We start from the raw sequence: 48,636 nt of genomic DNA, 5'->3' as shown, positions 1-48,636 counted from the left end.
GGCTCCACATACATGACGTCCTCTGCGCTTATCTCCGCCCAGCCCATGGGGTCCCCCTTCCGCCACCGTTCCATGGCGTTTTTTTCAAGCGAAAGGATGGCATCATTCATCGGTTTATCTCCTTACCAGAGTTCACACGCGACAAAGAAATGCGCGTGCTTTGTATCTCATGACGACCGGGATCATCCTATCAGATGTTCGGGAATATGACAATCACGATCGAAAGCCGGATTCAACACAAGAAAGCCGCCTCTTGAGGAGGCGGCTTTCTGTTTACCGTTTTTTTACCAGCCCCGGAAACTCGGTTTCGAGTCGTTTCACTTTGGGCAGGTCCCAGAACACGATGTACGGATAATCCGGATTCTTCTCCATGAAATCCTGATGGTAGTCCTCTGCCGGATAAAAGGCTTCGAACGGAACGACCCGGGTCACGATTCCTCTTTCGAACACCCCCGCTTTATCGATTATACCGATATATTCCCCGGCTATCCGTTTCTGTTCGGCGCTCGTGTAAAAGATCGCCGAACGGTACTGTGTCCCCCTGTCCGGCCCCTGCCGGTTGAGCTGGGTCGGATCGTGGGCGACGAAGAAAAAGACCTTGAGGAGGGTCCCGTAATCGACAATGGCCGGATCGAATGTCACGCGAACCGATTCGGCGTGTCCCGTCGTCCCGGTACTGACCGTTTTGTAATGGGCGGTCCGTGCCTCGCCCCCCGCGTAACCCGATTCGACATCGATCACCCCCGAAAGGCGTTCGAAGACACCCTCGACCCCCCAGAAACAACCGCCCGCGAAGACCGCGGTTTCAGTGGATCCCGGTGTCGCAGGTTCCGTGCCGGGCGGTTCAGGAACTGCCGCAAAGAGGCTGTCTTCTTTCGGTATCAGAAATAGCAGTGCCGCAAAAACAAGCACCGTTATCGTTATCGCTATTGCCGCTTTCATATATTCCTCCTTATTTTTTAAAAGAACCTGTATATTCGCCGAAGCCGAATTCTTCCAGTCTGCCGGCCGGAATGAACATGAGCGCGGCCGAATTGATACAGTACCGCAGTCCCGTTGGTGCGGGACCGTCTTCGAACACGTGTCCGAGGTGGGAGTCCGCCGCCCTGCTTCTGACCTCGGTACGGACCATACCGTGGGTAACGTCCCTGTGTTCGACAACATTTTCAGCGATGAACGGCCGCGTAAAACTCGGCCATCCCGTCCCGGAATCGAACTTGTCCCGCGAACTGAAAAGGGGTTCGCCGGAGACGATATCGACGTAGAGTCCTGATTCATGATTGTTCCAGTATTCGTTCCGAAAGGGCGGTTCGGTTCCGTTGTTCTGCGTCACATCGAACTGAAGTGGCGTCAGCCGTTCCATCAATTCCTCCTTCGACGGTTTTACGCCCGTCCATTCGATCTTCCTCGGCGCGGTATGCCCGTTATCGCCGGCGCCGATGCACGACACCGTGGTAATCAAAAGAAATAATCCCATAAACACGTTTATTATATTATCCATAATCCAATTCTCCTTTCCGATTTCCGCCTCAAGCGAAAATAAAATTCTCTTCATACAATGTACAACAGAACGTCATTTTAACCAAAGGTAACGGTGAACAACCTCAACCTTCCCCTGACCGCGCATTTCATGACACGCTGTTTCCGTTCCTGAAACTCAACCAGTTGGTAAAGCCTGCTTTCTAACGGCCCGAGCACGCCCCCTTTCACATCGGGGGTGTCCGGGGGCACGGCCCCGTCGACACTCACCACGATTTCACCGCCGGAGGCTTCCGGTTCGACGACCAAAAACACCTTTTTCGCGTTGAAACCGATGTAAAGCCCCCCCGTGGATTCGGGAATGACGTAATCTTTCCTGATCGTCCACTTTCCCGAAAGCGACCATTCCCCGTTCGACGGAGAAGCGGACCCGCCGTAATCAAAAACGGTATCCCCGGCAAACGAATCCCGGTCGAGAAATCCGCGCGTCCTGCCGTAGCCGAGATAGATTTCCGGAGTCCCTGCCGTCAAGACGTGCTCTTCCCCGGACCGTTCCCGCCCCGGTTTTCTTCCCGTTTCTTCGATCAGCGCGCGGATTACCCCTTCCTGGTCCGCGTAGTCCCCTTCACCGAAGTGAACGTACCGCACATGTCCCTTTGCATCGATATAATAGTGTGCGGGCCAGAACCGGTTGTCATAGGCGTTCCATTGCCGGTAATCGTTGTCGAGAACGACCGGCCAGGTGACGCCGATATCCCCTATCGCTTTGGCCACGTTCGACCGGTTTTTTTCAAACTCGAACTCGGGTGTATGAACACCGATGACGAGAAACCCGTCATCCCGGTAGGCGTCATACCACTTCTTCAGATACGGGATTGACCGGATACAATTGATGCAGCTGTAGGTCCAGAAGTCGACGAGAACGGGCCTGCCCCCGAAGTCCGCCATGACGGGCGATCGGGGGTCGCTTTCCTCCATCCCGCTTCCTTCCGCGGGGGACGGAGGCGTGATTACATCGGTTTTATCCAGATTAAACCACACACCCCCGGCGACGATTTCGGGGGCTTTTCCGAAGTCCTTCATGATCCCCTGTTCATAGGACCGGGCCGGTGAAAAATCCCCGCTTCCCGTCATCATCATCGCCCCCCCTCCCGTTTTTCTTTCCATGAGGGCTTCGGTTACGGGATGAGTGTTTTCAATCGCGGTCAATCCCTCGCCGTAACCCGGAAAAAGATCCAGTAGCCCCGCCTGAAGCTGCCTGTCCAGCCCGAATCCTAAAGCGATACCCGTTGAGATCATCAGCACGCCGAAAATCTTTTCCAGCTTCGCGGTATTCCTCGAAAGAAAGGGAACCCGTTCGATCAGGGTTCTGCCGCCGAACATGATCGCGAGCATCGGAATCGAGGTGCCGGCTGAGTATGAGAGGGTGACGAACACCGATCCGATATCGATCCTGCTTGTCAGCGCGAGACTGATGACCGAGGCCATGATCGGGCCGACACAGGGGGTCCAGACCAGTCCGAGGCTGATCCCCAGGGGAAGCCCGGCGGCGAATCCCCGTATGCCCGTCTGCGGCCCGTCCCCCACTTCTTCCGGCTGCGGTTTCCGGCGTCCGAATTTCGCGATCCTCGATGCCGCCCTCCCGAACCACTCGTGAAACCGCGGGACGATCATTGTAAGGCCGAAGAGGATAATCAGGATAACCGCGGCAATCCGGAGGACATCCGCCGGAATGCCGAACAGCCTGACGATCTGCGTCAACGCGAGGGTGAAAAAGGTGAAGCTCGCCGTAAATCCCGCGACAATCCCGAACGAACGCAGCCTGCTTTTCCCCACACTCCCGGAAAGGATCACGGGGAGGAGGGGAAAAATGCAGGGAGAGAGGATCGTGACGATACCGGCCAGAAACGCGAAACCGATAAGGACTATCATAATCACACCCTTCCTTTCTTTATTCGCTTGCACGAATAAATTTAGAAAGGAAGTATCACAAAAGTGTCACAAAAGGGAAAAAAAAGAATCACGATCGGGAGGGGGCGAGGGTAAAAAAGAAACGTGTTCCTTTACCGGGCTCGCTTTCCACGGACAGAAGGCTTCCGTGGAGTCCGGCGATCTGCCTGGCGATGGCAAGACCCAGTCCGGTTCCGCCCGGCGGTGCGGCCGGGCCTTTTTGTGCCTTGAAGTAGCGTTCGAACACATGGGGGATATCCTCCGGTTCGATACCGCTTCCCGTATCGATCACCGAAACCTCCGTCCCATTTTGGCCGCCCGAAAGCGCAAGCCGGACGGAACCGCCTTTAGGCGTAAAGCGGAGGGCGTTCTCGATAAGGTTGGTGATGAGCCGTTCTATCATGCCGATATCGCCGTCGACCGTATCCGCTTTGCCGTCGGTCTCGAGAAGAAGGGATATTCCGGCCCGTTCCGCTTCGGGTCTGAGTTTCAGCACGATATCCTGGGCGAGTTCCCCGAGCCGGAAAGTTTCCTTGCGGGGCTGCATCTGTTTCGTTTCGAACATGACCAGGTCGAAGAGTTCCTCGACAAGCTGCTTTAAACCGGAAACGTTTCGAAGCACGATCTCGAGGTACGCTTTCCGTTTTTCCGGGGAAAGTGAAGTGTCCTTGATGATTACGGTTTCAAGGTATCCGCGGATCGAGGTGAGCGGGCTGCGGAGGTCGTGGGAGATATTGGCGATCAGTTCCTTTCTGAGCCGTTCGGCCATTCTGAGTTTCTCCACGCCAGCCTCGATTTCAGCCGCCATTTCATTGAACGCCCGGCCGAGCCCGCTGATTTCATCGCTGCCCCTGACGGTAAGGCGGTACGAAAAGTCCCCGTTTTTAAACGCGCCCGCGGCCTGAGAAAGCGACGTGATCCGCCGCGTGAGGAGGAAGAAGAGGGAAAGCCCCGCGGCCAGTGTCGTCAGAAGCGCAAGGAGGAACGTGATGAATCCTGCGCGCATATAGTATGAGTCGCGTAGGGTGTCGAACACCCGCTCGTAGCTTTCTCCCCCCAGGATGATATAGACATACCCGTCGGCGGTTCCCATCCGGAGGGGCGCCGCGGAAAAGGGCTTCGAGCCCCTCATGCTTCGCGGATCGTCTCCAAGAATAAGCCGTTTTCCACCGCTTCGGATAAACTCCCTGACGGGCTCAGGATCGATCTTCCGCCGCACCACCATTTCGCCTGGGTGGGTGAAATACGTAAGGATCACACCGTTTACGTCGAGGAGATAAATCTCCACCATCGGATTGAGGACCATCATGTAATGGATGGCGGCCTTGATACGGTTTTCATCGAACCCTTCGGAAACGAGGGGTTGAATTTCCATCGCGATGCTTTTGGCGTATCCCGAATTGAAAAACTGCTCCGCTTCGTCGAAGAGATGGCCCGCCAGGTTGAAGGCGATCGCGATACTTCCCGCCCCGAGGAGAACGATAAGGAGAAGAAAGATCACCGAAAGACGCGCGTAAAAGGAACGGAATACCGGTTTCATCATTCGATTTCCCCTGCTTCGGAAAAACGGTACCCGATACCCCATACGGTTTTCAGGTAGTCCGGATGCGCTGGATCTTTTTCTATCTTCGCCCGGAGTCTGTTGATATGGGAATTGACCGTATGATCGTAGCCTTTATACTGGTATCCCCAGACAAGCCGGAGCAGGTCCGAACGGCTGAAGGCCCTGCCCGGATTCCGGATAAAAAGGGCGAGAAGATCGAACTCCTTGACGGTCAATTCGATTTTTTTACCGTTGAGGGTCACTTTCCGTTTGTCGAAATCGCACACGAAACCGCCGAACCTGACGATCCCGTTCCCATCCGGTTCGCAGGCGGTCTCCCTGTCCGTTCTGACGCGGCGGAGCAGGGCCCTGACCCGCGCGACCAGTTCGCGGACGCTGAAGGGTTTTGTCAGGTAATCGTCAGCCCCGATTTCGAGTCCCAGCACCCGGTCGATCTCGTTCGATTTTGCCGTGAGCATGAGAATCGGTGTGCGCGGATCCTTCTCGCGAATGCGCCTGCACACGGCGAGGCCGTCCATTCCGGGAAGCATGAGATCGAGGATAATACAGTCATAGGGTCCTGCGAGGGCCTTTTCGAGGCCGCTTGAGCCGTCGGAGCACCGTTCCGTCGTGTACCCCGCGTCCTCGAGGTGGATCCTGATGACATCGGCGATCTCGTGGTCGTCTTCTATAATAAGGATTTTTTCGGTTTCAGCCATATCATCTCTAAGGTAAAGGTATCCGAAAGGAAGCATATTGACAACAGACAGCATGGATATTAATAATATCACCCGGCTTCATGAAATTTTTTAGTGGCAGTTCCTTTCATCACTGTCAATAATTGTCAATTTCGACCGAATTATCGGAACAAAAAAGCAGCCATAATAACAGTTTAAAATCATCCTTTGTGTATTGCGGCCTCCTGAAAAAGTTGGAACCACCGGAGCGACGAACCAGGAGAGGTCCCTCTGATTTAAAGGAAGTGATTTTTATTTTCCTTGTATCATTGACATCCCAATTGATGAGTCCTGCAACCTCTTCAATGGAGATATGTTTTTGCCCTTTAGGAAACTTTTTATATATTTCACGCGCTTTTTTGTCATCAAGCCGTATAAATTTTGCCTGAACGCGCGGATTTTTCGCTAATGTCACCAATAAAAACAGAATAAGCGCGAAAATACCGAAATATAGCAATGCTTCCATATTCTATTTATCCTCCTTCAGGTAAACCCGTTATTTCCAATTAATATTATTCACCTGTACGACATATGTCAATTTTGACATATCACTATTATAATAAAAGAATTTTACACGAAGTACCCGAAGATAACGAAGATTTTTTTAAAGGCACATAAAGGGGAAACTATCTTTTTATTTTATAGAGAATTATGATAATAACCACTTTGTTTCTATTCTATTAGCTAAAGGTGACATGACATATAGATAGTATAAAAAGACAGTTTAGGGGTACTCATATTTACGATTTTCGCTTCGCGGCCCGGGCTACCCGAAGCCCTTCGTATTAAAATATTATTGGAATGTAATAGCGCAGCTTCATTTTTAGTCCACGGTCCCCTCTCCCTTCCGTGTCCTTCCGTGCCTTTCATGGTTGTTCTTCTTTTCCGCCGCGTCGCATCGGCTTTATCAAAAAGAAATGGCAACCCCCAGATCGACTGAAATCGAATCGAGTTCGAGGCTGAGCGAGTCCCCGTACGGGGTTTTTCCCGGTATCCATTTGCTCGCGGCAAAAGCCGCATCATCTTCATCGGAAGCGATATTGACCCCGCCCAACTCGAAGCCGTACGGGTCGCTGCCGAAGGTTTTTTTATACAGCACGCCCGCGGAGAGAAGCACCCTTGGTGAAATATAGTATTCCACTTTAAAAGCCCCGATCACACCGGTAAGCAGCCCGTTTCCCGAGGTCATGACGATATTTTCCCGTCTGTAGCTTTCTTCCAAGTCCGGTTCCGCGGGTTGTTCGTCGAAACCATACTCCCCGACGTAAACGGGAAAGTTGGTCAACTCGAGTCTGGCGTTCCAGAAACCCAGAAGACCGCCGCCCCCGGCCGAAACGGTCAGCCGTTTAATCGGATTGAACACGAAAAACACCTGAAGATCGAGATAATACTGATTGTATTCCACATTACAGTGAGGCAGATCGGTATTCGAGAGACCTGTGATTTCATAATAAGATTTCAGCACCTCACTGTTGTCGTAGTCGGGTGAAGCCGGATCGAAGGGGCCGAACTGAAACTCGGTCCAGGCGGTGTGGGACGCGACTGAAAGCTGGAGAAAGTTCCACGGCCTGTAGAAAACACCGGCGTGTACGTCGACGAGCAGGGGGGCGGATTCGATATGCGGCGGGGCTCCCGCGATCAGGATATCCGTGGTTGTCCCTCCGCTGAACCCGAGCCCGTACCTGAACACGTAGCTGTACCGCGACGACCGCGATTCGCCGATCAGTTCCGATTTTTCCATGGCCACTGTCTCGGCCCCGATCACCACGGCCGTCTCGACATCGATGAGCCGGGCGTTCAGCAAAAATGCGTCCCCCGCCTCAGTGATACTCCCCGCGATGAAATAGGCGGCGCCGGTGAGGCTGCCGATCCTGAGGGCGTTCTCCGAGGAGGCGAGATCGGAAAGGGAAAACTCGATTTCCTCGATGATCCGGTCCATGTTTTTACGCTCCGTGAGGATGAAGGCGGTCGAATTGACGACCTCGTTTCTGATCAGTTCCTCCATGACCGCCCCCAGATTATGCTTCCGGGCGAGTTCCCCCGATTCGATAAAGGGGAGGACGGCAAGCGGCCTTTTCAGATAGATGTCTTCCCTGCTTTGCGCGTACTGTTTTATAAGCGAAGAAAGCAGGGTGACGACGTCTCTCCTGATATCTGCGGAAACGAATCCCAGACAAAACACAAGAAGGAAAAAAGAAAGTATTATTTTTTTCATATCTAAAGTTATACCATTCCACGGCTATATTTTCAAATCTTTTTATTTCATATATACCGTGCATATCATTTCCGGCATTCGCCTTCAAATCGCGCGGGCCAAGCTTGACACGAAAGAAAATAAAGGGTATGTTTTCACCGAGGAAGCAAAATGGAACACCGTGGGGGTGATATAAACCCTCACCCCGCCTTTTCCCCCCGTCATGTCCGGCCGGTATTGAAAAAGGCCGTATGATATCGGAGGGGGCCGCATTGAGGATGCAGCAAGACAATTGTTATGATTCTGAATCGTTATTGAGGAATACCGATGCCACGAAGAACGGACATCAAGAAAATCATGATCATTGGCTCAGGCCCGATCGTTATCGGCCAGGCATGCGAGTTCGATTATTCGGGCGTCCAGGCATGCAAGGCGTTGAAGGAAGAGGGTTTCGAAATCGTCCTCGTCAACAGCAACCCGGCAACGATCATGACGGACCCGGATTTTGCCGACCGTACCTATATCGAACCGCTGGATACTGAAATTCTCAAAGAGATAATCCGCCGCGAACGCCCGGACGCGCTTCTCCCGACCCTCGGCGGACAAACAGCGCTGAACCTCAGTCTGGATCTCCACGGCAAGGGAATCCTCGGCAGGTTCAATGTCGAGATGATCGGGGCAAAGGCAAAGGTCATTGAAAAAGCGGAAGACAGAAACCTCTTCAAGCAGTCGATGCAGAAAATCGGACTTGAGCTTCCCGAAAGCATGTCCGTGCGCACGTTCGAAGAAGCGGTCGAATTCCGCGACAGTATCGCGAGGTATCCACTCGTTATCCGGCCCGGTTTCACCCTCGGCGGAACCGGCGGCGGTATCGCGTATAACGATGCCGATTTTAACGAGATCGTCCGCCGCGGACTTTTCTACAGCCCGACCTCCGAGGTGCTTATCGAGGAGTCGGTTATCGGGTGGAAGGAGTTCGAACTCGAGGTGATGCGGGACAACAAGGACAACTGCGTCATCGTCTGTTCCATCGAAAACCTCGATCCCATGGGCATCCACACGGGCGACAGCATTACCGTGGCGCCGGCCCAGACCCTCACGGACAGGGAATACCAGCTGATGCGCGACGCGGCGATCGCCGTCATGAGGGAAATCGGCGTGGACACGGGGGGCTCGAACGTCCAGTTCGCCGTCAATCCCCAAGACGGCAGGCTTCTCATCATCGAGATGAACCCGCGCGTTTCCCGTTCGAGCGCCCTCGCGTCCAAGGCGACCGGCTTCCCGATCGCGAAAATCGCGGCAAAACTCGCCGTGGGCTACACCCTCGACGAAATCAGAAACGACATCACAAAAGAGACGCCCGCCTGTTTCGAGCCGGCAATCGATTACGTGGTGACCAAAATCCCGCGATTCGCCTTCGAGAAGTTCGTCGAAGCCGACGACACACTCGGGACACAGATGAAATCCGTAGGCGAGGCCATGAGTATCGGCAAGACCTTCAAGCAGTCGTTTCAGAAAGCGCTCCGGTCACTCGAAACCGGGCGCTTCGGTTACGGGGCGGACGGAAAAGACGGGCGTTACGAGCGGATGACGAATGAGGAACTCGATCGTGATCTGCACCGGCCTAACGCCGGCCGGGTCTTCGTGATCCGGGCCGCGTTCAAGCGGGGCTATGGTATCGAGAAAGTACAAAAACTCACCGGTATCGATCCCTGGTTTCTCGGACACATGGAAGAACTTGCAGCCTACGAGGAAGAAATAAAAACGGGGGGCGGGCTTTCCGGACTAAAAAATGATCCGGCGCTTTTCAGGCAGGCCAAGGAGTTCGGGTATTCGGACAGACAGATCGCCTTTCTCCTCGGGACGAACGAGGATGAGGTCCGCAAAGCCCGGTTCGAGATCGGGCTGCTTGCATCCTACGGCAGGGTCGACACCTGCGCGGCAGAGTTCGTCGCCTTTACCCCCTACCTCTACTCGACCTACGGGGAGGCAAGCGAATGCCCGCCTTCGGACAGGCGCAAAATCATGATTCTGGGCGGCGGTCCGAACAGAATCGGGCAGGGCATCGAGTTCGATTACTGCTGCGTCCACGCGGCGTTCGCCCTGAAGGAAGCGGGGTTCGAAACGATCATGGTGAACAGCAATCCGGAAACCGTAAGTACGGATTACGACACGAGCGACCGGCTTTATTTCGAACCGCTCACCCTCGAAGACGTCCTCCATATTTACCGGCGGGAACAATGTGAAGGAGTGATTGTCCAGTTCGGCGGCCAGACCCCCCTGAACCTCGCCCGCGCGCTCAAGGAAAACGGCGTGCAAATCATCGGGACCTCCCCCGAAAGTATAGAGGCCGCGGAGGACAGGGACCTTTTTCAGAAAATCGCGCGGAAACTCGGCGTTCGGCAGCCGGAAAACGGTATCGCCGTCTGCGTCCGCGAGGCCCTGAACGTGGCCCATACCGTCGGGTACCCGGTTCTCATGCGACCGTCGTTCGTCCTCGGAGGAAGGGCGATGGTCATCGTGCACAACGACGAGATGCTCGAAAAATATATGGCGGAAGCGGTCGAGGTCTCGGAAGAACGACCCGTGCTGATCGACCGCTACCTCGAACAGGCGGTGGAGGTCGATGTGGACTGCATATCCGACGGAAACCGGACCGTGATCGGTTCCATAATGGAGCACATCGAGCTGGCCGGCATTCATTCAGGCGACAGTTCGTGTACGATACCCGCGACAATTCTCTCCGAGGCCGCGCTGAAAACGATCCGCGAGTACAGTTACGCCCTTGCCGAGGAACTCGGGGTTTGCGGACTCATGAACATACAGTACGCGATCAAGGACGATGTCGTCTATGTGCTCGAGGTCAATCCACGCGCCTCGAGAACCATCCCGTATGTCAGCAAGACCATCGGTGTGCCCCTGGCGAAACTCGCGGCGCTCGTCATGGCAGGCTTCAGCCTTGACGAACTGGGATTCACCGGCGAGGTGATTCCCCGTTATTATTCGGTAAAAGAGGCGGTTTTTCCCTTTGTCAGGTTTCCGGGTATCGACATCGTGCTGAGTCCGGAGATGAAATCGACCGGGGAGGTCATGGGAATCGACACGAATATCGGGATGGCGTTCATAAAAAGTCAGGTCGCGGCGGGGAACGTCATTCCCTCTTCCGGGAAGGTCTTTGTCAGTGTCAGGGATGAAGACAAGGATGAGATCGTCCCCCTGGCGCGCCGGCTTGTCGAACTCGGGTTCAGCATCTACGCGACGCGGGGAACGAGTACGGTGCTTCGCGACAATGGGATACGAAGCCAGGCCGTATTCAGGATTTCAAGCGGCAGGCCCAATATTATCGATCTCATCGAGGAAAAAAACATAAGCTGGCTTATCAACACACCCTCGAGCGGAATCAATTCGATGATCGATGAAATAAAGATGCGCTCTCACGCCGTTATCCGAAAAATACCGATCACGACCACATTGAACGGCCTGCGGGCCGCCATCAACGGGATCAAATCCCTCAGGGAAACGGAACATATGGAGGTATGCAGTCTCCAGGAATACCACAGACACGCGCCCCGGATCAACCTTAAACCCCTGAAAAATACGGTACAGGCATAACGGGGACTTGAAAATAGCGTGCAGGGGTGATATTCTTTATCGAGGAATCATTCCGAATAATATTCCAGATCGCCTTTTACCATTTCCTCGATGAGGGCCTGAAAGCTGATCGTCGGTTCCCATTTCAATATCCTTTTTGCTTTGCTGTAATCTCCCAAAAGGATATCGACTTCGGCGGGTCTGTAAAAAAGCTGATTTATTTTAACATATTTTTTATAGTCCAGCCCGGCACAGTCAAAAGCGCGTTGACAAAACTCTTCGACCGAATGCGTTTCCCCGGTACAGATGACGTAGTCATCCGGTTTTTCATGCTGAAGCATCATCCACATGGCCCTTACATAATCCTTTGAATGTCCCCAGTCCCGCAATGCCTTTAAATTCCCCAATTCCAGTTTATCGGCGAGTCCGAGTTTGATACGGGCGGCATGCGATGTAATTTTACGCGTCACAAACTCGAATCCCCGTCTGGGAGATTCGTGGTTGTAGAGAATACCATTGCAGGTAAAGATATTGTAGGCTTCCCGGTAATTTTTGGTGAGAAAGAAACCGGCCACTTTCGATATGCCGTATGCGGAACGCGGATTGAACGGCGTGTCCTCGTTCTGGGGGACTTCACGCACATTCCCGAACATTTCACTGGAGGCGGCGAAATAGAATCTGGCATTGGGAACGATATCCTTCACCGCGGAAAGCATATAATGCGTCCCGCTGATATTCGATTGAAGTGTCGAGAATTCGTCTTCAAAGCTGTATGACACAAAACTCTGGGCGGCAAGATGATATATTTCATCAGGTTTTACATCGGCCATGGCTTTATAGATCGATGGGTAACTTTCCAGGGATCCCGGTATAAGTTCAATCTCGTCGATCATGTCCTTCAGGCGAACGAGACGGTGCGAACTGTCTTCGAGTGCGACCCTTCGAATAAAGCCGTATACTTTATACCCTTTTTCGAGAAGCAGACGCGAAAGATATGATCCGTCCTGACCGGTAATCCCCGTAATAAATGCTTTTTTCATAACGATACCGTTCAAGCCTATATTAAACACGGGTCCATGTCAAGTTTTTGAACCGCACAAAAGACAATTGTCGTACGGGACATCAGGGTTAACCCGCTTGACAACGGGACGCCCGGTTGTTAAATTTTCGATATCGATAAGGACAGGGTATCATGAGTGAAAAATGGAACTGGAAAAAACAACGGGAAAAACGGGCATTTTTGGCGCTTGAAAACGGAATGGTGATGCACGGCTATTCGATCGGCGCAGAGGTCGACACCCCCGGTGAAGTGGTCTTCAATACGGGAATGACGGGGTATCAGGAAATACTCAGTGATCCTTCCTATCACGGACAGATTGTCACGATGACGTACCCGGAAATCGGCAATACGGGGGTCAACCGCGACGACATGGAGTCCGGCAGATTCTATGCGCATGGTTTCATCGTCCATAATCTTAACGAAACAAGCAACTGGAGAGCGTCGGATTCACTCGAGCGGGGTCTTGAAAAAGAGGGAATCCCCGGTATTGCCGGGATCGATACCCGTACGTTGACCGCCCTGCTTCGCGATAACGGGACGCAGAAAGGCTATATTTCCGTAACGGGTACGGTCGATGAAAAAGAAGGGGTTTCACGGGCCCGCGCGTGGGAAGGACTCGACAATCAGGATTACGCGATAAAGGTCTCCTGCACCCGGCCGTATACATGGGATGAAAACTGTATCTATACGCGCAGCTGGGGAATAGCCGAAAACCTTCCGCCCACGGATATGCATATCGTCGCCTTTGATTTCGGTATCAAATGGAATATCCTTCGGAACATGCGGAAACAGGGGATGAAAATCACCGTCGTCCCGGCGAAAACGACGGCGGCCGAGGTGCTCGCAAAAAAACCGGACGGCGTTTTTCTCTCGAACGGTCCGGCCGACCCCCTCGCCGTTTCCTACGCGATCGAAACCACCCGTGAGTTGATCGGCAAGGTTCCCGTTATGGGAATATGTCTCGGGCACCAGATTATCGGCCTTGCTTTGGGGGGAGACCGATTCAGACTCAAATTCGGACATCACGGCTGCAATCATCCCGTCATGGATATCAAAACGAAACGTGTCGAGATTACCAGCCAGAACCACAACTTTGCCATCGACACGGACTCACTCGATCCGAAACTTATCGAGGTGACCCATATCAACCTCAATGACAGGACACTCGAAGGATTCGAACACACAAAAGAACCGGTTATCGCGATCCAGTACCACCCGGAGGCCGGGCCCGGGCCCCACGATCCTTCGTACCTGTTTACGCTCTTCAGGGAACTGGTGCATCGGGCGTAACAACCTCAGCCGGTCCGTATGTCAAAAGACGGGGATTCGTGTGGCCATGAAAGTTTTCATTGACAATCACCTGTCTTCGTGTTATCTTTTCACCATCGCTATAATTTAAAAATAAATAAAACAGGGGTAATATGACGGACAAAAAGGGATGTTTCATAATACCGGTGGTGCTTTCCATATGCCTTTTAACGGCGGCTTCGTGTCTCCCCCCCCTCGAACTGCCTGCATCGTTCAATACGGGTGAGGTCGAGGTTCTCCTGACGGGAAATGCTTCTTACGATACCATGAAATCACTCATACCGGGGATCGAGGGTATCTGGATTTCGATAGCCCGCGTCGAAGCCCACAATGACGACGGGACATGGCGGACGATCGTCGATAACGGCGGGGAGGGGATGCGGTTCAATTTGATCGACATCGCCTGTGATATAGCGGTCGTCGGTATCGGAGTCCTCGAAACCGGATTGTACACGCAGCTTCGTCTCGTTCTCGATAATGACAATTCCATCGATATCGTCGAGAATGAATTGCTGCGTGAATTGCCGCTTGCCGTGCCGGGAGGATCGGAAACCGGGATAAAACTCGTCACTTCGTTCGAGGTCACGCGGGCGGCACGTCTGAATATCGTTTTATCCTTCAATCCTGAGAAATCTCTCGTCGCCATGGGAAACGACAGGTTCAGGCTTCAGCCTGTTTTTGAAATAGAAACCATATCTCCGGTTGCAGATTAATCGGTTTCGGGCAACACCCTCACCGCGCCTTTGTCCGCTGAAGCGGCAAAAAGCGCATACGCATGCAACGCCTTCGAGACCTTCCGATCCCTTCCCCGCGGGGTAAAGGCTTCCCTTCCGTATGCTTCTTCCTCTTTTTTTCGTTTTTCAAGCTCTCCATCCGAAACGAGAAGATTGATACGCCGATTTGGAATATCGATTTCTATCGTATCGCCGTTTTTAATAAGGGCGATCGCGCCGCCGGATGCGGCTTCCGGAGATACATGGCCGATCGAAAGCCCCGAGGTTCCCCCGGAAAAACGGCCGTCCGTAATTAGCGCGCATTCCTTGCCCAGATTGACGGATCGTATATACGAAGTGGGGTAAAGCATTTCCTGCATACCGGGTCCGCCTTTCGGGCCTTCATAGCGGATAACGACTACGTCCCCCGCTTTTATCTCCCCCCCTAAAATACCGTCGCACGCGGCTTCCTGGGAAAAATAAACCTTCGCTTTGCCTGTAAAGGCGAAAATGGACGGATCGACACCGGCAGTTTTTACGATACATCCCTGTTCGGCGATGTTGCCGAAAAGGACGGCAAGCCCTCCGTCTGCATAGTAACAATGCTCACGGTCGCGGATACAGCCGTCGATCCGGTCCGTATCGATATCGGTATAGGTCGAACTCTGGGAACCGAGTTCGAGATTCCTTCTGCCGTCACCCGGCGCGCTTTTCGCGTATTCGATCGACTCGCTGACCGCCGTGCTTCTAACGATGTCATAGCCGTCGAGTATTTCCTTCAAACTGGATGCGTCGACCCTTTTGACGGATGTATCGAGAAGCCCGCTTCTGTCGAGTTCGCCCAGGATCGCCATAATACCGCCCGCCCGGCTGACGTCTTCCATGTGGTAGCGGGAACTCGGTGCGACCTTGCAGAGGCAGGGTATTTTTTTAGAAAGGGCGTCGATATCCTTCATCCCGAAATCGACGCCGGCCTCGTTCGCGATCGCGAGCAGGTGAAGTACCGTATTCGTCGATCCGCCCATCGCGATATCGAGAGACATGGCATTCGTGAACGCGGCCCTTGTCGCTATCGACCGGGGAAGCCACGCCTCCTCGCCGTTATAGTAATAGGCTTTCGTAATTTCGACGATCCGCCTCGCCGCCTTGTCAAAAAGGTGTTTACGGTTGATATGGGTGGAAAGAATCGTACCGTTTCCGGGAAGGGCAATACCGAGTGCCTCGGCAAGGCAGTTCATTGAGTTTGCCGTGAACATGCCGGAACATGAACCGCAGGTGGGGCATGCTACCTTTTCGAGTTTCTCCATCATCTCGTCGGACACCGATGAATCCGCCGCCATGACCATGGCATCGACCAGATCGTACGATTTATCACCCAGCCGTCCGGCCTCCATTGGCCCGCCTGAAACAAAAATCATCGGAATATTGAGCCGCATGCCCGCCATGATCATTCCCGGCGTGATCTTGTCGCAGTTGCTGATACAGATCATGGCGTCGACTTTGTGCGCGTTGCACATATACTCCACACTGTCGGCGATAAGCTCGCGGGAAGGGAGGGAATACAGCATGCCGTCGTGTCCCATCGCAATGCCGTCGTCGATGGCGATCGTATTGAACTCAGGCGCAAAAAATCCGGACTCTTCGATCTTCTTTTTGATATACTGCCCGGTTTCGTGAAAACAGACATGTCCCGGAACGAACTGCGAAAAGGAATTGACCACGGCGATAATCGGTTTTCCGAACATCTCCTCTTTCATACCGTTCGCCCGCCAGAGGGCCCGCGAGCCCGCCATTCTTCTTCCTTTGGTATTAATCGAACTTCGTAACGGGATTGCCATAATCGTATACTCCTTTCATCGTGTTGCACTATACCATACCCTCCTTTTCTCATTTATACAAGGGACAGGCGTTTAAAAAAATAGACTTTCCGCCGCCTGCACCATTGAGACGGCCGTCGTCGCGGCGATGATTTTTATCGTGCACGACCCCGGGAACGCCATGACCGCCGAAGGCGTCGAAACGGTGTCGAAGCCGGATAAACTTTTCCTTGCGGGAAACGGGTAATCATGATACAATCGGATATCGGAGGAAAAAAATGAAAGACAAAAAAAGCCGCATAACAACCTTAATTTGTATCTTTATGTTTACCGCGATCGCTTCCCTGCCCCTCTATTCGCAGTCGTGCGGGGATGTCAATAATTCCGGTTCCGTGGATATCGTGGACGCGCTTCTGGTCGCCCAATATTACGTGGGCATGAACCCGTCCGTTTTTTACGAATCCACAGCTGATGTGAATGCGAGCGGATCCATCGATATCGTCGACGCGCTTCGCATCGCACAATATTATGTCGGTATCGTCTCTTCGCTTGAATGTTCGACGCAGACCTCGCCCCCGCAGACGAATCCCCCGCAGACCAACCCGCCGGCCCAGACCAGTGCGCCGGGTACCGGTACGGTCTATTCGGTTTCCGGGGGACGGCTTATGAAGGACGGTTCGCAGCTCAGACTCTACGGACTCAACTGGTTCGGGATGGAAACATCGGATCACGTCCTGCACGGTCTCTGGACCGGACGCCAGCTCGACGATTTTCTTTCGGATTTCACGGGCAAGGGCTTCAATGCCCTTCGCCTCCCGCTTTCTCCCGAGGTGATCAACGCCGGGTACGCGATTGACTCCGGCCCGTACTCGGGCGCCGACTGCGAAGCCATCTGCGACAGGGACGGCAGGGCCGCGCTGGAATACACCCTCGAGCGTACGCAGGCCGCGGGCATGTACGTGCTCCTCGATTTTCATACATGCAGCCCATCGTCACTCGGAAGCGGTCTGCCGGGAACCCCCATCGGCTGTTCCGGATACTCGCTTTCGAGCTGGCAGAACGACCTGAAATCGCTCGCGACCCTGTCGAAGACCTATACCAACGTGGTGGGAATCGACCTTTGCAACGAACCCTACGGCCTCACCTATTCCGAATGGGCAAGCCTTGCGTCGCAGGGCGCTCAGGCAGTCCTGAGTGTCAATCCGAATGTGACGATATGGGTCGAGGGCGTGGGCAACAACTCGGCCACGGGCGGATACGGCGCGAATTGGGGACAGAACCTCTACGAAGCGGGCAACATTTCCGGGATTCCATCCGACCGGCTCGTTTTCAGCCCGCATTCCTACGGCCCGAGCGTCGCGAGAATGGATTACTTCAGCGCCTCCAATTATCCGAACAACATGCCGGGAATCTGGGACACCCTCTTCGGCCACCTGGTAGGGGAAGGGTATGCCGTGGTCGTCGGCGAATACGGGGGCCACTACACGACGAGTTCCGATTCTTCCCAGAACGACAAACTCTGGCAGGACACCTTTGTCTCCTATCTCATCAACAAAGGGATCACGAGCAGCTTCTACTGGTGCGTCAACCCCAATTCCGGTGACACGGGCGGCATATACGGAGACGACTGGAAGACATGGAACAACGAGAAGCTCACGCTTTTACAACGGCTGATGCGATAGGGGGGAATTAATAAATATATGATTATAATACACTGAATACTCAATAATAATTAAAAGGGTTAAAGTCGGACAATAAATAGCATAGATCTATACAATCATTGCAAATATCCATGAATGTTATAGCTTTTTGCAGGATAAAACGATACCCTTTTTAATTGACAAAAAATTGATTTATTCTTAATCTTGTATAATCTATATAGTAATAGGTAAATTCTAGGAAATCAATATGGAAAACAGAATAAAATTGCTAAATTTTAATATAATTGAAGAAGACACGAAAAATATAGAATTTCAATTAAATAATATCGAACTTGATGATTTTAATCTCCTCATTGGAGACAATGCACAGGGTAAATCAAGATCATTGCGGGCAATTGCATTTTTTTCAAAGTTGGTCTCGGAAAATCCTAAAATTATTTCTACACACTTAAAAGCAACTTTTAATTTTACTTTACTTAATTCTATCCCAGAGGATAAAATATGCTATAATATAGAAATATTTCCAAATGGCCAGAAAAAAAACAAATATATCGAAGAGATAATACGGAACGATACTACGATATTTTCTTCCAAAGAAAAAGAAAATATTTTATTTAATGAAAAAGAGAAAAAAGAAATAAAGGATTTTTATATTTCTGAATATATTTCGGCCATATCTTCCATAACGGAATCCGGTTTTTTTACCATCAGTCTCGTAAGGAATTTCTTTCAGCGAATAGTGCTTATTTCAGCGATAAAAAGCAGAACGATAACGAATCAGCCGGATTCAGTTATACCAAATGAGGAATGGTCAAATATTGCTTCCGTCATGCAGACATGGAAGAAGTCATATCCGGATGAATATAGAGAAATACTAATGGAACTTAAGGATTTATTCAGCTTTATAAAAGATTTTTCATTCAGGGAAGCAAAATTTGAAAATGTAATATTTCCGATGATGGTAATAAGTGAAAATAATATGGTAAAAGATATTATACAAACTCAATGGTCGGATGGTATATATCGAGCTCTCAATATTTTATTATCGCCCAAAATACCATTTGAAATTAGCGGAGTAAAAATGACACCTTCATTGATTCTTATAGACGAAATTGAAAATGGACTCGATTATAAAACATTAAAAAAAATAATCAAGTATTTGATCGATTATTCTGAAGACATGCAGATTATAATTACAAGCCATTCTCCCCTTGTTTGCGAATTGGTTCATCCCGATCATTGGAGAATTATAAAAAGAAATAAATCCCAAATAAACGCATTATCACCCAGGGAAATTGAATCCGACCTTAAGAGTGAAATGGATTTGTTTCAGCAAAAACATTGGGATTTTTATACGAAACATATCGGTAATAGTGAAAAATATAACTACTGAACGGTAAGATGAAAAAAATCTGGGCATTTATCGAAGGAGATTCCGAAGAAGCCTTTATTGAAAATTTATTAAGAAATAACTATTATAATACAATTCAATTAGTAAAAGATATCTCCGTATTTATAACAACTGTACCCCAAAGTCCTTTTTCGTATTACTTGTATTGCGAAAATTGTGGTGGAGTGGACAAGATACCATATAGAATTAATGAGATGTATTACCAAATTGAAAAAAGCGAATCCGACAAGATTTTAATATTGTGTGATATCGAGAAATTAAAATGCCATAGTATACGCAAAAAAGAGATTGAAAGCAGACTTGATACTGTAATTGAAGATACATTCATAAAGTATATTTTCTTCAATCCCAAGATTGAATCTTTATATTGGGATTGTCCACACACGCTAAAACGAGTTATAGAAGTATTTTATAAAAAAAAATATAATAATACGATAAATGTGGATATTCCTTCACCTATATCAAATTGCCTTTATGATCTGAAAATGTTGTTAAGAAAATACGGTCTTACATATCGTGAAAACAGATTTGCTGCTGAATTTTTTCCCAGAATAAGAAATTATCGTGAATGCGGTAATGAAGTCGTTAAAAGGATTATCGGTTTCCTTGACTACTTAAGTTAATAATGAATAGATGTTTTTTCGTAAAATATTAATGTTTGATGTATTGAATTATTGTATGCTTTGCTAATTTCCTTGACATCCGCCGTCCGTTTTCATAAAATCTTTATCACAGGGGGCACCGCATGCAAAAGGAACCGCGGCCGGGCCGTGAAACGGATTACCGCGTACGCAATAAACCCTTCTACCTCCCCATCGGGGACGAAGTGGAGGTCTTCGAGCGGGCGTGGGCGGAACAGATCCCCCTCCTCCTCAAGGGGCCGACCGGGTGCGGGAAGACGCGCTTCGTCGAGTTCATGGCTTATTCGCTCGGGCAGAAACTCGTCCGCGTGGGAAAGGAAAACGGGGCGGCCGGCGGCGGACGCGGCAATCCGCCCGGCGGGGTCGGGAGCCTTTACACGGTCGCCTGCCACGAGGACCTCACGGCGCGGGACCTCACGGGCCGGTATATCATGAAGGGCGGAGAGGCGGTCTGGATCGACGGGCCCGCGGCCATGGCGGTGAAACAAGGCGCGATTTTATACCTCGACGAGATCGTCGAAGCGCGGAAGGATGTCACGATCATCATCCATCCCTTAACCGATCACCGGCGTACCCTTCCCCTGGAGGCCCTCGGAATCCAGCTTTCGGCGCCGCCGTCGTTCATGGTGGTGATTTCCTACAATCCCGGCTACCAGAGCATCCGTAAAAACCTCAAGCAGTCCACCAAACAGCGGTTTATCGCGATCGATTTCTCATACCCGCCACCGGAAAAGGAGGTGGTGATCGTCCGTACGGAAGGAAATGTGCCGGAGGACATCGCGGAAAAACTCGTTCTTCTGGGCAACGACATCAGAAATATTGCAACACTCGATCTCGAGGAAGGGGTGAGTACACGGGGGCTCATCCACGCGGCAAAACTCATCAAACGGGGAATCGCACCGGGGCGGGCCTGTTCGCTCGCGATCGCGCAGACCATCACGGACGAAAAGGACGAGATCGCCGCGATCGAGATCATCATCGACAAGATATTCAGATAGTGGAAAACCTCAATCGTGAAATAGAACAGGTTGCCGGCACCCTGAAAAAGACGAAGCCCGACCTGCTTCCCTTTTTCAGAAACACGATTCAGTATGTATCCGACCGCGGGCCGCTTTCAGCGGGACTCGTCCGTACGGCCGGTCTTTACAGTGTCGCATCGGAATATCTCTATATCGACATCCATACGGTCTACCGGACGGCATTCGAACGCGGTGAGTTCGAACTCCTTGGAAAACTTCTCTACTCGCTTACCTCAAAAAGCTACCGGGCCGCGGCGGCCTTTCTCTCCTATTACGCGGGGCTTTCATTTCCCCTGACCGCTATCGCGGATGAGGTCGTCGCGCTTTCCGAATGCGCGCACAACCGCCTTAAACCCCCTTCACGGATAACGGAGGTGATGAGCTTCTGCCTTTCGTTTTCCCGGAAAGACCTCTGCGGATTTTTCCTTCTCCATATCGGGCACATGACGAGGTATTCCCCGGGAACGGTACCCGACATCATCGTACTCATCAAAAAGCTGCTCGGCGCCTACCCGTGGGATGCAGTCAGACGGTGGATCATCCGCGGTACGGACCTGTTGACGAGCAACAGGGTCGACGAGGGGGTGCGGTTCCTTCTTCTCCGTTCGCAGCAGAGCAGGTGGCTTTTAGGGATCACGAACGTGGTGCTGGACGATGTCAGGAACGTGCTCAAACTCTACTGCGCGAGTATCGCGGGCAGGGAAATGAACGTCGACGGGCTCGACACATCGGGGTTTTCCTTTACGAGTCCTTATACGGACGGAAAGACGGTGTTTCTTCCCCAGGAGATACGCTTTTTCATAAAACCGGAAGAAAACGAACGGGTCTATACCGTCTATGCGGCCCTTCAGGCCGCTTCGATACGGCTTGCGACCTTCGAATTCGATCTTTCGGCAATCGATTTTGCGGACGAACTCCACGAACGCTACGGCACCCTTCTGCCCTCGATCATGGAGAATGTCAGAAGACAGTACGCCGATACCGCCAAAAGCATCAAACAAAGACCCGACGGCGAGATCGAGGTGATGTTTAAAAGCGGCCGCAGCATCCTGCTCCTCAACACCGACCATGAAAAGTTTTTCTACAGTTTTCCGACTCCCGCCTTTGCGCGCGACCTCTTCACCCTGGTCGAAAACGCCAGAATCTGCCACCGCCTTTCACTGATTTATCCCGGTTTGAGGGAGGATATCGCCATGGTAAAGGAATACCTCTGGCGGGCCCGCCCCCCGGTCGTTCCTTCCGGCGGAGACCGTCAGGCCGGATTCATGGCCGCCGTCGAATGCCTTATCCAGTTCAGCCTGATGAACGAATGGAAGGGTGACCCCGGTGACATTCGCCTGCAAAATCAGATTGAGGAGATCGTCCGGGTGTTCGACGGCGTCCGCAAGGAAGAACACACGGTACAGGACTCGGCGAGAATCTCTTTTATCCTGTACAACCTTTTTTTCGACAATTTTCCCCTGGTCGGTTATTTCAGCAGAAACGATCTTTCGGAAACATTTTCGTCACTCAAACAACCCGAAATTATTTCCGAGGTCGTTTTCAATGTATCGCCGGAGTTATTGAAAGAGGGACAGGGAAACGGGAACCTGTTTGATGAAGAAAGCGAAGACGATCACGAACGAAGCATCGACCTCGCGTCACTCAGGGACGCAGACGGCGGGGAAAAGGATATCAAGACTCTCGTATCCCGCGGGGAGGTGAAACTTTTCCGCTACCCGGAATACAATACGGCAAAGGGCAGTTATGAAAAGGATCACTGTTTCCTTTTCGAGCGGATCACAGACGGAACGGAAAACGATTTTTACCGGCAGGTCGTCAACAAATACAAACAGGAATACAAAAAAATAAGGAAACGCTTTCTCATGATGAAACCGGAAGCGGTGGAAATAAGCCGCCGCTGGGAAAGCGGTGATGAAATTCATATGACCGACGCCTTCGATTACCTGATCAGCCTTTTCCGCAAAACCACGCCGGAGGAGAAAATATATTTCCGCAAGATCAGAAATGCACGCGACATCATTGTCGCAATCCTCCTCGATTCGAGTTCATCGACCCTGGGCACCCTCGGTGCCGGGCGTATCATCGATATCGAAAAGGCCGCCCTCTGCCTTCTCGCTTCGGCACTCTCGGTGATCGACGATGCTTTCGGCCTGTTTTCATTTTACAGTATGGGGAGAAAACGCGTCATTTTCAATATCGTCAAGGACTTTCATGAAGCGTGGGACGAACGGACCCAGGCACGGATCACCCGCATCGAAGGTGCCGCAAGCAACCGCGACGGGTGCGCGATCCGTCATACAGTCCGCCGTCTTGTCCGTGAACCGAACAGAACAAAACTCCTCATCCTGCTGAGCGACGGGATTCCGGCGGACCCCGGCTACGGTTCCGAATCCGGCAGCGAGACGAACACCTACGCCATCGAGGACACCCGCCGGGCGATCATCGAGGCCAGAAAACAGGGTGTTATCCCCTACTGCATTACCATCGACCGCTTTGCGAAAAGCTATATACCGCATCTGTACGGAGAGTATGGGTACGCAATTATCGACGATGTGGGTATGCTTCCCGCAAGGCTATCACGGCTTTACCTGAAACTGACTCGTTGACCGGTTCCTTCTTTATGATGCATACGTGGAGTTTGCCGCAATACCTGTAACGGTTTCCTGTTGCCATACCTTCATCCCGGTTACTTCCCTTCTTCCATCTTTTTCAGCCCGTATGTTTTCAGGAGGTCATTGACATCCGTCGTTTTCAAGTCGATACCCCCGCCTTCTCCGAAAGGAAGTAGATAGATCGTCTTTCCGGCCAAAGCCTCCGCGAGTTTCATCTTTACCATGGTTTTCCCGCCAGCCGAGTTCAGTGCTGAAACCATTTTCTCGATCCCTTTAGCCTCCGCGATCCCCTCAGCCTCGATGGCGCGGGCGATTTTTTTCTGCTGCTCGTAGTAGGCGTCCGCCGCGATCTTCGACTTCTCGTACTCGCCGTCGACATCGGCCACCATCTTGTTCACCTCACCCTGGGCGGCCTCCAGCCGCTGTTTATACTCCTCGACCGTCGCATTTGTTTCGGACTTGAGGCGTTCGGCAATCTGGTCGGCGACCTTTTTTTCCTCTATCGCCTGCTGATATTCGGGATTGAAACGGTAATCCTTGGGGAGGACGCTTTCGACGATGACACCATACGGATTCAAAAAATCATTCAAAATCCTTTTGGCCGCTTCCGCCTTTTCCGTCCTTTTTTCGGCGACATAAAAGTCTTCCGTCTTGAGTTCGCCGAACACATCGCGGGTGATATTCCTGGTCAGCGTGCGCACGATATTTTCTTCGAGGTTTCTGTTGCCCCTGGCGATATTCATGAGAATGAACGGCGCCATTTCGGGATCGATCCGGTAGGCGATGATCACGTCCAGACTGATGTCGTTTCCGTCGATGGTCTTGAAAAGCAGGTCGTCACCCCCGGTCCTCGCGCCCTGGTAGAGGGTCGCGGTCATTTCCATGTTCATGAGTTTGGTGTCGAAGGTATACCATTCATTGATGAACACCGGAAAAAAATAGGTGGCGCCGGGTCCGTAAATCGTATGAATGACTCCGGATTCTTCAAAGGGCGACCATTTGACGACCCTGACCCCCACTTCCGTCGTCCCGGTCTGGTGGGGCGCGAAAAGACACAGCATCAAAACGGCCGCGGCGATAATTCCAAGCGTGATCATCACTGGTTTATTAATTTTCATCGGTTTACTCCTTTCCCTCATTCCCTGATCCCGAACATTCTGAGGGTCGCCTCGAGATCGAGGGGATTAATACCGTACCTCCCGCTCGATGTAAGCATGATGACCTCGAGGCCGGCATATACCTTTGCCATCTCGATACCCACGAGTTTGTCCGAACCCCGGCGCTGATATGCCTGATTGATCAACTCGGTTTTTCTCGCCTCGGCAAGTTTGACGAGAAGATCGGCATCGGCATGTTTTGTCCGGACATAGAGATCCATTTCCGCCTTTTGTTTGACCACATAGGCGTTCCCCTCTTCGAGTTTCACCTTGATGTCGGCCTCCCCTTCCTGGGTGACCTTGGAGAGAATCGCATCTTCCGCGGCCGCCTTGGCCTTTGACTGGTTGGTGAAAACAAGCTGGTCCTTCAGTTTTTTCTCCTCGATATTCCTTTGGATCTCGTCCGAATACTTGAAATACCGGATGAGAACATTCTCGACCGTGATTCCCTTGGGATTCAGTTCCCCGTTGAGAAGCTCCTTTGCCTTTTCCGCCTTTTCGACCCTGAGCGGGCTGTTGAAAAACTCTTCCGTCGTAAGCTCGCCGAGTGCCTCCTTGAGTTTGGGCTCGACCTTTGGAATGATTCCGTTGATCTCATAAAGTCTGCCCGGACCGATGGTCTTGATGGTTTTATATGGTTCGGTAATACGGTAGAGAATACTCACGTCCACGTCCACGAAAAACCCGTCCGAGGTCTGGATATGCGCCGCTTTTTCCATAAGCGCGTGCTCGGATGCCGATGTCGCATAGTTGGTCAGTTCGAAGACCTGGATATTGCGGGGGAAGGTATGCATGATATGAAGCCCGAACGGCATGATGAAATGAAAGCCGGTCGTGTATACGGTATCGAGAATACCCGTCTTGACGCCGACATTCACCTGTTTGATACCGTATTCGTTCGGCTTTATATACACGAAACAGGAATGGAAGGTGATAATGAAGACGACGATTGCGATCCCCGCGATCAGCAAAGGTTTTTTCGCGGCCGCCAAAAATTGTTTTGCCTTTGTTTTTATATCGATATTTTTTACATCCATACGATAATCCTCCTCTGCCATTAAATCATATGGAACGGGGAGTGATTGTCAATCGGATTCGAGCGGATGTCATTATTATAATAAATCCACGGCATGATACAAAAATATTTTTTGTAATGAATTTTGTCCATTATAATTCCATTTTTAGACTCAAAATGGAATTATAATGGACAAAATTTGTAGTTGAATCTCTATACATCCCTTGGCATCGTATTGTTATTTGAGAAATTAAATGTTTCATTGTCATTCGTTTTTAAGTTACTGTTTGGTATTGACAAATTCAGATTGTATATACAAAATTATCCCGGTAAGTCTGTGTCATTCTTTCCTTTTCTATGACAATTACGGGGAGGTCGATATGAAAAAGTGTATAGTAACCGTTTTGTTTCTACTAACTTTTACAGTTTCAATACAAGCACAAAATGCCGATTTTCTCGAAACCTTACAAATTGATGCTTTGACGATGAATGAGAAGCTGTTATTGTATTCGACGCTGAAAATGGACTGTGTTTTTCCGACATTGATGAACGGCATTATCGGTTTCGGGTCCGGGTCTTTTGCGCAAGCAGACTATTTATCGGGCACCATCGGTTTTTTAGGCGACACTATCGGTTTCGGCTTTTTGTTATTCATATATGCAGCCGATTCTTTCCGCATGATATATCTCGATACAGATACAATCAATTTACTGGCGGGTACCGGTATCGTTTGCGTTATACTCTCAAAGGCTTATCAACTGTTAATTCCTTCATTATATGCCGAAATACAAAACAAAAAAATTGCGCGGAAAATATTCGGACATTAGATTATTGTTAACGCTTCTACTATGTAATCCTTGCATGAGTGAAGGCAAATAAAATGGAGTGCGTAAATAAGTCTTATTTTTTTAATAACTAAATAAATAATCATTGTTTATTTTTTTCCAGAAAATACAGTCAAACAGGTAAATGAAGTGTGCATAAGCCTTTCATTATCGATATATTTTCACTATGATAATGGATCGGTATCGACCGGGGAGGAGGCCCTATGATAACCACACTGACCGTTATCCGTCACGGGGAGACGGAATGGAACAGAAAAGGCAAACAGCAGGGGCATGACGACAGCCCGCTTTCGGAAACCGGGATCGAACAAGCCCTCGCGATCGCGGCCTGGCTGAAACCGGTCTATGATGTGCTTATAGCGAGTGATCTCGGACGGGCCGTACAAACCGCTAAAATTATCGGAGAAGCCGCAGGGCTTGCCGTTACCGCCGAAAAGGGCCTTCGGGAGCGCCACCTCGGCATCATGCAGGGGCTGACCATGGAGGAGTTCAGGGAAAAACACGCGGAAGCGTATGCGTCGTTCAGATCCCACGATACCTCGTATGTCATTCCTGGGGGCGAAAGCGTCAGGCAGCGGCACGAGCGGATCACCGCGTGCTTTCGATCGATCGCCTCATCGCACGAAGGGAAAAATATCCTGGTCGTCACCCACGGCGGGTCGCTCGACAGTCTCATACGGTTCGTTCTCTCGATCCCGCTTACCTCGAACCGGCAGTTTTCCCTTGTCAATGGGAGCATCAACCGTTTTTCGGTAACGGACGGGACATGGCGGCTCGAAAGCTGGGGAGAAACCGGGCACCTTGCAGGTATTGCCGCACTGGATGATTTTTAGGTTGCATCCCTTGCGTCTGGCCGTAAAACCGGATAGGATGGATCATGAATATAAAAAAAGCGATCATGGGGGACGCGGATGATATCCGCGCACTTTTCTGCAACGTGTACAAGGCGGGTCATCCTTATCTGTTCAAGGACACGATCCAGCGGGATATCGAGAATGTGGATATCACCTCACTCCTCCTCTACCACAACGGAAAAGCCGTCGGTTTCGGCCAGGTAAGAAAACCGGAATATCCTTTCCTGTCGTATGAGGACAGCGCCTGCGAGATCTCCCGGCTTTGTGTGCACAAAGCGTTCCAGCATCAGGGAATATCCAAGATCATCCTTGCTGAGATCAGCAGTATCATCAGGGCGAAAAATCCGTCGTTTGTCACCGCCGATTGCACCACCGAAATCGATTATTCACAGCGCGCCTTGCGGAATTTCAATTTGAAACCGGTCGGTCTCTTCCGGGGACTCGCCCCCGATTTCACCGGAGAGGGCCAGAGCACAACGGTCCTCATGCTTATGAATATCAGCAAGGACTTCGCCGCGTCTCTGACCGGGGCGGAAACGGTCTTTCTCCCACCCTCACATGAACCGCTTGCAAAGATGATTTATGAATCGTTCGGACTCAAACGAGTCATTGACACGGACGGCGGGCACGGCGGGGATCGTTCCGGTATAAAGGCCGATGTCGATAAACACCTCTACTATGCTGAAAAAATGCGGGCCTCCGCCGGTTTCAACTACGGTTTTGTCGTCATCGATCTTTCCGGCTCCGATGCCCCTGATTCGATCGGTATCGCCTCTGAAGCCGGGTGTATGGTCGAAGGACTCATCCCCCTTGTCAAAAACGGCAATGGAAGCAGAAGCGACAAACTGATCATGAGAAAAATCCCGGACGCGATCGATACCGTGAAGATAAGGATTGCACCGGTTTACGCCGCTTTCAGGGAGATGATATTCGGTCGCGGCAGGTAATCATTTTCGAGGATTTTTTTCCTGCGGGAATCCGTATACGACAATTGTCGTATTAATGCTTATAATGGAAATATTTCAGAAGGTTTCCGCTCCAATTCATTGTCTTTTCACCCATATCTATACTACACTTATCAATACATGATATGTTTGTCTTTCTGATCGCGGGCGTAATAACATTCATTATCGTATCGTTTTTTATGATCAAATATTCCGATCATAAAACTTCGTTTTATGACCTTCTCACGGGTACCGGCGGACACACCCGGGAACGGCCTTCACAAAAACCGCGACATGTCTTCCTGGAAATCAAAAAGCATTACGGATTGCGGTATCCAAACGCGGATTACAATCTGCTGTCGGGAACTATCGATAACTTCGGCATCGAGATTAATTTTAATGAACGACAGCAACACTTCTTCGTCACCATCGAATCTCCGAAACAAACAAAACCCCGCTATCATTGCACCATCAAATACGGCGGAGGGTACCGGAAGATGGCGTCTCCGCAAAGCACAGCCTGTACGGGAGATACCGATTTCGACGGGATGCTGGGTGTCACGGGATTGAACGATACGGAAATACTCGCTTTCCTTGACAGTAATACCCGGCATTTATTCATGAGGATTATCAGGAACACAAACAGATTTGTTTTCACACCGGAAAAAACCGAATTTTCCATTTACATGTTCCCCGTCGATTATTCGCCCTCGAGTGTCATCGAAATGATCGAGGGCGTTATCGGATTATCGAAACGGGTAATGAGAGAAGATAACCTAAGGGCGCGGCTCATCAACAATATCAGCTGCGACGATGTCCCCGGAGTACGGCTGCGCAGTCTTCGGGTGATGATCGAACGATTTCCCGACGATCCGATATTGTCACCTGTATTAAAACGGGTATTGTTCGATCCCTCAAGAGAGGTCGCCCTCTTTGCCCTGAAAAGACTCGGCAGGGAGGGCGTCGAATATATTTATGACACGCTAAAGCGTCTTCGTCCCCAATCTTCGATACATGCAGATCATATCTCGACGGCAGTCGAACTTCTTTTTGAAAAAGAAGGGAAAACGTGCCTGAATGCCGTGATCGCATGTTACCCTCAATGTACGTCATTGCAGGAGAAACAAAAACTCGTTGCCCTGATCGCAATGTACGGCGGGGACACCGGCCTCGAGTTCTTGATCCTCCTGCTTCAAAACAGCGAAAGCGGCATGCTTGAAAGCGTTATTGAAATCCTGGGAGAAAAGGGAACCGCGGCGGCGGTCGGCCCGCTAAAATCAATTTCGAAAAACATGATGCATCCGGTGTATGTCAGGGAAAAAGCGAAGGACGCGATGCGAAACATCAAACGACGGATCGGTCCAAAGGAGACGGGGATGCTTTCGCTGCCGGAAGCGGAGGGTGACGGCGGAGGACTCTCGCTTGCCGAAACAGACGGGGACGAAGGCGGCCTTTCACTGACGGACACGCCGGTGGACGGGGGACCCGGGTCACAAAAAAAGGCGGAGGATACGGAACACTGACGGCACCGGAGGGGAAAAACGGTACCGGATCTTCCGCACAAAACACGTGAAGAACCTCACCTCCCTGTATGGCTCCACAGGAAACGAGTCATGCCGGACGAAAGGAGACTGCATGAATCGCTTTCACTGCATTATGACATTGTCTGCCATCGGTCTTGTCCTCCTGACACTGACCGGCGCCAGAACATGTGACACAGAGAACACACGGGCATTGACCGTTCCCGACTTTGCTCCGGCCTATGAGATCAAGACCGATTTTACCGGAGATCTTGACTTTCTCCGGATGTGGGAATATACGGGACTGCTTTTCTTCCCGGGGAAGGACGGGTTCATTCTCAGGGAAAAAAGCAAAGCCTTCGCATATCCCTCCTCATCACCGTATTGCGGCAGCTTGATCATCCGAGCCCGTATAAAGGTAACCGAAACAGTGAAAAAAGACTGGAAGATCGCGGGAATCGGTCTGTATATCGACGACGACCATTACTGGCAGCTCGCTGTGGTGGAAGAACCAGATGTCTCCGGGAAAAAGCATTTCGCCGAGCTGGCGGAAATGTACGGGGGAACATGGCTGTCCCAATACGAGAAAAAAACCAGGCTTACCGCCCTGAAAGAAGACCGGTGGTTCGAGTGGAAATACGGCCGTGTGTATGAGTTCATCCTGATGTGCTCGAGTGAAGGGATTACAGGATACATCCTCGATGCGAAGGGAACGGTTAAGGCACATATCGCCTATCGCTTCGACAATGAAGCCGTCATCTATGGAAGACCGGCAATCGTGTCCGAAGGCTTCGTGACATCCTGCCTCTATTTCGAAGCCGCCGGGGGGGAACCGGTGTCACACCGGAATGACGCGCCGGTTCCCCCCCCCTTTCAAAGCCGGACCGAAAGCGGCATTGACGGTACGGCGACCGGATTTTACCATACCGAACGGATAGACGGGATCTGGTGGGTCGTCGACCCCGCGGGATCGGCCGTTTTTATCATCGGGACCGACCATGTCTCCTACAACGGTATGTGGTGCGAAGCGCTCGGGTACTCGCCGTACAGAAAGAACGTGGAGAAGCGGTATGAAAACGAGGACGCATGGGCGGACTCCTCGGCACGGCGGCTTCAAAGCTGGGGGTTCAATGCCCTCGGGGCGGGAAGTTCGCTTTCCGTCCGCCGCCGGCATCTTCCCTACCCGGTCAACCTCAACATCGGCACGCGATTCGCAGAGGCGTTTTACATAACCCCCAAAACGACCTGGACCGGATTCCCGGACGTTTTTCACCCCGGATTCGGGCCTTACTGCGAACAGGCGGCAAAAAAACTCTGTGCTCCGTTATGCGATGATCCGTGGCTGATCGGATATTTTCTCGACAACGAACTCGAGTGGCACCAGTGGACCGGAAAGGGTCTTTTTGCCGATACCTTTTCCCTGCCGCCTGACGCGCCGGCAAAGACAGCCCTTGTCTCCCTTTTCAGGGACTATTACACCGATATTACATTGTGCAACAGGGAGTGGGGGCTTTCTCTCAAAGGTTTCGACTCCCTTCTCTCATTGCGGACCGCGCCGGAACCGGTGACCGAACACGCGCGGGGCTTGATAAACGATTATATCCGGCTGGCCGCTGAAACCTACTTTTCCGTTACGACCGCCGCGATTAAAAAATACGACCCGCATCATATGATCCTCGGGTGCCGTTTCGCGGGCCGGGCGCCGGGGATCTGGAACGTCGCGGGTGAATACTGCGATATTGTCAGCGTCAACTGCTACCGTACCCTCGACCTCGAAACCGGAAAACCGGTCGACGGGTTCGAAGACGACCTTTCGGCATGGCATGAAGAGGCGAAAAAACCCTTCATGATCACCGAATGGAGTTTTCCCGCACTCGATGCAGGGCTGCCCTGCCGCCACGGGGCCGGTCAGCGCGTTCCCACACAGACCGACAGGGCCTTTGCATTTACCTCGTTTCAGAAATACCTTTTTACCGTGCCCTTTGTCGTCGGTTCGAACTATTTCATGTGGGTCGATCAGCCCGCATCCGGTATTTCCTCCGTTTTTCCGGAAGATTCGAATTACGGACTTCTCAAGGAGACCGACGAACCGCACGAACTTCTCACCGAAGCCGCCTCACGCCTGAATCCGCTTGTTTACGAGATTCACCGCGGCCACACCACGGATTTTGCCGTCGAACCGGTTGCGGCGGGATCGTTTAGCGTCACAAACAGGGGAGGAATAGAAGGAAAATGTACGGTCTTTATATATGAAGAGGGTGAAAAAAGGTATGAGCCCCTTATCCTGAGTCCCGGTGAAACGAAAGGGGTGCCGGCGGAATCGCCCGCACGCCGTCATCCGGGATTCCGGTATATCACCTGCGTTGCCGTTCCCGAACAACCCCTTCTTGAAACAACCGCGGAAAACAACAGGGCCGTCATGCACGCCTATCTTCCGGGAACCCCCTGGCACAGCCGGGAAAGCGGCGTGAGGATACCTGTTTGCACGGTAAACGGAAACGCGGAAGGTATGAAAAACATTCCGGTCGTCGCGGATATCGGGAGTACACGGACAGGTGCATCGGGAACCTGGAAGCTCCTCGAGGGTACCGTCGGAACGGCAATCCCCGCCGACGTATTGCCCGTGGGGGACGGATACCGGCTTATGTTTCTCATCGAAGACCTTCCGGGTTACGGAAAAAAGGATTGTTACCTCTATAAACGTGAAGGCGGGGAACCGGGCAATCTGCTGTTTCCCGAGAAACGGGACGGCGTTCTTATCGATAACGGCGTATTGCGGGTTGAAAAGATCAGCAGACAAAACGGGACGATATTCGATTCGATCGGTATGGATAAAACAATGCTCGGAAGCCTCGTTCCCCTTGTCTGGCAGCGGACAGAAGAGGACAGGTGGGTCGGGACCGATATAACGGAATCTGTCGCCGTCACAGAAGGGAAGACGGCGACCGTCATGACAATTATCCTGGCGAATACACATCAGTGGGGAAAAAAATACAGGATATGTTACCGGCTTTCCTTATTTCGGGGGCTGCCCTGGTTCGAAAGCCGGGTCCTCTGGATCGAAAATACGGATACATCGGCCTGGTTCCTGAAGGGGTATTACCATTACGCGCTTTCGTTTATCGGGGGGGATGCTTCCGGCGACGATGATGTCCTCGATCACTGGGAAGACAGGGAAACGGGGTATTGTTACGGTGTCGTACCGGCCGGCGATGCGGTCACGGTGAGGTTCTGGACAGATGAAGAAGGGAACCGTCACCCGGATGCGTACGGGGAAGTACTTATGAATATTCCTCCCGGGAAGCGGCTTGCCCCCGACGACGCGCCGGTCCTGGTGGCCGGATGCCGGTCAGGTGACTGGTGGAAAATAAAAGAGGAGATAAAACGATTGTCGGGAATCAAGACCATAGCGGAGGATGAGGAAAGCCGGTAGTGGAGACGGGAAACCGGCAAATGGATGTGTTTGCCTGCCGTCCTTGTTCGCAAAGCGCTTGAAACGTTATGGCGTACGCGCCGTATAACGGCCGCCACGTTCGCGTTCGCGTCGAACCTGAATGACGGGAATATATCGGTCTGAATACAGGAGTGTATGAGCGCCATTACTATCATCAATACCATGAACCCTTTTTACGCGTGCCTGCCGGAATAATATTCCCGCAGCACATCGTAGTTGGGAAGACCATGTTCGTCGAGGGTGATCCGGACAACATTTCCGTCCATAATGATTTTTCTCATGATGACATCATTCAGCCCGATATAGTATTCGCCCGAAGAAAGAAAACAGAAGATCGTCCCGCCGGCCGATTCAAGGGGAAATACCAGCGTTTCACCGGATGTTCCACTTCCCCCCGTGGTTATCATAATCTCGGAATCGGTTCTCGATGACTGCGCAGAGAGAATCAGATTGCATTCGGATGGTTCCACGCGAAGATGGTTCGCCCCGTTCTCCGAAGAAAGGACAACGAGGTGCTTCCCGTCATATAACACGAGCCTTCCTTCTTCCGCCAGAATGATCGTTGTCACCCCTTTTTCTTTGTTGTAAAAATAATAGAAATCACCCTTTCGCCTGTTTTTACCGGAAAGGGGAAGAAGGACCGGTTCCGCCGTCTCCCCGGGCCGGCCTGAGACGAACGCGTACAGCATCCCGCCGGGGGGAGTTCCGGGAAAGGAGACACTTCCCAGGACGGCGCATCCGTCGCGTTCAAAGGCGTCACGATAATAGTCGGCATCCGATGAGAACGTCCGCGACACATACGGGGATTCCCCGGTGTTGCCGAATGTAAAATAAAGTCTTCCCGACGGATTTATCGATGAAAGATACCAGCTTTTTTCCATAAATATCGACGAAGAAAAAACGGCATTTTTTTCATTCTCGTCCTTGAAGTATCTCGAGAGGGTTCCGTTCCTGTCCGTGCGTCCGAAAAAACCGCTTCCTCCGCCGTCAGACCGGAAAATATTCCCGTACGAAACGGGGACGGAGGTCAATGGGTGGCGAAATTCGAACGTGAGGATATGCGGATTCGGGAGGCCGTCGTCTGTCGTTTTTTTCAGATTGATTTCGGCGGTAATCATGTTTCCTTCTGCGGTATCGGTGCCTATGGACATATGGCAGCCGTTTACGGATACGCCAATGTCATCGGGGAAAAGGGTTTTCGAAAAACCGAACAGAAAGGTATTGCCGTCGATAATGATATCATAGGAGTAATCACGGTAGTAGGTATTTCCCATCTTGAAGCAGGAAGGATAATCATTAACCTCGATCGATGAAAGGCGTTCACCCTCATCGAGGAGAACGGTTCCCCGGAAGATATACAGACCGTCTTCTCCCTCGACGAGCCGTTTCTTGAGATCATACGTCCTCGTTTTCCTGAACCCTTCGGGCGTCACGTACTCGAGTGTCGTGTACCGTTTCTCCTCACCTACCTGTCGCCTGTACGATGCGTTCCTCTCCATGACGATGTGATAGGGGTCCACAAAAAACACGGAATCCTGGGGATCGCAGCTCAGCCACCCCGCGCCGGGGTAAAAAACTTCGATATATTCATGCCACCCCCCGTGACTTGAACCCCAGTTTTTTCCGGGCGGCATATAACAGGTCCTGCTTCTGGCCGGAATTCCCGCGGAACGGAGCAGGATCACGGCAAGATTCGCGTACCCGACGCAATAGGTTCTTCCTCGCGCAAGAACCTTGAGGGGTTCTGTGGGGGCATTGCTGCTGTATGATACATTTGCGCGTATATAGCGGATTATTTTATAAACGGCTTCATGAAGCAGCGCCGCATCCCCGACAATCTCCTCGGCAGTTTTTTTCAACCGCCCGTATTCAGCCGCCCCGTAGCCGTAAAAAAAAGGCACACAATAATCTCGTAATTCATCGGTATAATCCCCTTCGGAAAGGGGATAGCCGCATGAAGAGGGAAGCATGTCGAGACATACGGTGTTTTCCATGAGATAAACCGTACCTTTTACCGAAATGATTTTCTGAGTGTTCGATCCGTTTTCATATTCCGGAGGGACAGTCTTCGAGTCGATTTCATACCGGAATATCCATTCACCGTACATCGTCCGTTCGATATAATTGACCGCAGAAAAACAAAAAAAAGGAATTATTAAAATTAAAAGTATAAAAATACGGATTTTATCGGCCATATGCTTCCTCCTTGATCCATTCCCTATTAATAACGCGGCGGAAGGGAAAACCACGCATCCATTGCATCCATTTCTTTTCATTCCCTGAGAAAAATGTACTGAAATTTCGAGGGTTTTTGTATCAGGAAACGATATATATACATAAAAAAGATAAGCCGCCTGCGTTGCGTGCGGTTTATTGCTTTCGATATATCTGTTCATGGAGGTATTAATGAAAAAAGTAACATCATTTGTTTCCCTCATCGCTTTAGTATTGGCAGTACTCGCCTGCGACATTGCGGAAGAAAACAAGGGAAGTATCGAACTCGAGATGAGTCTCGAAGATCAGTCGGAAGTACAGGCTGAAGAGACAGCGATTGTCGACTCATATTTCGTCAAGGGAACCGGCGAAAACGGAGAAACCTTTTCTATACGGACAGCAGCCGGAATAGTCGTCATCCCCGACCTCGCTTCAGGCACATGGCACATTGTTGTCACAGCCGTGGACGTCGACGGAAACATTGTGGGAGATGGACAGGGGAGTGCCGCCGTCACGCCGGGGGTCAAAACATCGCTTGTCATTATCATCATTTTCGTACGCCCGACAGCCGTTCCGACATCCCCCCCGACGGCCGAACCCACGGCGCAGCCGACCGCCGCGCCCGTCCCCACGCCACAAATCGTAAAAGACACCGGGACGGTCAGGCTGATCTATTCCACCGACTCAGGGTATGAGGAAATCATCGGCGAAAGCGGAGTGACCTACCGGCCGATCAACCTTCCGGATGATTTCAAGATCGACGGTCTTCGTGTCGCATTCACCGGTTATATCAGGTACATATTTGCAGAAGACGGGATATTGATGATAAAAACGCCATTGCTCGAAATTATCAGCATACGTAAAATCGAACCGGTGCCGTGTTACCGGCTTTCCGTCGCGGACGTCTGTTTACGCGATATACTGCCCACCTACACGGGTACGGATATCTGCATTCATATTGTCCCGGAGCCTGATCTGGATTGTTATCCGTACGGAACCCCGGTCAGGATAAAGGCGCCCGACCTTAGAAATCTTATTCCGTCCACACCTATCGGTCCGGTTATCTATTTCTCGCATTGGGAGGATCAGAACGGTGCGATTATTTCAACGAGTAACCCGCTTGAACTGGTTATGAGAAAAGACATGAAAATTGCCGCGAAATACAAGCTCGCGTGGTGATTTTCCGACGAGTTGTTATCTTCTCCTGTTTCTGTATATTCCTGTTACAAGGAGAATATTGATAAGTAAAAGAAGGATAAGGATACTGTTGAGAATGATAATAATAACCTGAACATTATTATCTTCAGATGCGGTATCCTTTTTTTTCTCTTCGAGTAACCCTGAAATTAAGCTTTCCAGTTTGTTTATATGCTCAGAATCCCGTTTTTCTTTAATCATTGCCAACAGTTCCTGTCTTCGGATAAACTCATCGATTTCCGGGTTTGCAAATTTTTCCCCCGCTTTATCCGTTGTCATACCGCTTTCGTTATCATTTGCCGCTGATTTCATTGATTCCTTTGCGGATTCCAATAAATCAATAACCTTCCCTGATGCTACTGCCGGATAACTTTCAACCCACATCGATATTTCATCAAGCATTTCACTGTCTTTTTTTTCAAAGGTAATTTTAATAAGCTGATAATAGATATCGCGGGACAATTGTCGTATGTCTTCCGGAAGCCCTTCCTCATCATAATATCTTAAAACAAAATTGATATATGAATAGGCTTTCGCGTAATCATTCACAATGAAAAAATCCCTGGCTTTTTCAACATACTTTTCAACAAGGACTTCCTCAGGATACAATAAACATAATGGCATTATCAAAAAGAAAAAAAAGGTAACAACTGCAATACTACTTTTCATTGATACTCATCCCCGCATTAATAACAATTTTTGTATTATTTTCGATATAATCATTGTTGATAATGATAAAATCCGAAATCTCAAAGTTTATCTCGAAGCTGAAAAGCGTTCCTCTGTAAAGACGATAAAAGAGGGCAACGGCACAATCGATTGCCACCTCGGCATATGATGTCAACAGCGAAGCACAATAATAATCGATTGAAGCATTGATACCGAGATCCCGAAGAAAATGCACCCGCCTTAATCCAATTCCGATTACCGGAGAAGGGAACGATGCAAGCAGCACATCCGGGTTAATTGTGTCGCTAAACGTATAGATCCTGTGAGCGAAACCAAGCCGGAGGAAAACCGGAAAATCGATCGAAGACAATGTCGTCGACGAAACAATCCTGTAAAAAAACTCAGTACCTTCTTCCCCATATATAGTGAGGAAAAAGGTATCGAAATCCACTTCAATACCCGTTTCGACGGCAGGAAGAACACAATATATCGAACAGGCGAGAGAGATACCATACGTAAAAAGTATGATGGAATGGTAGAGAAACGGGGTATCATCTTCAGCGTAATATCGCGAGAAAAACTGTGAATAGGTGAACAACGTGCCGACAGGACCAGCCTGCAATGTAAAAAAGAGGGGGAAGGGTTCTATAACCTCTTTTATTGTTTCTTTTTGTTCATCCGGACGATGTATTTCTGCATCTTCTTCTTCCTTTATATATTTATTGATAGACAAATACATATCCTGCGCCTTTTTATTATCAAGGTTGTTAAGCAATACCGTTTCCAGCATCTTTTTACCACGATCATAATTTTTTCCGAGAATAATCTCTTTAACTTTTTTCAGGATGTAATCCTCAATCTCAGTAAAATCGGGGTTGTCCCTGTTCACGGTAAGATAACGGTAAAGGGCGTCATCCTCGTACCGAGCGATTATATCGTCGATATCTTTTTCAAAATCCGCCGCGAAAAGAAAAGAGGGTAATAAAAGTATTATTAAAATAAAGAGTTGCCGTTTCAATTGAAATTAATTAAAAGTATTTTGCTGTAATGGTTGCACTGGCATTCACCTTTATAATCTTTGTCTGGCGGCCTTGACTTTCCAGAACGACGCTCCCTGGCGGCTTTATTTCCCAGTGATCGAAATATTCTGTCGTCTCGTTGCAATTGTTGGGATAACAGTACCATTGTGATGTCGAAATCGAAACGGGCGGATCCGGATTTCTGATAACCCGGTGCCCTCCTTGTGTACAATCTGAATTACTCCAGTAGATGATCGTCAATTTGATATCGGGAACGGGAGTCGGTGTGGCCGTGACCGACGTTGTCGTCGTCGTTGTGACGGCCGCGACCGATGTTGTCGTCGTCGTTGTCGTCGTGGTTGTCGGCGGAAGATCATCCACCGATGCGCAGGCCAGTTCCTTCTTAAAGTCGACTACCTTAAAACTGACGAGTTCATCTTCGTCATAAATTAACCAGTTGAAATAATCGATTCCAATCGATACATCGAATCCGAGATAAAGGCACCACCATGGTTTCCTGGAAATATCGGCATCCAGTTCCAGGTAAACATGTGGCTCGAACCAGGGCGCGAATGTATCATATATCCATATACTGATCGAAGGACCGGCCCAGGCTTTTGCATCCAGTGACGCTTCCAAAGTCGGCGGAGAAAATCCGAACTCATTGGAATAAGAATTATTCGGCTTCCACTTCCCGTTTCGATAAACAGCCCCCAGCTGAAGAACTGACTGCTGATACACACTTGTGCTGACACCTGCACTTATTTCTCCGTCAATTCCAGCTTTTATGGTAATCTCAGGACTCATAACGACCGGAACACATCCTATCATTACGGTATAAGGGCCGTATTTTATCGACGCTATTTTAAATTCCTTATCGATATTACCGTAACAACCTAACTCGACTCCTACTTGCACTCTTTCCTTGAATGCCACATGTACATCTGCGTCAGTGAGTAAAAAATTTTTAATCTTTACAGAAGCATGCAATTTCGGATTAAAACAGACATTTCCCGTCAATGTTACTCCACGCATTATCGCCGTATCGAAATTTATAACAAGGTTGCTTTCAATATCAAATCTGCTTTTCGATTCCGTACTGAAAGAAACACCTTCTCTCAGCGCCTTTTTTTCGATTATTTCATCCTGTTCGAGTATCGTCTCATATTCAAACGATCCATTTTCGATAGCGTCTTCGAGTCTTGCCGGCTCCGTATACACAATGATATGTCCACTCTCTTCATTTTTTCCGGTGACACGCCTTATCATCCCTCTCGGGGTAAGCGGTGTTGCTCCGGAAATGATCACATCTCCCGGTGCAAGTGATTTTATCGTGGCGTCCTCAGAGGAGAATGTGACTGAACTTTTATCATCCGCTATGGAAGTAATCAAACCGGCAGTAGCACCCTCGATCACCTTTGTCGTATCCGGAATACTAGGCGCTTTTCTTTGCCAGTCCCATTCCACGGAACAGCCCGCAACGAACATGAGAATGGCAGTGGCAACAACGACAGATGCAATAATGATTGTTTTCTTTTTGTTTTTTATTTTCATTAATTCCTCCTGATTTGTCCTTTTTTTTTCAACTATAGCAGGTCATCATAGAAATGTCAAATATTTATTCGATTGAAATAGTTTGCAATTTACTTTATTTCTATAAGATACATAAATGATGATAAGCTTGGGTAAAATATAATGCGTCTGTTATTTTTTTTCACACACATACCCGGCAAAAAAATCGGACTTTTTTTCAATTCGAAAGGTGAATCCGGCCTTCCGGATCATCGCCTCGATTATCCAGTCAAAGGTCGAATATTCTTCCCGGATGTGCATCGCCGCCTCTTCTCCCACGTTCTCGTCCCCGAACAGCCCGATTGTCTGCGCGATCCACTCCCCGCATTTAACCCCGTAATCTTCAATGGAAAAGGAAAAGACCACATCCGCCAGATAAAACCTTCCTTCCGGTTTAAGCATTTTATGTATTCTATTGAGTGCTACCGCTTTCCAGAAATCGGGAAGGTGGTGAAGGGCCATTTTGGACATGATGATGTCATACCGCCGCGGCGTCTCGTGACTCAGGAATCCGGTATGCGACCAGGTTATATTCTTCCGGTCCGCTTTCCGGGCTTTTCGCCGCGCGTATGAAAGCATCTTTTCCGAGATATCCGCCGCGGTCACGTGTTTGACATGCCGGGACGCCTCGATCGCGAAGTGGCCGGTTCCCGTACCGATTTCGAGAAGCCGGTCGTCCGGACCGGCTTCGAGTAATCCGAGGATGTATTCCGCTTCCCTGACGTAATCCCTGTGGCGCTGCATGCATTCGTCGTAGGTATCAGCATTCAGGGTATCGGAATAATCGAGACCGATCTGTTTAAACTCGTCGTACATCCATGTCGCTGACATATGTCGTACTCCTTATCCCGTTACTTCCGGTATCGACACATCCGGGAGACGGGATTCAGTGCCCAAAACGAGTTGTTTTCCCGGACCAATAGGTTCCCCGCCGTTCCCTCCACACAAGATAATCGCCGATCACTTTCCGGTGATCGAAGGCGATCCTTTCGGATTCGTCCGGCGGAAGGGCTATCCACCTGAAATCCTTTGCGTCGTCTCCGGCTTCCGGCGTTCCCTTGAAATCCATGACAAACACGACGGAACAGGTGTGCCCCCTCGGATCCCTTCCGGGTTCGGAATATACTCCCAGTATCTCCAACGGCACCGCGTCCACACCGCACTCCTCCTTTATCTCCCGTATAACGGCCTCTTCAACGGTCTCGCCTTCTTCGACCATGCCGCCGGGAAGCGCCAGAAAATCGTGAAACGTGCTTCCGCCGCGGACGATCATAAGCAGCTTTTCGTCTTTCACCATAATGGCATCGACTGCGAGGGTGATCATGGAACAATATGATAACGAAACGATGTTCGAAAGTCAATGACATAAAGGCATATATTGACACTTCGATCATATTCAATTAGCATGCAAGGCGGTTCCGGATGATGTTTTGAAACAGGTTGTATTTTTTATTTGTTTGATACTTCTTTTCGCCTCCTGCACGTGTGTCGGGAACAAACCGGTCGAAGGCTGGTGCGGCTATGACGCGTACGAAAAAAAACGGGACTACCGGCGTATCGTCGACTGCATGGGTTCCCTCGATTCCGGCCATATCGCCGTTACCACGATTGGAAAAACAACGTACGGCGAGGATGCGTACCCCCTCTTCGATGTCTTCTATGACAGAAGCGCCGATGAGACAAAGGACGCCCTGGTCACGGGCGGCGTCCACGGGAATGAACCGGCCGGATTTGAAGCGGTCATCGGCTATCTGAGGTATCTCGACAGGGAAAACCCGCTTTTACATTATCGCGTCCATTTCATTCCCGTCGTCAATCCCTGGGGCTTCATTCACAATTACCGGTATAACGGGAACGGTTACGACATCAACCGGGATTTCAATTCATTTATGACAGAGGAAGCGGCTCTCATAAAAGATTATTTTAAAGGCAAAAAACTTCACCTGATTCTCGATCTCCACGAAACGGGATCAAAAGGCGGTTTTATTTATAATTATTCGGTCTCGAACAGGAAAACGGCGGAAAATCTCATGGCTTATTTATCAGGTAAAAACCTGGCAATCGACAACGGCTACAAAGACCATGACTTTGAAACAAGGGATGGTATTCTTGCCTTCCCCGCTTACCTCGTTCATGTGCAAAGCTGGTTTTCGCGTTCGCCCCTTGCCCATTATTTTTTTATCCACTACAACAAGTGTTCTTTTACATTCGAGTCTTCGGTATATGAATCCATGAAGGAGCGGATACAGGTACACACGAGTGTGATGGAATTCTTTCTGGAAAAATAAAGCCGGAAAAGATACCGAATCTCCGGCAGTTCCCTCTTTCCTCCGTTACATCACACCAAAGAACACTATTGACCCGGTCTTTATAACCGATTAAGCTGAACCATGTTTAATAAAACGAGTATCGCTATCGTCTGTTGTATATTCTCTGCCGCCGCACTCAATGGCATGGAACCCGGTTCCTTTGAGAAAGCCTTTCTTTTTAACGTCCCTTCGCTTCTCCTGGAAGTCCGGACATACAGGGGCGGTATCGGATTCAAGGCAGGCCCCGGTACATGGTTTCTCCGTGGAATGCTGGATGTTATGATAGAAGACGACGGGCAGCCCCCGTCGGTTTTTCTCTTTGGCGCGGCTGTTGCCTATGAACGACATTTCACAACGGGTAAAATCAGCCCGTACTTCGGTGGCGATGCGGGAATCAGTTACCGTTCATCGCGGACGGATATCGCCGGGGGGGACTGGTCCAGTGAAGAAGTCTTTATGCTTGAACTCGGCCCCCTGCTGGGGATCGAAGTCAGATTTATGGAAAACCTCTCCCTTTTTGCAGAATACGAACTGTTGGGAACCCTCGGCTGGCCTTCGGTGACGACCCATACAGGCGGACAGACGGAACATGTAAGCGGAAACCTGCAATGGTCGGTCGACCTGACGCTGGGGAACGCCGGAATGATCGGCCTCTGTATATATTTTTAACGGATCAATAACTCTCGTACGCCCCGATATCGACCCCTTTGCCGCGGGGTCTTAAAACCCCGTTGATATCGGTGAGGGGGCTGTTGACGAGGGTGCCGGTATCGACAGCGGCGGACCCCTTTTTCAACCTGAAATCCCGGTTTGCGGGATCGATAAAAAGTTTTTCAAGCAGAGCAAGGTCCGTGACCGGCAAATTGTTGTCCGCACCGCCCGCGCCCGGATCGAGGGAGACCGAATGAACGATATTATTCTGGATAAGGCAGTCCCGTGAAGGCCGTCCGTCCTTGTGGGCGCCGATCATGATCCATGAAGGGCCGGGGGATTGGCCGGTCGTGTCGATGACCGTGTTGTTGACTATTTTAGTACTGACTGCCCCAAGGAAGGTGATCCCGTGCCAGTGGTCGACCAGGATCAGGTTGTTTTCCACCACCCAGTCGATAAAGAATCCGTCGAAACAGCCGATCCCCTGAAGTCCGCCCTGAAAGGGACGCTCCGGGTCCGTGCAGTTGATGATAATGTTCCCCCTCAAGACCACGCGCTCCCTCGGGGGCTGATTCCGGCTTGCCAGAGACCAGGATTGAAATCCATCGTCATGGTTTTCGTTCACATTGTAATTGTCCCGGACGATATTGTTTTCGAATAGCAGATCGTTTCCGATACCACGCAGGCCGTCGCCCGCAAAATTGGAAACGGTATTGCCGAAAACAACGCCGAAATCGCCGCTGTAGGATATCCCGAAATCGACATTTATAAGTTCGTTATTGCGGATCGTGACATTATTGCCCGACACCGTTATCCCGGAGCAGGCAAGCGAATTCCATTCCTCGAGGCCCCAGCTTTCGGCATTTTCGACGGAATAGACGGTACAGTCTTCGACGGTAATATCATCCACCGGCCCCTGCCAGTCATGGGAGGCAACGCGGATGAGGGTACAGGCTTCCGTATATCCCGGTATCGGCCTGACCGTCAATCCCCGGACGATGATCTTTCCGGCGGCCTGTATGTCCAGGCGGGAACAGACCGGCCGGTGGCCCGTTTCGGCTTCGACGGTAAGATACCGCAGGTTGTAGTATTCGTGCAGTTCGATTTCCCCGTGATTGCCGTCGAGAAGCCGGAGGGTATCGCCCGCCGCAACCGGGGCTCCCGGATTGCGCTCGTAAAGGACATCCCCTTCATCCCAGGGATGATCGGCGAAGGCGTGGGTGCGGATCATCCCGGCTTCGATCACCTCCTGCAGTCCCGGCCAGGGCCGTTCAAACGAACCGTCACCCGCCAGGCTCCCACCGGCGGGATCGAGGTAAAAAACGTTTCCGGGAACCGTTCCGGTGTCCGGGGGAAGGCAGGAGAAAACGGGGAGACAAAAAATAATACTGAAACCTATGAATATATTTCGCATACAAAGACAGTATACCATATAAAAAGGAATCGCGCACCCCGATTCTTTTAAAGCCGCTATTTGAAATACTCCAGACACCGGGCCAGCATGTACTGTACCGCTTTGTCATGGGGATTATATTTGATGATCGCGTTCATTTTCTTGATCGCCTCATCGAGTCTGCCGTCGCAATAGAGTTCCCATGCTTCGTGATACACCTTTTTCGATTTGAGTTTTTTCAGCATGATCGTCTGTTCCTCGCAATCGAGAATTTCATAAAGCGATACGGGGAGTATTTTCCCCGTCACCTGCAGCTGGTCGAGAAAGCGGAAATGAAACATGTCCTTTCGTTCGAGGCTTTCGAGGGTTTCGCCGGTGATGATGATCGAGGAGCCGTATGATTTCGTCAGTCCCTCTATCCTGGAGGCGAGATTGACCGTATCGGAAATCACGGTTTCTTCCATCCGTTCTTCCTCGCCGATGATACCGACGATCACTTCACCGGTATTGACACCCATGCCGATTGTAACGGGGTCCTTGTTTTGCATCGCCCGCTGCTTGTTATACATAGAAATCAGATTCTGGATTTCCACCGCGGCCATGACCGCATGGTCCGATTTTTCCGGAAAGAGGGAAAGGGTCGCGTCCCCGATATACTTGTCGATAAACCCGTGGTAGTGCCTGACCGTGGGCCCGATCAGCTTGAGGAGGCTGTTCAGGAAAGTAAAACTTTCCTGCGGCGACATCTTTTCCGAAATGGTGGTAAACGAGCGGATATCGGTGAACATGACGGTCATCGAGGCCTGCACCTGATCGCTCAGGGTGAGTTCGTCGATGCTTTCCCGCTCGAGCAGCTGGAGAAACTGATGCGGCACGAACCGCCCGAAGGCGATATTCCGTTCTCTCAGTTCCCTGTTCGCGCGCTGCTGTTTTTCGGACTCACTCACGGCCTTTTTGAAAAAAGCGTCGTAGAGGTAGGCAAAGTAATAGACCAGAAAGGCGATTGCCACAAGAATGAAAAGCTCGACAAGAAAAAAGCGCTTGGTGAGAAAGGGAATACTGTCTGAAATGATACTGATAACGATACCGTCGGCCGTCGCCGTCAACAGGACGATAAAGAGAATGATCCGGTATTTCACCAGAATGAGTGCGGCGCAGATGACAAGACCGAAAAAGACGGAAAAATCGATCATCATAAGGCCGAGCAGTTCCTGGTTGCCGAGATAAAAATACTGGGTCGAAAGCACGGAGAGTGACATGATAATGATGAAAAGGCCGATACCGGGCCGTACCTTGCCGAAAAAAAGGAGAATGAGCGGGAAAAGAAGCAATGCGCCCGTTCCCACTCCGATAACGAATGTTTCAAAAACACCCGCGAGGAGTTCGAGCAGGCCGTACGTGGAGAATCCCGCGATAGCGATCACCAGGACCACTTTGGAAACCCAGGAAATCTTTTTCTGAAGCAGAGTTTCTATCGGAAAAACCTCTTCGATATGATTTACCTTCTCTGTATCGGCGTTATTCATACAGGCATTGTCCTTTTCTCCCTTTTTCGATACTCATACCAATGAGGAAGGCGTGATATCGGGATAATACATATACTATGATAAATTTAAAACGAAAAAACCCCGCAATCAAGTAAAAAATAGTAAATTATTCCATCAATACGGCGCGGCTATCTCCCTTCCTCGATTAATTCCCTGACCGCGCCGAATTTATAATTCCTCCCTGAATCGGTGTATCGTCTTGCGGGTTTCGTTATTACTCTAAAGCAGCATACCGGAAAAATCAACTCCAGTCGCCGCGCGGGAGATGCGGGAACATAAGGAGTCGGTTGCCATATCTATCGGTTTGGAATAAGATGGGATAAAAGGAACCGTTCGTAACAATGTTCAAAGACCGATACGATACAATACCTGGCGTCAATCAATTGAGGATACAGGGGGAAGACCCGGCGTACCTAAGGCAGCAGCTTGTCACCTATATCGGCAACAAGCGGGCCCTGCTTGATTTTATCGGGAAAGGCGTCCGGATCGCGGCGGAAAGGCTTTCAAAGACAAAACTGAAAGTGTTCGATGTGTTTTCGGGCTCGGGTATCGTTTCGCGGTATTTCAAGCAGTACGCGGAGCTGCTTCTCGTCAACGACATCGAGCCCTATTCGCAGACCATCAACCGCTGTTACCTCACAAATCGGTCTGACATATCTTTCAAATCATTAGCATCCATTCATACCGATTTGCTCTCCCGGCTGGAAACATTGCCACTCAGGAAGGGTTTCATTACCGAACTTTACGCCCCCAAAAACGACGAGTGTATAAAGCCGGGCGAACGCGTCTTTTACACGAACAGGAACGCGCGGTATATCGATACGGCGCGGCAGTATATCGGGGAAACAGACGAGGATGTCCGGCACTTTTTTATCGCTCCACTCCTCTCCGAAGCCTCGATTCACGCGAATACCGCCGGCGTGTTCAAGGGGTTCTATAAAAACGCGAAAAACGGCATCGGAAGGTTCGGGGGCACCAAAGGCGACGCGCTGAGGAGGATCAAGGGGGCGATCGGACTGCCCTTTCCCGTATTCAGCAGACATGAATGCGAGGTGATTATTCACCTCTCGGACGCGAACGCCCTGGCACCGATGGTCGAAGAAGTCGATATCGCGTATGTGGATCCCCCCTACAATCAACATCCCTACGGCTCAAATTATTTCATGCTGAACCTTATCACCTCTTACCGCAGGCCCGCCAAGACAAGCGAGGTATCGGGTATTCCCGTCTTCTGGAAACGCTCCGATTACAACAAGGCGCATCGCGCGGCGTCGGCCTTACGCGACCTTCTTTTCACCCTGAAAGCGAAATACATCCTTGTGTCGTTCAATTCGGAAGGGTTTACCGGAAAAGACGAGATGACCTCGATGCTCGAAAAAATCGGAAAGGTTGAGACCCTCGAAACCACCTATAACACCTTCAGGGGCTCGAGAAATCTCAGAAACAGGGATATCCATGTTAAAGAATATCTGTATCTGGTTGAAAAGAAGTGAAGTGCCGCATGACGGATTCCGAAAACCGTCGTGATTTTTTGTGAATGATGGAATCGGTCAAAAGGGGGGTGGCCTGGGTGTATTTGTGGAAAGCGGTGAGTGGTTTGTGGATATTTTTTAAAGCCGAAGTATCCAAAATGGTAAAAAATGAGAAGCATAGAGAGAAATTAATATATTTCTCCCCGGTAGATGCTGAATTATCGTAAACAATTGTCGTAAATTCCTTCGAGGGGACTGTTGTAATCTCTTCTCCTCAACACTCCATTGCTTAAATCTTTTTTCGAATTCTTCAATGACTTTATTTCCATATCTCTCCACCATCGCCAAAAACAACTCCAGCAACCCCCTCACCAACTGTGCGATGCTAAAGCAATTCAAATCAGCATGCAGCAGCTTGATCTTCCGATACATATTCTCGGACAAATACACGTGCGCGTGTTCACGCCTTTCATCGGGATCCTCCGATACCGCTCGATAACGGCTCATTCTTTGCCTTCCCCATTTGTGTTCCTTTATAATCAAAGGATCGACGCAGGACAAAATCCCGACAATGATACCGGATAAAGAACGCCTCGAACCGAACAATGTCAGATTGTGCAGCTTCTCTCTCATTCTATCCGTCATGATAAAATGGAATTCATGCGGATCGGATTCTACCATGTGACCCTCCTTGATTAATTATTCTCATACATCATATAACGCTCAAAAAGTGATAGCTGCTTTGATTTTTCTATAATGAGACAAATAAACCCAATAGAATCTTACTATATAATTGATCTATCTCGATAACATCCGGCTTTTTTGCATACCCCGATAGAAAAGAAATCCTGAAGCTTCTTATTTGTTATCATGTTACATGATTACAAATAAGCATTCCGCCGTCAAAATAGTACCGGTTTTTTTGCCGCATACGGCCTTTTCAGCGCAATATAGTGTTAGAAAGAATCCCCGGAAACGGTTACACTCTCAATGAAGACCATTGATATGGAAATGAAAAGGAGGAATATATGGAACTGATCGATTTTTTAACGCTTTCCGTCATGG

Annotated in this window: 37 protein-coding genes; 17 read left to right on the top strand and 20 right to left on the bottom strand. The window is 50.3% G+C overall.

Features of this window, described 5'->3' with window-relative positions; genetic code table 11:
* Positions 1-273 precede the first annotated feature (273 nt).
* The 7 genes from msrA to JW881_15015 form a co-directional block, all read right to left on the bottom strand.
* A complete protein-coding gene (gene msrA, locus JW881_15045) occupies positions 274-942 on the bottom strand; it encodes a peptide-methionine (S)-S-oxide reductase MsrA (GenBank protein ID MBN1698831.1) in 669 nt (222 codons plus the stop codon).
* A 10-nt stretch (positions 943-952) separates the two neighbouring features.
* The gene (gene msrB, locus JW881_15040) at positions 953-1,477 is read right to left on the bottom strand and encodes a peptide-methionine (R)-S-oxide reductase MsrB (GenBank protein MBN1698830.1); all 525 of its coding nucleotides are present in this window, start codon (positions 1,475-1,477) and stop codon (positions 953-955) included.
* 101 nt (positions 1,478-1,578) lie between these two features.
* A complete protein-coding gene (locus JW881_15035; GenBank protein MBN1698829.1) occupies positions 1,579-3,417 on the bottom strand; it encodes a redoxin domain-containing protein in 1,839 nt (612 codons plus the stop codon).
* Positions 3,418-3,499: 82 nt separating this feature from the next.
* Positions 3,500-4,972: a HAMP domain-containing histidine kinase gene (locus JW881_15030; protein ID MBN1698828.1), complete on the bottom strand. Its 1,473-nt coding sequence runs from the start codon at positions 4,970-4,972 to the stop codon at positions 3,500-3,502.
* Positions 4,969-5,691 carry a response regulator transcription factor gene (locus JW881_15025; GenBank protein MBN1698827.1) on the bottom strand — a complete coding sequence of 241 codons (723 nt, stop codon included), beginning with the start codon at positions 5,689-5,691 and terminating at the stop codon, positions 4,969-4,971. Before JW881_15025 ends, JW881_15030 begins: the two co-directional genes overlap by 4 nt.
* Positions 5,692-5,806: 115 nt before the next feature.
* Complete coding sequence (locus JW881_15020; protein MBN1698826.1) at positions 5,807-6,175, bottom strand: hypothetical protein; 369 nt, start codon at positions 6,173-6,175, stop codon at positions 5,807-5,809.
* Positions 6,176-6,616: 441 nt separating this feature from the next.
* Entirely contained in the window at positions 6,617-7,924 is a 1,308-nt protein-coding gene (locus JW881_15015) for a hypothetical protein (GenBank protein MBN1698825.1), read from the bottom strand.
* A 306-nt stretch (positions 7,925-8,230) separates the two neighbouring features.
* On the opposite strand from JW881_15015, the gene carB reads away from it, so the two are divergent.
* The gene (gene carB / locus JW881_15010) at positions 8,231-11,515 is read left to right on the top strand and encodes a carbamoyl-phosphate synthase large subunit (GenBank protein ID MBN1698824.1); all 3,285 of its coding nucleotides are present in this window, start codon (positions 8,231-8,233) and stop codon (positions 11,513-11,515) included.
* A 47-nt stretch (positions 11,516-11,562) separates the two neighbouring features.
* Here the strand turns inward: carB and JW881_15005 are convergent, their stop codons facing one another.
* Positions 11,563-12,534, bottom strand: coding sequence for a GDP-mannose 4,6-dehydratase (locus tag JW881_15005; GenBank protein ID MBN1698823.1), 972 nt, complete (start codon positions 12,532-12,534; stop codon positions 11,563-11,565).
* A gap of 152 nt (positions 12,535-12,686) precedes the next feature.
* On the opposite strand from JW881_15005, the gene carA reads away from it, so the two are divergent.
* Together carA and JW881_14995 are read left to right on the top strand one after the other, a co-directional pair.
* Positions 12,687-13,844, top strand: coding sequence for a glutamine-hydrolyzing carbamoyl-phosphate synthase small subunit (gene carA, locus JW881_15000; GenBank protein MBN1698822.1), 1,158 nt, complete (start codon positions 12,687-12,689; stop codon positions 13,842-13,844).
* 131 nt (positions 13,845-13,975) lie between these two features.
* Positions 13,976-14,575 carry a DUF4382 domain-containing protein gene (locus JW881_14995; protein MBN1698821.1) on the top strand — a complete coding sequence of 200 codons (600 nt, stop codon included), beginning with the start codon at positions 13,976-13,978 and terminating at the stop codon, positions 14,573-14,575.
* Here the strand turns inward: JW881_14995 and ilvD are convergent.
* Positions 14,572-16,413, bottom strand: a complete 1,842-nt coding sequence (ilvD, locus tag JW881_14990) for a dihydroxy-acid dehydratase (protein MBN1698820.1) — start codon at positions 16,411-16,413, stop codon at positions 14,572-14,574. The two genes, JW881_14995 and ilvD, sit on opposite strands and share 4 nt — an antisense overlap.
* 257 nt (positions 16,414-16,670) lie before the next feature.
* Between ilvD and JW881_14985 the strand changes: the two genes are divergently transcribed.
* The 5 genes from JW881_14985 (at position 16,671) to JW881_14965 (ending at position 23,733) form a co-directional block, all read left to right on the top strand.
* Positions 16,671-18,074, top strand: a complete 1,404-nt coding sequence (locus tag JW881_14985) for a cellulase family glycosylhydrolase (GenBank protein MBN1698819.1) — start codon at positions 16,671-16,673, stop codon at positions 18,072-18,074.
* Positions 18,075-18,300: 226 nt separating this feature from the next.
* A complete protein-coding gene (locus tag JW881_14980) occupies positions 18,301-19,446 on the top strand; it encodes an ATP-binding protein (protein ID MBN1698818.1) in 1,146 nt (381 codons plus the stop codon).
* A gap of 8 nt (positions 19,447-19,454) precedes the next feature.
* Positions 19,455-20,087, top strand: coding sequence for a hypothetical protein (locus JW881_14975; GenBank protein ID MBN1698817.1), 633 nt, complete (start codon positions 19,455-19,457; stop codon positions 20,085-20,087).
* Between the two features lie 122 nt (positions 20,088-20,209).
* Positions 20,210-21,103, top strand: a complete 894-nt coding sequence (locus tag JW881_14970) for a CbbQ/NirQ/NorQ/GpvN family protein (GenBank protein MBN1698816.1) — start codon at positions 20,210-20,212, stop codon at positions 21,101-21,103.
* Entirely contained in the window at positions 21,103-23,733 is a 2,631-nt protein-coding gene (locus JW881_14965; GenBank protein ID MBN1698815.1) for a hypothetical protein, read from the top strand. The genes JW881_14970 and JW881_14965 overlap by 1 nt, the downstream gene beginning before the upstream one ends.
* An 80-nt stretch (positions 23,734-23,813) precedes the next feature.
* On the opposite strand, the gene JW881_14960 is transcribed toward JW881_14965, so the two are convergent.
* Entirely contained in the window at positions 23,814-24,857 is a 1,044-nt protein-coding gene (locus tag JW881_14960; GenBank protein MBN1698814.1) for a prohibitin family protein, read from the bottom strand.
* 17 nt (positions 24,858-24,874) lie between these two features.
* Complete coding sequence (locus JW881_14955; GenBank protein ID MBN1698813.1) at positions 24,875-25,933, bottom strand: SPFH domain-containing protein; 1,059 nt, start codon at positions 25,931-25,933, stop codon at positions 24,875-24,877.
* 358 nt (positions 25,934-26,291) lie between these two features.
* On the opposite strand from JW881_14955, the gene JW881_14950 reads away from it, so the two are divergent.
* From JW881_14950 to JW881_14930, 5 genes are all read left to right on the top strand, one after another.
* Positions 26,292-26,738: a P13 family porin gene (locus JW881_14950; GenBank protein ID MBN1698812.1), complete on the top strand. Its 447-nt coding sequence runs from the start codon at positions 26,292-26,294 to the stop codon at positions 26,736-26,738.
* Between the two features lie 221 nt (positions 26,739-26,959).
* The gene (locus tag JW881_14945; protein MBN1698811.1) at positions 26,960-27,589 is read left to right on the top strand and encodes a histidine phosphatase family protein; all 630 of its coding nucleotides are present in this window, start codon (positions 26,960-26,962) and stop codon (positions 27,587-27,589) included.
* Between the two features lie 44 nt (positions 27,590-27,633).
* Entirely contained in the window at positions 27,634-28,557 is a 924-nt protein-coding gene (locus tag JW881_14940) for a GNAT family N-acetyltransferase (GenBank protein ID MBN1698810.1), read from the top strand.
* Between the two features lie 143 nt (positions 28,558-28,700).
* Positions 28,701-30,077, top strand: a complete 1,377-nt coding sequence (locus tag JW881_14935; protein MBN1698809.1) for a hypothetical protein — start codon at positions 28,701-28,703, stop codon at positions 30,075-30,077.
* A 112-nt stretch (positions 30,078-30,189) separates the two neighbouring features.
* Entirely contained in the window at positions 30,190-33,507 is a 3,318-nt protein-coding gene (locus JW881_14930; protein ID MBN1698808.1) for a hypothetical protein, read from the top strand.
* Between the two features lie 194 nt (positions 33,508-33,701).
* Here the strand turns inward: JW881_14930 and JW881_14925 are convergent, their stop codons facing one another.
* On the bottom strand, positions 33,702-35,723 hold the full coding sequence (locus JW881_14925) for a transglutaminase domain-containing protein (GenBank protein MBN1698807.1): 2,022 nt from the start codon (positions 35,721-35,723) through the stop codon (positions 33,702-33,704).
* Between the two features lie 211 nt (positions 35,724-35,934).
* On the opposite strand from JW881_14925, the gene JW881_14920 reads away from it, so the two are divergent.
* Positions 35,935-36,921, top strand: coding sequence for a PT domain-containing protein (locus JW881_14920; GenBank protein MBN1698806.1), 987 nt, complete (start codon positions 35,935-35,937; stop codon positions 36,919-36,921).
* A 15-nt stretch (positions 36,922-36,936) separates the two neighbouring features.
* Here the strand turns inward: JW881_14920 and JW881_14915 are convergent, their stop codons facing one another.
* From JW881_14915 to JW881_14895, 5 genes are all read right to left on the bottom strand, one after another.
* Positions 36,937-37,608 (bottom strand): hypothetical protein, encoded by a 672-nt coding sequence (locus JW881_14915; GenBank protein ID MBN1698805.1) that lies wholly within the window; start codon positions 37,606-37,608, stop codon positions 36,937-36,939.
* Positions 37,598-38,626 carry a hypothetical protein gene (locus JW881_14910; GenBank protein ID MBN1698804.1) on the bottom strand — a complete coding sequence of 343 codons (1,029 nt, stop codon included), beginning with the start codon at positions 38,624-38,626 and terminating at the stop codon, positions 37,598-37,600. Before JW881_14910 ends, JW881_14915 begins: the two co-directional genes overlap by 11 nt.
* A 10-nt stretch (positions 38,627-38,636) precedes the next feature.
* Positions 38,637-40,181 carry a hypothetical protein gene (locus JW881_14905; protein MBN1698803.1) on the bottom strand — a complete coding sequence of 515 codons (1,545 nt, stop codon included), beginning with the start codon at positions 40,179-40,181 and terminating at the stop codon, positions 38,637-38,639.
* Positions 40,182-40,331: 150 nt separating this feature from the next.
* Positions 40,332-41,030 (bottom strand): class I SAM-dependent methyltransferase, encoded by a 699-nt coding sequence (locus tag JW881_14900; protein ID MBN1698802.1) that lies wholly within the window; start codon positions 41,028-41,030, stop codon positions 40,332-40,334.
* A 55-nt stretch (positions 41,031-41,085) separates the two neighbouring features.
* Positions 41,086-41,523: an NUDIX hydrolase gene (locus tag JW881_14895; GenBank protein MBN1698801.1), complete on the bottom strand. Its 438-nt coding sequence runs from the start codon at positions 41,521-41,523 to the stop codon at positions 41,086-41,088.
* A 106-nt stretch (positions 41,524-41,629) separates the two neighbouring features.
* Here JW881_14895 and JW881_14890 point away from each other — a divergent pair, with 106 nt between their 5' ends.
* Together JW881_14890 and JW881_14885 are read left to right on the top strand one after the other, a co-directional pair.
* A complete protein-coding gene (locus tag JW881_14890; GenBank protein MBN1698800.1) occupies positions 41,630-42,487 on the top strand; it encodes a DUF2817 domain-containing protein in 858 nt (285 codons plus the stop codon).
* Between the two features lie 102 nt (positions 42,488-42,589).
* Positions 42,590-43,177 carry a hypothetical protein gene (locus tag JW881_14885; GenBank protein MBN1698799.1) on the top strand — a complete coding sequence of 196 codons (588 nt, stop codon included), beginning with the start codon at positions 42,590-42,592 and terminating at the stop codon, positions 43,175-43,177.
* 4 nt (positions 43,178-43,181) lie between these two features.
* Here JW881_14885 and JW881_14880 read toward each other — a convergent pair whose 3' ends face one another.
* Together JW881_14880 and JW881_14875 are read right to left on the bottom strand one after the other, a co-directional pair.
* On the bottom strand, positions 43,182-44,573 hold the full coding sequence (locus JW881_14880; protein ID MBN1698798.1) for a right-handed parallel beta-helix repeat-containing protein: 1,392 nt from the start codon (positions 44,571-44,573) through the stop codon (positions 43,182-43,184).
* 56 nt (positions 44,574-44,629) lie between these two features.
* Positions 44,630-46,078: a hypothetical protein gene (locus JW881_14875; GenBank protein ID MBN1698797.1), complete on the bottom strand. Its 1,449-nt coding sequence runs from the start codon at positions 46,076-46,078 to the stop codon at positions 44,630-44,632.
* A gap of 362 nt (positions 46,079-46,440) precedes the next feature.
* Here JW881_14875 and JW881_14870 point away from each other — a divergent pair, with 362 nt between their 5' ends.
* Complete coding sequence (locus JW881_14870; protein MBN1698796.1) at positions 46,441-47,592, top strand: DNA adenine methylase; 1,152 nt, start codon at positions 46,441-46,443, stop codon at positions 47,590-47,592.
* Between the two features lie 117 nt (positions 47,593-47,709).
* Here JW881_14870 and JW881_14865 read toward each other — a convergent pair whose 3' ends face one another.
* A complete protein-coding gene (locus JW881_14865; protein MBN1698795.1) occupies positions 47,710-48,252 on the bottom strand; it encodes a hypothetical protein in 543 nt (180 codons plus the stop codon).
* Positions 48,253-48,636: the final 384 nt, after the last annotated feature.

Source organism: Spirochaetales bacterium (genome assembly GCA_016930085.1).
Taxonomy (GTDB): Bacteria; Spirochaetota; Spirochaetia; order SZUA-6; family JAFGRV01; genus JAFGHO01.
This window is presented reverse-complemented; position numbering and strand designations above follow the sequence as displayed.

Bases quoted from the DNA above. Each gene is read 5' to 3' on its own strand.
- JW881_14995 (MBN1698821.1), top strand. From the start codon at position 13,976: ATGACGGACAAAAAGGGATGTTTCATAATACCGGTGGTGCTTTCCATA.
- JW881_14930 (MBN1698808.1), top strand. From the start codon at position 30,190: ATGAATCGCTTTCACTGCATTATGACATTGTCTGCCATCGGTCTTGTC.
- JW881_14865 (MBN1698795.1), bottom strand. From the start codon at position 48,252: ATGGTAGAATCCGATCCGCATGAATTCCATTTTATCATGACGGATAGA.
- JW881_15020 (MBN1698826.1), bottom strand. From the start codon at position 6,175: ATGGAAGCATTGCTATATTTCGGTATTTTCGCGCTTATTCTGTTTTTA.
- JW881_14870 (MBN1698796.1), top strand. From the start codon at position 46,441: ATGTTCAAAGACCGATACGATACAATACCTGGCGTCAATCAATTGAGG.
- ilvD (MBN1698820.1), bottom strand. From the start codon at position 16,413: ATGGCAATCCCGTTACGAAGTTCGATTAATACCAAAGGAAGAAGAATG.
- JW881_14925 (MBN1698807.1), bottom strand. From the start codon at position 35,723: ATGGCCGATAAAATCCGTATTTTTATACTTTTAATTTTAATAATTCCT.
- JW881_14960 (MBN1698814.1), bottom strand. From the start codon at position 24,857: ATGAAAATTAATAAACCAGTGATGATCACGCTTGGAATTATCGCCGCG.
- JW881_14905 (MBN1698803.1), bottom strand. From the start codon at position 40,181: ATGAAAATAAAAAACAAAAAGAAAACAATCATTATTGCATCTGTCGTT.
- JW881_15025 (MBN1698827.1), bottom strand. From the start codon at position 5,691: ATGGCTGAAACCGAAAAAATCCTTATTATAGAAGACGACCACGAGATC.
- carA (MBN1698822.1), top strand. From the start codon at position 12,687: ATGAGTGAAAAATGGAACTGGAAAAAACAACGGGAAAAACGGGCATTT.
- JW881_15005 (MBN1698823.1), bottom strand. From the start codon at position 12,534: ATGAAAAAAGCATTTATTACGGGGATTACCGGTCAGGACGGATCATAT.
- JW881_14900 (MBN1698802.1), bottom strand. From the start codon at position 41,030: ATGTCAGCGACATGGATGTACGACGAGTTTAAACAGATCGGTCTCGAT.
- JW881_15030 (MBN1698828.1), bottom strand. From the start codon at position 4,972: ATGATGAAACCGGTATTCCGTTCCTTTTACGCGCGTCTTTCGGTGATC.
- JW881_14915 (MBN1698805.1), bottom strand. From the start codon at position 37,608: ATGAAAAGTAGTATTGCAGTTGTTACCTTTTTTTTCTTTTTGATAATG.
- JW881_14895 (MBN1698801.1), bottom strand. From the start codon at position 41,523: ATGATCACCCTCGCAGTCGATGCCATTATGGTGAAAGACGAAAAGCTG.
- JW881_14985 (MBN1698819.1), top strand. From the start codon at position 16,671: ATGAAAGACAAAAAAAGCCGCATAACAACCTTAATTTGTATCTTTATG.
- JW881_14950 (MBN1698812.1), top strand. From the start codon at position 26,292: ATGAAAAAGTGTATAGTAACCGTTTTGTTTCTACTAACTTTTACAGTT.
- JW881_14955 (MBN1698813.1), bottom strand. From the start codon at position 25,933: ATGGATGTAAAAAATATCGATATAAAAACAAAGGCAAAACAATTTTTG.
- JW881_14875 (MBN1698797.1), bottom strand. From the start codon at position 46,078: ATGAATAACGCCGATACAGAGAAGGTAAATCATATCGAAGAGGTTTTT.
- msrA (MBN1698831.1), bottom strand. From the start codon at position 942: ATGAAAGCGGCAATAGCGATAACGATAACGGTGCTTGTTTTTGCGGCA.
- JW881_14945 (MBN1698811.1), top strand. From the start codon at position 26,960: ATGATAACCACACTGACCGTTATCCGTCACGGGGAGACGGAATGGAAC.
- JW881_14975 (MBN1698817.1), top strand. From the start codon at position 19,455: ATGAAAAAAATCTGGGCATTTATCGAAGGAGATTCCGAAGAAGCCTTT.
- JW881_14980 (MBN1698818.1), top strand. From the start codon at position 18,301: ATGGAAAACAGAATAAAATTGCTAAATTTTAATATAATTGAAGAAGAC.
- JW881_14885 (MBN1698799.1), top strand. From the start codon at position 42,590: ATGTTTAATAAAACGAGTATCGCTATCGTCTGTTGTATATTCTCTGCC.
- JW881_14940 (MBN1698810.1), top strand. From the start codon at position 27,634: ATGAATATAAAAAAAGCGATCATGGGGGACGCGGATGATATCCGCGCA.
- msrB (MBN1698830.1), bottom strand. From the start codon at position 1,477: ATGGGATTATTTCTTTTGATTACCACGGTGTCGTGCATCGGCGCCGGC.
- carB (MBN1698824.1), top strand. From the start codon at position 8,231: ATGCCACGAAGAACGGACATCAAGAAAATCATGATCATTGGCTCAGGC.
- JW881_15015 (MBN1698825.1), bottom strand. From the start codon at position 7,924: ATGAAAAAAATAATACTTTCTTTTTTCCTTCTTGTGTTTTGTCTGGGA.
- JW881_14970 (MBN1698816.1), top strand. From the start codon at position 20,210: ATGCAAAAGGAACCGCGGCCGGGCCGTGAAACGGATTACCGCGTACGC.
- JW881_14880 (MBN1698798.1), bottom strand. From the start codon at position 44,573: ATGCGAAATATATTCATAGGTTTCAGTATTATTTTTTGTCTCCCCGTT.
- JW881_14920 (MBN1698806.1), top strand. From the start codon at position 35,935: ATGAAAAAAGTAACATCATTTGTTTCCCTCATCGCTTTAGTATTGGCA.
- JW881_14935 (MBN1698809.1), top strand. From the start codon at position 28,701: ATGTTTGTCTTTCTGATCGCGGGCGTAATAACATTCATTATCGTATCG.